The sequence below is a fragment of the Kocuria sp. genome (assembly GCF_030536815.1).
Classification (GTDB): Bacteria; Actinomycetota; Actinomycetes; order Actinomycetales; family Micrococcaceae; genus Kocuria; species Kocuria gwangalliensis.
In genome coordinates this window covers 1-57,671 of record NZ_JAUNPE010000003.1, presented here as the reverse complement: position 1 = coordinate 57,671, position 57,671 = coordinate 1, and the positions used below count along the sequence as shown (strand labels likewise).

General features: G+C 65.9%; 52 protein-coding genes (1 of these 52 running past the window's edge). 6 read left to right on the top strand and 46 right to left on the bottom strand.

Annotated features, from left to right (window positions below):
• The 26 genes from coaBC to Q4E95_RS00895 form a co-directional block, all read right to left on the bottom strand.
• Positions 1 to 900: the 5' portion of a bifunctional phosphopantothenoylcysteine decarboxylase/phosphopantothenate--cysteine ligase CoaBC gene (gene coaBC / locus Q4E95_RS01020; RefSeq protein ID WP_303381570.1), read on the bottom strand. It extends 333 nt beyond the left edge of the window; 900 of the gene's 1,233 nt are visible here — the first part of the coding sequence; the start codon lies at positions 898 to 900; its stop codon lies beyond the left edge, outside the window.
• 50 nt (positions 901 to 950) lie between these two features.
• Positions 951 to 1,394 (bottom strand): DNA-directed RNA polymerase subunit omega, encoded by a 444-nt coding sequence (gene rpoZ / locus Q4E95_RS01015; protein WP_303381560.1) that lies wholly within the window; start codon positions 1,392 to 1,394, stop codon positions 951 to 953.
• A gap of 80 nt (positions 1,395 to 1,474) precedes the next feature.
• Positions 1,475 to 2,050, bottom strand: a complete 576-nt coding sequence (gene gmk / locus Q4E95_RS01010; protein WP_303381559.1) for a guanylate kinase — start codon at positions 2,048 to 2,050, stop codon at positions 1,475 to 1,477.
• Between the two features lie 151 nt (positions 2,051 to 2,201).
• Positions 2,202 to 2,516: an integration host factor, actinobacterial type gene (mihF, locus tag Q4E95_RS01005; protein WP_303381558.1), complete on the bottom strand. Its 315-nt coding sequence runs from the start codon at positions 2,514 to 2,516 to the stop codon at positions 2,202 to 2,204.
• A gap of 171 nt (positions 2,517 to 2,687) precedes the next feature.
• On the bottom strand, positions 2,688 to 3,608 hold the full coding sequence (gene pyrF / locus Q4E95_RS01000) for an orotidine-5'-phosphate decarboxylase (protein WP_303381569.1): 921 nt from the start codon (positions 3,606 to 3,608) through the stop codon (positions 2,688 to 2,690).
• 100 nt (positions 3,609 to 3,708) lie between these two features.
• Entirely contained in the window at positions 3,709 to 7,029 is a 3,321-nt protein-coding gene (gene carB / locus Q4E95_RS00995; protein ID WP_303381557.1) for a carbamoyl-phosphate synthase large subunit, read from the bottom strand.
• Entirely contained in the window at positions 7,029 to 8,216 is a 1,188-nt protein-coding gene (gene carA, locus Q4E95_RS00990; protein WP_303381556.1) for a glutamine-hydrolyzing carbamoyl-phosphate synthase small subunit, read from the bottom strand. The genes carB and carA overlap by 1 nt, the downstream gene beginning before the upstream one ends.
• A gap of 59 nt (positions 8,217 to 8,275) precedes the next feature.
• Positions 8,276 to 8,773 (bottom strand): ABC transporter permease, encoded by a 498-nt coding sequence (locus tag Q4E95_RS00985; protein WP_303381555.1) that lies wholly within the window; start codon positions 8,771 to 8,773, stop codon positions 8,276 to 8,278.
• A gap of 32 nt (positions 8,774 to 8,805) precedes the next feature.
• Positions 8,806 to 10,116, bottom strand: coding sequence for a dihydroorotase (locus Q4E95_RS00980; protein WP_303381554.1), 1,311 nt, complete (start codon positions 10,114 to 10,116; stop codon positions 8,806 to 8,808).
• Between the two features lie 10 nt (positions 10,117 to 10,126).
• Positions 10,127 to 11,110 carry an aspartate carbamoyltransferase catalytic subunit gene (locus tag Q4E95_RS00975; protein ID WP_303381553.1) on the bottom strand — a complete coding sequence of 328 codons (984 nt, stop codon included), beginning with the start codon at positions 11,108 to 11,110 and terminating at the stop codon, positions 10,127 to 10,129.
• Positions 11,107 to 11,754 (bottom strand): bifunctional pyr operon transcriptional regulator/uracil phosphoribosyltransferase PyrR, encoded by a 648-nt coding sequence (gene pyrR / locus Q4E95_RS00970; protein ID WP_303381552.1) that lies wholly within the window; start codon positions 11,752 to 11,754, stop codon positions 11,107 to 11,109. The genes Q4E95_RS00975 and pyrR overlap by 4 nt, the downstream gene beginning before the upstream one ends.
• Before the next feature lie 116 nt (positions 11,755 to 11,870).
• Positions 11,871 to 12,284 carry a transcription antitermination factor NusB gene (gene nusB / locus Q4E95_RS00965; RefSeq protein WP_303381551.1) on the bottom strand — a complete coding sequence of 138 codons (414 nt, stop codon included), beginning with the start codon at positions 12,282 to 12,284 and terminating at the stop codon, positions 11,871 to 11,873.
• The gene (gene efp / locus Q4E95_RS00960; RefSeq protein WP_303381550.1) at positions 12,281 to 12,844 is read right to left on the bottom strand and encodes an elongation factor P; all 564 of its coding nucleotides are present in this window, start codon (positions 12,842 to 12,844) and stop codon (positions 12,281 to 12,283) included. Before efp ends, nusB begins: the two co-directional genes overlap by 4 nt.
• Before the next feature lie 98 nt (positions 12,845 to 12,942).
• Positions 12,943 to 14,034 carry a 3-dehydroquinate synthase gene (gene aroB, locus Q4E95_RS00955; RefSeq protein WP_303381549.1) on the bottom strand — a complete coding sequence of 364 codons (1,092 nt, stop codon included), beginning with the start codon at positions 14,032 to 14,034 and terminating at the stop codon, positions 12,943 to 12,945.
• Positions 14,031 to 14,573 (bottom strand): shikimate kinase, encoded by a 543-nt coding sequence (locus Q4E95_RS00950; protein ID WP_303381548.1) that lies wholly within the window; start codon positions 14,571 to 14,573, stop codon positions 14,031 to 14,033. The genes aroB and Q4E95_RS00950 overlap by 4 nt, the downstream gene beginning before the upstream one ends.
• Positions 14,570 to 15,823 carry a chorismate synthase gene (gene aroC / locus Q4E95_RS00945; protein WP_303381547.1) on the bottom strand — a complete coding sequence of 418 codons (1,254 nt, stop codon included), beginning with the start codon at positions 15,821 to 15,823 and terminating at the stop codon, positions 14,570 to 14,572. Before aroC ends, Q4E95_RS00950 begins: the two co-directional genes overlap by 4 nt.
• Positions 15,824 to 15,888: 65 nt before the next feature.
• Entirely contained in the window at positions 15,889 to 16,791 is a 903-nt protein-coding gene (locus Q4E95_RS00940) for a shikimate dehydrogenase (RefSeq protein ID WP_303381546.1), read from the bottom strand.
• A gap of 17 nt (positions 16,792 to 16,808) precedes the next feature.
• Positions 16,809 to 18,035 carry an endolytic transglycosylase MltG gene (mltG, locus tag Q4E95_RS00935; protein ID WP_303381545.1) on the bottom strand — a complete coding sequence of 409 codons (1,227 nt, stop codon included), beginning with the start codon at positions 18,033 to 18,035 and terminating at the stop codon, positions 16,809 to 16,811.
• An 80-nt stretch (positions 18,036 to 18,115) separates the two neighbouring features.
• Positions 18,116 to 18,607 carry a Holliday junction resolvase RuvX gene (ruvX, locus tag Q4E95_RS00930; protein WP_303381544.1) on the bottom strand — a complete coding sequence of 164 codons (492 nt, stop codon included), beginning with the start codon at positions 18,605 to 18,607 and terminating at the stop codon, positions 18,116 to 18,118.
• Complete coding sequence (gene alaS / locus Q4E95_RS00925; protein ID WP_303381543.1) at positions 18,604 to 21,291, bottom strand: alanine--tRNA ligase; 2,688 nt, start codon at positions 21,289 to 21,291, stop codon at positions 18,604 to 18,606. The genes ruvX and alaS overlap by 4 nt, the downstream gene beginning before the upstream one ends.
• Positions 21,291 to 21,683 (bottom strand): hypothetical protein, encoded by a 393-nt coding sequence (locus tag Q4E95_RS00920; RefSeq protein ID WP_303381542.1) that lies wholly within the window; start codon positions 21,681 to 21,683, stop codon positions 21,291 to 21,293. The genes alaS and Q4E95_RS00920 overlap by 1 nt, the downstream gene beginning before the upstream one ends.
• A gap of 66 nt (positions 21,684 to 21,749) precedes the next feature.
• A complete protein-coding gene (locus tag Q4E95_RS00915; RefSeq protein ID WP_303381541.1) occupies positions 21,750 to 22,157 on the bottom strand; it encodes a DUF948 domain-containing protein in 408 nt (135 codons plus the stop codon).
• 195 nt (positions 22,158 to 22,352) lie between these two features.
• Positions 22,353 to 22,988: a 30S ribosomal protein S4 gene (rpsD, locus tag Q4E95_RS00910; RefSeq protein WP_190780452.1), complete on the bottom strand. Its 636-nt coding sequence runs from the start codon at positions 22,986 to 22,988 to the stop codon at positions 22,353 to 22,355.
• Positions 22,989 to 23,211: 223 nt separating this feature from the next.
• A complete protein-coding gene (glpK, locus tag Q4E95_RS00905) occupies positions 23,212 to 24,783 on the bottom strand; it encodes a glycerol kinase GlpK (RefSeq protein WP_303381540.1) in 1,572 nt (523 codons plus the stop codon).
• 40 nt (positions 24,784 to 24,823) lie between these two features.
• The gene (locus tag Q4E95_RS00900) at positions 24,824 to 25,558 is read right to left on the bottom strand and encodes an MIP/aquaporin family protein (protein WP_303381568.1); all 735 of its coding nucleotides are present in this window, start codon (positions 25,556 to 25,558) and stop codon (positions 24,824 to 24,826) included.
• A 161-nt stretch (positions 25,559 to 25,719) separates the two neighbouring features.
• Complete coding sequence (locus Q4E95_RS00895; RefSeq protein WP_303381567.1) at positions 25,720 to 27,393, bottom strand: glycerol-3-phosphate dehydrogenase/oxidase; 1,674 nt, start codon at positions 27,391 to 27,393, stop codon at positions 25,720 to 25,722.
• Between the two features lie 227 nt (positions 27,394 to 27,620).
• Between Q4E95_RS00895 and Q4E95_RS00890 the strand changes: the two genes are divergently transcribed.
• On the top strand, positions 27,621 to 28,595 hold the full coding sequence (locus Q4E95_RS00890; RefSeq protein WP_303381539.1) for a sugar-binding transcriptional regulator: 975 nt from the start codon (positions 27,621 to 27,623) through the stop codon (positions 28,593 to 28,595).
• A 33-nt stretch (positions 28,596 to 28,628) separates the two neighbouring features.
• Here Q4E95_RS00890 and Q4E95_RS00885 read toward each other — a convergent pair whose 3' ends face one another.
• From Q4E95_RS00885 to hisS, 6 genes are all read right to left on the bottom strand, one after another.
• A complete protein-coding gene (locus tag Q4E95_RS00885; protein ID WP_303381566.1) occupies positions 28,629 to 30,026 on the bottom strand; it encodes a replication-associated recombination protein A in 1,398 nt (465 codons plus the stop codon).
• A 61-nt stretch (positions 30,027 to 30,087) separates the two neighbouring features.
• A complete protein-coding gene (dtd, locus tag Q4E95_RS00880; protein ID WP_303381538.1) occupies positions 30,088 to 30,555 on the bottom strand; it encodes a D-aminoacyl-tRNA deacylase in 468 nt (155 codons plus the stop codon).
• Positions 30,556 to 30,595: 40 nt separating this feature from the next.
• Positions 30,596 to 31,477, bottom strand: coding sequence for a class II glutamine amidotransferase (locus tag Q4E95_RS00875; protein ID WP_303381537.1), 882 nt, complete (start codon positions 31,475 to 31,477; stop codon positions 30,596 to 30,598).
• A gap of 46 nt (positions 31,478 to 31,523) precedes the next feature.
• Positions 31,524 to 32,717 carry an MFS transporter gene (locus Q4E95_RS00870; protein ID WP_303381536.1) on the bottom strand — a complete coding sequence of 398 codons (1,194 nt, stop codon included), beginning with the start codon at positions 32,715 to 32,717 and terminating at the stop codon, positions 31,524 to 31,526.
• A 56-nt stretch (positions 32,718 to 32,773) separates the two neighbouring features.
• Complete coding sequence (gene aspS, locus Q4E95_RS00865) at positions 32,774 to 34,600, bottom strand: aspartate--tRNA ligase (protein ID WP_303381535.1); 1,827 nt, start codon at positions 34,598 to 34,600, stop codon at positions 32,774 to 32,776.
• Positions 34,601 to 34,711: 111 nt separating this feature from the next.
• Positions 34,712 to 36,067, bottom strand: a complete 1,356-nt coding sequence (gene hisS, locus Q4E95_RS00860; protein ID WP_303381534.1) for a histidine--tRNA ligase — start codon at positions 36,065 to 36,067, stop codon at positions 34,712 to 34,714.
• Positions 36,068 to 36,286: 219 nt separating this feature from the next.
• Here hisS and Q4E95_RS00855 point away from each other — a divergent pair, with 219 nt between their 5' ends.
• The gene (locus Q4E95_RS00855) at positions 36,287 to 37,813 is read left to right on the top strand and encodes a DUF349 domain-containing protein (RefSeq protein ID WP_303381533.1); all 1,527 of its coding nucleotides are present in this window, start codon (positions 36,287 to 36,289) and stop codon (positions 37,811 to 37,813) included.
• 126 nt (positions 37,814 to 37,939) lie between these two features.
• Complete coding sequence (locus Q4E95_RS00850) at positions 37,940 to 38,584, top strand: type IV toxin-antitoxin system AbiEi family antitoxin (protein WP_303381532.1); 645 nt, start codon at positions 37,940 to 37,942, stop codon at positions 38,582 to 38,584.
• Here Q4E95_RS00850 and Q4E95_RS00845 read toward each other — a convergent pair.
• From Q4E95_RS00845 to Q4E95_RS00785, 13 genes are all read right to left on the bottom strand, one after another.
• Complete coding sequence (locus Q4E95_RS00845; RefSeq protein ID WP_303381531.1) at positions 38,563 to 40,974, bottom strand: bifunctional (p)ppGpp synthetase/guanosine-3',5'-bis(diphosphate) 3'-pyrophosphohydrolase; 2,412 nt, start codon at positions 40,972 to 40,974, stop codon at positions 38,563 to 38,565. The genes Q4E95_RS00850 and Q4E95_RS00845 overlap by 22 nt on opposite strands.
• A 133-nt stretch (positions 40,975 to 41,107) precedes the next feature.
• Entirely contained in the window at positions 41,108 to 42,154 is a 1,047-nt protein-coding gene (gene secF, locus Q4E95_RS00840; protein ID WP_303381530.1) for a protein translocase subunit SecF, read from the bottom strand.
• Positions 42,151 to 43,998, bottom strand: a complete 1,848-nt coding sequence (gene secD / locus Q4E95_RS00835) for a protein translocase subunit SecD (RefSeq protein ID WP_303381529.1) — start codon at positions 43,996 to 43,998, stop codon at positions 42,151 to 42,153. The genes secF and secD overlap by 4 nt, the downstream gene beginning before the upstream one ends.
• A gap of 107 nt (positions 43,999 to 44,105) precedes the next feature.
• The gene (gene yajC / locus Q4E95_RS00830) at positions 44,106 to 44,633 is read right to left on the bottom strand and encodes a preprotein translocase subunit YajC (RefSeq protein ID WP_303381528.1); all 528 of its coding nucleotides are present in this window, start codon (positions 44,631 to 44,633) and stop codon (positions 44,106 to 44,108) included.
• 195 nt (positions 44,634 to 44,828) lie between these two features.
• The gene (gene ruvB, locus Q4E95_RS00825; protein ID WP_303381527.1) at positions 44,829 to 45,935 is read right to left on the bottom strand and encodes a Holliday junction branch migration DNA helicase RuvB; all 1,107 of its coding nucleotides are present in this window, start codon (positions 45,933 to 45,935) and stop codon (positions 44,829 to 44,831) included.
• Complete coding sequence (gene ruvA / locus Q4E95_RS00820) at positions 45,935 to 46,579, bottom strand: Holliday junction branch migration protein RuvA (RefSeq protein ID WP_303381526.1); 645 nt, start codon at positions 46,577 to 46,579, stop codon at positions 45,935 to 45,937. Before ruvA ends, ruvB begins: the two co-directional genes overlap by 1 nt.
• 145 nt (positions 46,580 to 46,724) lie before the next feature.
• Positions 46,725 to 47,396 carry a crossover junction endodeoxyribonuclease RuvC gene (gene ruvC, locus Q4E95_RS00815; protein ID WP_303381525.1) on the bottom strand — a complete coding sequence of 224 codons (672 nt, stop codon included), beginning with the start codon at positions 47,394 to 47,396 and terminating at the stop codon, positions 46,725 to 46,727.
• A gap of 7 nt (positions 47,397 to 47,403) precedes the next feature.
• Positions 47,404 to 48,165, bottom strand: coding sequence for a YebC/PmpR family DNA-binding transcriptional regulator (locus Q4E95_RS00810; protein WP_303381524.1), 762 nt, complete (start codon positions 48,163 to 48,165; stop codon positions 47,404 to 47,406).
• A 107-nt stretch (positions 48,166 to 48,272) separates the two neighbouring features.
• Positions 48,273 to 49,004, bottom strand: a complete 732-nt coding sequence (locus tag Q4E95_RS00805) for a type 1 glutamine amidotransferase (protein ID WP_303381523.1) — start codon at positions 49,002 to 49,004, stop codon at positions 48,273 to 48,275.
• Positions 49,005 to 49,014: 10 nt separating this feature from the next.
• A complete protein-coding gene (locus Q4E95_RS00800) occupies positions 49,015 to 50,328 on the bottom strand; it encodes a Mur ligase family protein (protein ID WP_303381522.1) in 1,314 nt (437 codons plus the stop codon).
• A 61-nt stretch (positions 50,329 to 50,389) separates the two neighbouring features.
• Complete coding sequence (locus Q4E95_RS00795; protein WP_303381521.1) at positions 50,390 to 50,971, bottom strand: HIT domain-containing protein; 582 nt, start codon at positions 50,969 to 50,971, stop codon at positions 50,390 to 50,392.
• Complete coding sequence (gene thrS, locus Q4E95_RS00790; protein ID WP_303381520.1) at positions 50,968 to 53,052, bottom strand: threonine--tRNA ligase; 2,085 nt, start codon at positions 53,050 to 53,052, stop codon at positions 50,968 to 50,970. The genes Q4E95_RS00795 and thrS overlap by 4 nt, the downstream gene beginning before the upstream one ends.
• Positions 53,053 to 53,274: 222 nt before the next feature.
• Positions 53,275 to 54,132: a PRC and DUF2382 domain-containing protein gene (locus Q4E95_RS00785; RefSeq protein ID WP_303381519.1), complete on the bottom strand. Its 858-nt coding sequence runs from the start codon at positions 54,130 to 54,132 to the stop codon at positions 53,275 to 53,277.
• A 347-nt stretch (positions 54,133 to 54,479) separates the two neighbouring features.
• Here Q4E95_RS00785 and Q4E95_RS00780 point away from each other — a divergent pair, with 347 nt between their 5' ends.
• The 3 genes from Q4E95_RS00780 to Q4E95_RS00770 all read left to right on the top strand — a co-directional run bounded on the left by Q4E95_RS00780 (position 54,480) and on the right by Q4E95_RS00770 (position 56,569).
• Entirely contained in the window at positions 54,480 to 54,977 is a 498-nt protein-coding gene (locus tag Q4E95_RS00780; protein WP_303381518.1) for an NfeD family protein, read from the top strand.
• 50 nt (positions 54,978 to 55,027) lie between these two features.
• Positions 55,028 to 56,128 carry an SPFH domain-containing protein gene (locus Q4E95_RS00775; protein ID WP_303381517.1) on the top strand — a complete coding sequence of 367 codons (1,101 nt, stop codon included), beginning with the start codon at positions 55,028 to 55,030 and terminating at the stop codon, positions 56,126 to 56,128.
• 105 nt (positions 56,129 to 56,233) lie between these two features.
• Complete coding sequence (locus Q4E95_RS00770; RefSeq protein WP_303381516.1) at positions 56,234 to 56,569, top strand: RNA polymerase-binding protein RbpA; 336 nt, start codon at positions 56,234 to 56,236, stop codon at positions 56,567 to 56,569.
• 135 nt (positions 56,570 to 56,704) lie between these two features.
• On the opposite strand, the gene Q4E95_RS00765 is transcribed toward Q4E95_RS00770, so the two are convergent.
• Positions 56,705 to 57,445, bottom strand: coding sequence for a polyprenol monophosphomannose synthase (locus Q4E95_RS00765; protein ID WP_303381515.1), 741 nt, complete (start codon positions 57,443 to 57,445; stop codon positions 56,705 to 56,707).
• Positions 57,446 to 57,671 lie beyond the last annotated feature (226 nt).

Genomic DNA, 57,671 nt, shown 5'->3' with positions numbered 1-57,671 from the left:
TTCGATGACCGGGTTGGTGCCGTCCTCGGACTTCTTCATTTTGTGCTCACCGACCGACACCGGGCGGTAGTCCGCAACGGCGGCGGCCATGATCACCACGTCCGCGTTCTCCGCCGCGGCGCGGGTAGCCTCGTGCAGCTCCACGGCGGAGGAGATACTCGAGATCTCGACACCACGGGGCAGCTCGGTCTCCACGTGTCCGACAATCAGGTGGACGTTGGCACCGGCGTCCCGGGCGGCCTCGGCCAGGGCGATCCCCTGCTTACCGGAGGAACGATTGCCCAGGAAGCGTACGGGGTCCAGGGCCTCGCGGGTTCCTCCCGCGGTGATCAGGACCCGTCGCCCGGCCAGCGGGCCCGACGACGCCGCCGCACCGTGGGCGTGGACGGCCAGAGCGGCGTCGTAAATGGCCCGGGGTTCGGGAAGCCGACCGGGGCCGCTGTCCTGGCCCGTGAGCCGGCCCGAGTCCGGGTCGATCACCGTGTGGCCGTGCTCGCGTAACAGCGCGACGTTGCGCTGGGTGGCGGGGTTGAACCACATTTCCGTGTGCATCGCCGGCGCGAGCACGACCGGTGCACGAGAGGCAAGAATCGTGGTGGTCAGCAGGTCGTCCGCGTGACCGTGGGCAATCTTGGCCATCAGATCCGCCGTGGCCGGTGCCACGACCACGAGATCGGCGTGCTGGCCCTGGGAGACGTGATTGACGGTGTCCACACGATCGAACACGGACGTGGAGACGACTTCGCCGGTGAGTGCTTCCCAGGTGGGCGCACCCACGAACTCCAACGCCGCCGCGGTGGGCATGGGCACCACCCGGTGACCGGCCTCCGTGAACAACCGCGTGAGCAATGCCGCCTTGTATGCGGCAATGCCCCCGCCCACTCCCAACACCACGCGCAACGGCGCGGCGGACCGGGAACGAACGGGGGCACCCGTGGCGTCTGGCACCGTCACTGCTCGGTGGATTCCTCGGTCTGGGTGGTTTCCTCGACCTCGACGACCTCGTCCGGGGCCACCTCGGCGCTGTCCGAGAACATGGGAGCGGAGGCGTCATCGGTGCTGGGAGCGAAGAAGTCACTGCCGAAGACATCCGCGGACGCTGCTTCCTCGGTCACGAGTTGACCGTTGGCGGAGAATCCCGCGTGGTCGACCTCGGTGGTCTCGATCAGGTCCTCGTCGATCTCGCGGAACGCGATGGACAACGGCTTCTCGTTGAGCTGGGTGTCCACGAGGGGACCCACGTACTCGAACAGGCCCTCGTGCAGTTGCGAGTAGTACGCATTGATCTGACGGGCACGGCGAGCACCGAAGATGACCAGCCCGTACTTGGAATCGGTCTTGCCGAGCAACCGGTCGATGGGCGGGTTGACGATGCCTTCGTAATTCGTGCTCACGAGTGAATGACTCCTGTCATGGACTTCTTGGTTATGGGTAGGCTCCTGGCCGTATGGGCTGGGCGCGTGGTGTTCAGCGGTCAGTCCCGCGTCTGGGCGGGCAACCCCATGAGCTCTACAAGTTCAGCGGCGGCGCGTTCCACGCTGTCATTGATCACCGTGTGATCGAATTCAGGTTGCGCCGCAAGCTCCACTTTAGCCGTTTCCAGCCGCCGCTGCTGCTGCTCAGGGGTTTCGGTCCCGCGACCGACCAGCCGAGCCACCATTTCATCCCAGCTGGGCGGGGCCAAAAAGACGAACTGGGCGGACGGCAGCGTTCGTTTGATCTCACGCGCTCCCTGCAAATCAATTTCCAACAACACGCTCCGACCCAGGGCCAGCGCCTCGTCCACCTTGTGCTTGGGCGTGCCGTAGCGGTGGGAGTTGTGCACCACGGCCCATTCCAACAGGGCGTGATCGGCCACCATGGCGTCGAACTCGGCGTCCGAGACGAAGAAGTAATGGACGCCGTCCACTTCACCCGGGCGGGGCGCCCGCGTGGTTGCCGACACCGACAACCACACCTGCGGGTAGTGATCGCGAATGTAGGTGGACACCGTGCCCTTACCGACCGCCGTGGGTCCTGCCAACACGGTGACGGTGGGTTTTCTGGGCACAGTGACCTCCGGAATCCGGGACAAAAAAGTGGCGAAACAGGTGAAAACCTGTTCCGCCACTGTACCAACGGGCCGATCGGTGGGATCAACCAGCCGCGGTCACGTCCATGTGCCGCCGCTCACCGATGCCCCCGTTGGTGTGGATCACGACTCACCGGTCAAGGTAATCGATCAAGGCGCGCCGCTGGTGCTGCCCCAGGCCACGCACCCGTCGGGTTCGTGCGATGCCGATCTGGTCCATGATGGCCGCCGATCGGACCTTTCCGATTCCGGGGGTGGCTTCGAGCAGGTCCGTGGCTTTCAGCCGGCTCACGGCTTCGTCGCTGTCGCCGCGTTGCAGAACCTCGGCCACGGTCATGGTGCCCTCGCGCAGTGCCTTCTTCACCTCCGCCCGCACAGTACGCGCTGCCGTTGCCTTTTCACGTGCTCGCGCTCGCTCTTCGTCTGTCAAGGGACGTAATGCCATGTGGATCTCTCTCCTCTGGTTGCTCTGCGTGCGCTCCCACACGCTTGCAGTAGCGGATCTGGGGGGTAGCCGCTATCGGAAAAGTACCCGACATTAATTAGGGCGTAAACACCGTGAATACCCTCTGATCAGGGTTTTTAATGGCGTTATTTCCGTTTTCAGAGCAGTGATTCAGCCGTAAAGCGCGGTGTTAAGTTCATCACCGGAACGTTGGATTGCAGAACGCAAAGCGGATAGGTCCGGCCCGTGACGTAGCACCCCCCGGGACGAATTAGCCAAAACATTCCCGCTGACTTGGTCAAACACCCCCGCCACGGCGTTGGCGTCAGCCCCCTGCGCACCGTATCCCGGAGAAAGGATGGGTCCGTTGAAATTGCACAGGTCAATGCGCAGGTCGGAAAGGGCAGCAGAAACGGTGGCTCCGATAACCACCCCGCACGAGCCCAGGGGAGCATTCTTCCCGTTTATAACGATTTGGTCACAATTTGTCCCGGGCGGATTTATCGCCGTGTTCTGAGTGATGCCCGTCTCAGTGTTTTCCCGCGTCGCCGCGGTGACATGGCGGTTTTCTTCTTGGACCGCGCGGAGAATTGTTTTCGCCACTGATTCGTCACCACCCACGTGCTGCACACTGGCACCTTCGGGGTTGGAGGTCAGCGCCAGGACGAACGTGCCACGTCCGGTCTGCCTCGCCAGGTCAAGGGCCGGACGCAACGACTCGAACCCCAGGTAGGGGCTGAGGGTCACGGAATCGGCGGCCAACGGCGAATCGTCCGACAGCCACGCCGTGGCATAAGCGGCCATCGTTGACCCGATATCGCCTCGCTTGGCGTCCGCAATGGTCAGGACCCCGGCCTCCCGGCAGTCGCGCAGCACGCGTTCCAGGACCGCCAACCCGGCAGAACCGAACGCTTCGTACAGGGCCACCTGCGGTTTCAGGGTGGCCGCGTGCCCGGCCGCCGCCTCGACCACGGTGAGCGAGAATTTCTCCAGACCCGCCACGGTGTGGGGCAGTCCCCACGCGTCCAGCAGCCCCGGGTGGGGGTCGATGCCCACGCACAGGGGCCCGTGCTCGACCATGGCCCGGCGCAGTCGCGCACCAAAGGGTTCGCGCGTGACGCCGGAACGCTGCGGTGCCCCCGCCGCGGGTGACGACGCCGCGGCGTCGTCACCCGCTCGCTGCGTAGCCTGCTCAGCCACGCGTGTGCCCGGCGAGGACGGCGTCGCGCAGGGTCTTCTCGTGGACCTGCAGGCTGTTGACCGACCAGGAGAACTGCCGCTGGGCGGTGATCGCCTGGAGCGCCGCCCCGAGTTCGGACACCGTGGTCATGATCGGCACGCCGATCGAGGTGGCCGCCGCGCGGATCTGGTAGCCGTCGCTGCGGGCCTCCTGACCACCGGAGGGCGTATTGAAGATCAGGTCGATCTTGCCGTCGGTGATCCAGTCAGCCACCGAATCCTCGCCCTCGGGGGCGTCCGTGATCTTGGAGACCACGGTGGATTCAATGCCGTTGCGTCGCAGCACGTCCGCGGTGCCGCCCGTGGAGACGATCTCGAAACCGAGGTTGGAGAACATCTTCACGTAAATCACCGCCGAGCGCTTGTCCTTGTTGGCCACCGAGACGAACAGGCGACCCGAGGTCGGCAGGGGACCGCCCACGGCCGCCTGCGCCTTGGCGAACGCGGTGTCGAAGTACTTGTCGATGCCCATGACCTCGCCGGTCGAGCGCATCTCGGGACCCAGCAGCGAATCGACCACGGATCCTTCGGCGGTGCGGAAGCGGGCAAAGGGCAGCACGGCTTCCTTCACGGCGACCGGTGTGTTCGCCGGAAGGTCCGCGCCGTCGTAGGTGGACGGCAGCACGTGCTCGGCACGCAACTGGGCGATGGAACGGCCCGTGCCCATGAGCGCTGCGGCCTTGGCCAGCTGCACACCGGTGGCTTTGGACACGAACGGAACCGTGCGCGAGGCGCGCGGATTGGCCTCGATCACGTACAGGATGTTCGAGGCCAGGGCGAACTGGATGTTGATCAGGCCGTTGACGCCCACACCGCGGGCAATGTCCGCGGTGGCCTCGCGCACGCGCTGGACGACCTCCGGGCCCAGCGTGATCGGCGGGAGGACACACGCGGAGTCACCGGAGTGGATGCCTGCCTCCTCGATGTGCTCCATCACACCGCCCACGTACACCTCCTTACCGTCGAAGAGCGCGTCCACGTCGATCTCGATGGCGTCCTCGAGGAACTTGTCGATCAGCGCGGGACGGTTGGCGCTGACCTCCGTCGCGTTCTCGAGGTAGCGGCGCAGCGAATCCTGGTCGTAGACGATTTCCATCCCGCGGCCACCGAGCACGTAGGACGGGCGCACGAGCACGGGGTAGCCGATGTCGTTGGCGATGACGCTCGCCTCGTCGAAGGTGGAGGCCGTGCCGTTCTTGGGCTGACGCAGGCCCGCCTGGTGCAGCACCCGGGCGAACTCCCCACGATCCTCGGCCAGGTCGATGGCCTCCGGGGTGGTCCCCAGAATGGGCACACCGGCGGCCTTGAGGTCCGCGGCCAGCTTCAGCGGGGTCTGGCCACCCAGTTGCACGAACACGCCCATCAGGCCACCGCTGCGGCGTTCCGCCTCAACGACCTCCATGACGTCCTCGAACGTGAGCGGTTCGAAGTACAGGCGCGTGGAAACGTCGTAGTCGGTGGAGACGGTCTCCGGGTTGCAGTTGACCATGACGGTCTCGTACCCGGCCGCACGCAGCACCATGGAGGCGTGCACGCACGAGTAGTCGAATTCAATGCCCTGACCGATCCGGTTGGGGCCCGAACCGAGAATCATGATCGACGGCAACGCGTGCGGGGCGATCTCGTTCTCGTCGTCGTAGCTGGAGTAGTGGTAGGGCGTGAAGGCCTCGAACTCGGCCGCGCACGTGTCAACGGTCTTGAACACGGGGCGGATGTCCAGGGCGTGGCGGATACCACGCACCACGGACTCGTCCAGGTGCACCAATTCACCGATCTGGGCGTCCGAGAAGCCATGGCGTTTGGCCTCGCGCAGCGTTTCGGGGCGCAGGTCGCGGTCCTCGCGGATCAGCTCGGCGGTTTCATTGAGCAGCTGCAGCTGGTCCAGGAACCACGGGTCGATCGCGGTGGCGTCGAAGAGCTGCTCGAGCGTGGCACCGGCCAGCAGGGCCCGCTGGACGTTGCGCAGCCGCTCCGTGGTGGTTTCCTTGGTGCGCTCCACCAAGCGGGCCACGGTGTTGGGCCCGGCCTCCACCGCGGGCTTGGTGAAGTCGAAGGATGAGCCCTTCTGCTCCAGGGACCGCAGCGCCTTCTGCAGCGCCTCGGTGAAGTTACGGCCGATGGCCATGGCCTCACCCACCGACTTCATGGTGGTGGTCAGCGTGGGATCGGCGGCCGGGAACTTCTCGAACGCGAAGCGCGGAACCTTGACCACCACGTAGTCCAGGGTCGGTTCGAAGCTCGCCGGGGTCTTCTGCGTGATGTCGTTGGGGATCTCGTCCAGGGTGTACCCCAGCGACAGTTTGGTCGCGATCTTGGCGATCGGGAAGCCCGTGGCCTTGGAGGCCAGCGCGGAGGAACGGGACACACGCGGGTTCATTTCGATGACCACGATGCGACCGGTGTCCGGCTCCACGGCGAACTGGATGTTGCAGCCGCCGGTGTCCACGCCCACCTCGCGGATCACAGCGATCGCGATGTCGCGCATGCGCTGGTACTCCACGTCGGTGAGGGTCAGCGCGGGCGCAACGGTGATCGAGTCACCGGTGTGCACGCCCACGGGGTCCACGTTCTCGATCGAGCACACGACCACCACGTTGTCGTTGGCGTCGCGCATCATTTCCAGCTCGTATTCCTTCCACCCGAGGATGGACTCCTCGAGCAGCACCTCGGAGGTGGGCGAGTACTGGATGCCCGCACCGGCAATCCGGTGCAGGTCGGTCTCGTTGTAGGCCATTCCCGAGCCCAGCCCGCCCATGGTGAAGGACGGGCGGACCACCATGGGGTACCCCAGGGTTTCGGCGGCGGCCAGCGCTTCGGGCATCGAGTGCACGATCACGGAGCGGGCGGATTCCGCGCCGCAGCGTTGCACCACACCCTTGAACGCCTCGCGGTCCTCGCCCAGGTTGATGGCCTCGACGTCCGCGCCGATGAGTTCGACGTCGTACTTGTCCAGCACGCCGTTGGCGTCCAGGGCCAGCGCCGTGTTCAAGGCGGTCTGGCCACCCAGGGTGGGCAGGACGGCGTCGGGACGTTCCTTCTCGATGATCTTCTCGACCACCTCGGGGGTGATGGGCTCCACGTAGGTGGCATCAGCGAACTCGGGGTCCGTCATGATGGTCGCGGGGTTGGAGTTCACGAGGATCACCCGGATGCCCTCGTCCTTGAGCACGCGCAACGCCTGGGTGCCGGAGTAGTCGAACTCGGCGGCCTGGCCGATCACGATGGGGCCGGAGCCGATCACGAGAACACTGTTCAGATCTTGCCTACGGGGCATTAGTGCTGTCCTGCTTCCTGAGTTGCGGTGCCCTGTGCGGCCCGGTCCATCACGTCGATAAAGCGGTCGAAAAGGTAGGCGGCGTCATGCGGACCAGCGGCGGCCTCGGGGTGGTACTGCACCGAGAAGGCCGGCAGGTCCAGGCAGCGAATGCCCTCCACCACGTTGTCGTTGAGTCCCACGTGGGACACCGCCACGGAACCGAAGCGGGACTCGGGAGCGGTGACGGTCTCCCCCACCGGGGCGTCCACGGCGAACCCGTGGTTCTGGGAGGTGATCTCCACCTTGCCGGTGGTCAGGTCCATGACCGGTTGATTGATGCCGCGGTGACCGAAGGGCAGCTTGTACGTGCCGAAACCCAGCGCACGGCCCAGCAGCTGATTACCGAAACAAATGCCGAAGAACGGGATCTTGGCGTCCAGGACCTCTCGCAGCAGCTGCACCTGGTGGTCCGCGGTAGCGGGGTCACCGGGGCCGTTGGAGAAGAACACCCCGTCCACGTGGCGCTTCTTGAGCTCATCGAACGTGGTGGTCGCCGGCACCACGTGGACCCGCACGCCGCGCTCGGCAAAGCGCTGGGGGGTCATTCCCTTGATGCCCAGGTCCACGGCCGCCAGGTCATGCTTCACGGGCCCGTCCCAGCCGTGATCGGCCGGTTCCACCACGTAGGCCTCGTCGATGCTGACCGATTCGGCCAGGCTCCGGCCCTCCATGGTGGGTTGGTCCTTGACGAGCTGGACGAGCTCGGAGACGGGCCGAGCGGCGTCGTCCCCGGCGAAGATGCCCGCGCGCATGGCGCCCTTGTCCCGCAAATGGCGAGTCAGCGCGCGGGTGTCCACGCCCTGCAGGCCCACGATGTTCTGGGCGGTGAGTTCGTCGTCCAGGCTGCGTTCCGAGCGCCAGTTGGAGGCCCTGCGCGCTGGATCGCGCACCACGAAGCCGTTGACCCAGATCTTGCGCGATTCGGCATCCTGGTCATTGACGCCGGTGTTACCGATGTGCGGGGCGGTCTGGATGACGATCTGTCCCGCGTAGGAGGGATCCGTCAGTGTTTCCTGGTAACCGGTCATTCCCGTGGCGAACACGGCCTCACCAAAGGTGTTGCCGGGGGCTCCCCAGGAACGACCGTGGAACACGCGGCCGTCCTCGAGGACCAGGACGGACGGTTGAAGGGGGTGTGAGTTCACGAAGAACTCCTTTCCTTTTCATCAAAAACTGAGCGCACGGGGCGCGGAGGACGCAAAATTTAGGGGGCGCTCACGAGCGCCGACGCCGCATTCTCGAGTTCGCGGGATTCCGCGCCGTTACGGGCGCGGAAACCGGTGTCGACCACGGTGTCACCGAGCTGCCATGTGAACACGACCAGGCCGTCACGTTCCACGAACTTGCCGACCATCCCCGAGGCTGTGGCCACCGAGCGCAGCTGTTCACGAGGGATATAGACGTCTTGCGCGCCCTGGCGGTTGATCAGCACGCCGTCCTCGGTGACGATCGCCTCCGCGTTGGAGCGCACTCCCAGGCCGTGAATGGCAATCCGCTCGAGCGGCTGGGCGGTGTAAGTGGTCACCACGTACATGCCGTCCGCTCGGGTCACGAGTCGATCGAGGAGGTCCGCGGGTGCCTGCGGCAACTGGGGTACGTCCGACTGACGTCGAATGCGGCCACGCCACCCCCACCACACCAGGGTGAAGAGCACCACGACGATCAGGATCGCGAGGAGCGTGGGGAGGAGCTTGTCAGACATGGACGGGGTGCCTTTCGTGGTCGGATCGGATCTCAGGCGAACAGCGGTGTGTTGAGCTGCCCGTCCAGGACCACCGGGTGGCCCCGGTAGAAGGTGGCGATCACGCGTCCGGGAAGCGGCATGCCCCTGTAGGGGCTGTTGCGTCCCTTGGACACGTGGGTCTCCGGGTTGACCGGGGTCTCCCCCGCCGGATCCCACAGCGTGATGTTGGCGGCAGCACCGGCTTCCAGCGCAGCACCCTGGTCCGGCAGCCGCAAGATCTCGGACGGGCGGCGCGAGGTGATGGTGGCGACCGTGGCCCAGTCGATCATTCCGGTGTCCACCAGGGTCTTCTGCACGACCGACAGCGCGGTCTCCAGCCCGGTCATCCCCATGGCCGCGCAGCTCCACTCGGATTCCTTGTCCTCGATGGTGTGCGGGGCGTGGTCGGTGCCGATCACGTCGATGGTGCCGTCCGCCACGGCCGCGCGCAGGGCCATGACGTCCTCGTCGGTGCGCAGCGGCGGGTTGACCTTGTAGACCGGGTCGAAGGTGCGCACCAGTTCCTCGGTGAGCAGCAGGTGGTGGGGGGTGACCTCGGCGGTCACGTCGACGCCGCGTTCCTTGGCCCAGCGCACGATCTCCACGGAACCCTTGGTCGAGACGTGGCAGATGTGCAGTCGGGAGTTCACGTGCTGGGCCAGCAGAACGTCGCGGGCAATGATCGCTTCTTCCGCAACGGCCGGCCAACCGGTCAACCCGAGCTCCGCGGAGACCACGCCCTCGTTCATTTGGGCGCCCTCCGTCAGGCGGGGCTCCTGGGCGTGCTGGGCCACCAGCCCGTCGAAGGATTTCACGTATTCCAGGGCGCGGCGCATGAGCACGGGATCATGCACGCACTTGCCGTCATCCGAGAACATCCGCACCCGGGCGCGGGATTCGGCCATGGCACGGATTTCGGAGAGCCGCTTGCCTTCCAGCCCCACGGTCACGGCACCCACGGGATGCACGTCGGCCCATCCGGCGTCCCGGCCCAGTTGCCAGACCTGCTCCACCACCCCGGCGGTGTCCGCCACGGGGTTGGAGTTGGCCATGGCGAACACTGCCGTGTAACCGCCCTTCGCTGCGGCGCGCGTGCCGGTGTCCACCGTCTCGGCGTCCTCGTGGCCGGGCTGGCGCAAGTGGGTGTGCATGTCCACCAGGCCCGGGAGGGCGATCAGGCCGGTGGCGTCCACCACGGTGGTGTCCTCGGGGGCGTCCACCGAGCCGGGCTCCCCCACGGCCACGATGGTGCCGTCCGCGATCAGAAGGTCAACGGGGTCCGAGCCTTCGGGGCTCACGGAACTAATGAGGAAGGAACTCACGATGCCACCTTCAGTTGTCGGTCAGGGACGGGGTGCTCTCGTCTCCCGAGAGCAACAGGAACAACACGGCCATGCGCACGGACACACCATTGGCCACCTGGGCCAGAACGGTGGAGCGCGGTGAATCGGCCGCTTCGGAGGAAATTTCCAGGCCCCGGTTCATGGGACCCGGGTGCATGATCACGGTGGGCGCGCCCATGGCGTCCAGTGCCGCCACGCGTTCCGGGGTCAGACCCCACGCCCGCGTGTACTCCTGCTCGCTCGGGAAGAACGCCGCGTTCATGCGCTCACTCTGCAACCGGAGCATCATCACGGCGTCGGGGCGCTGGGCCAGCACCTCGTCCAGGTCGTAGGAGACCTCGCACGGCCAATGGTCCATCCCCACGGGCAACAACGTGGGGGGTGCCACGAACGTCACGCGCGCGCCCAGTGTGTGGAGCAGCCACACGTTGGAGCGGGCCACGCGGGAGTGCAGCACATCCCCCACGATCACCACGTGCATACCCTCCAGGTCCATGCCGGTGCTGGGGCGGTCCTCGCGGCGCGCGCGGACCCGGCGCAGCGTCATGGCGTCCAGCAGGGCCTGAGTGGGGTGTTCGTGCTTGCCGTCGCCCGCGTTGACCACGGCGGCGTCGATCCAGCCCGACGACGCGAGCTGCTGGGGAGCACCGGAGGCCCCGTGGCGGATCACCACGGCGTCGGCGCTCATGGCCATGAGGGTCTGGGCGGTGTCCTTGAGGGATTCGCCCTTGGACACCGACGAGCCCTTGGCGGAGAAGTTGATGACGTCCGCCGAGAGCCGTTTGGCGGCGGTTTCAAAGGAGATCCTGGTGCGGGTGGAGTCCTCGAAGAAGAGGTTGACCACGGTGCGCCCGCGCAGCGCCGGCAATTTCTTGACGGATCGCGAGGACACGGAGGCCATTTGGTCGGCGGTGTCCAGGACGCTGAGGGCGTCCGGGTAGCTCAGGTCGGCGGTGGTGAGCAGGTGCTTCACGAGGTCGCCCCCTTCCCCGGGCGGGCGACGTCCGGGTCCGAGGCCACCGGAGCGTCAATGACCACGCAGTCCTCGTGGTTCTCCTCGCGCTGCCCGGGATCCGATTCGCGCAACAACACCCGCACCTTCTCCTGGGAGGAGGTCGGGAGGTTCTTCCCCACGTGATCCGCGCGGATGGGCAGTTCGCGATGGCCGCGATCCACCAGCACGGCCAACCGCACGATCCTGGGGCGACCCACATCCACCAGGGCATCCAGGGCGGCGCGGATGGTGCGCCCGGAAAACAGGACGTCGTCCACGAGGACCACGGTGCGGCCGTCGATGCCGCTGTCCGGAATGACGGTGGGCTGCGGGGTCCGCGCCGGGTTCTTGCGCAGGTCATCGCGGTACATGGTGATGTCCAGCTGGCCGGTGGCGGAACGGGCGTCGAAGGACTCGTCGGTCTGTTCGAGCTTGGCGGCCAGGCGCTGCGCCAGCGGGTACCCGCGGCGGGCAATGCCCAGAATAACGAGATCATCGGTGCCCTTGTTGGACTCCAGAATCTCGTGGGCTATCCGGGTCAGAGCCCGGTCGATGTCGGCTGTCGAGAGAATCACGCGCGACGTGGTCGCGGGCAATGATTCGCCGTGTTCTGGCACGCTCACGTGCCGCCTCCTTCCCCGCCTCACGGGACGGACTTAAAGGTTGCGATCTGGGTGTGACGCTATCACAGGCAAAAGGCCCCGGTTCGCTCCGTACGAGCACACCGGGGCCCACACCGTCAATCCAGCAGAGACGGCTTGACTTTCTGCAACCGGCCGAGAAGGCCGTTGACGAACCGGGGCGAATCGTCGGTGGACAACTCCCTGGCGACCGCAACGGCTTCGGACACGGCCACGGCATCCGGGATCTCGTGGTTGTAGAGCAATTCCCATGCGCCCACGCGCAGGACGTTCCGGTCCACGGCGGGCATCCGGTCCAGGGTCCACCCTTGGGAGTAGGTTTCCAGGAACTCGTCGATGTCTTCGGCGTGATCGTAGAAACCCTCGAGAATGTCCACCGTGTACGGGTTGATCTTGGAGGTGCTGTTGTCCCGACGGCGGTTCAACGCGGCCTGGATGGACTCGTCGCGCTGCTCCGCCTCGAACAAAATTTCTACCGCACGAACGCGGGCTTTACTGCGTGCGCCGCTCACTCGTTGACGCGTCCCAGGTAGTCGCCGGTGCGGGTGTCGACCTTGACCTTGGTGCCCTGCTCGAGGAACAGCGGCACCTGGATCTGGTAGTCGGTCTCCACGGTGGCGGGCTTGGTGCCACCGGTGGAGCGGTCACCCTGCAGACCCGGCTCGGTGTAGGTGATCTCCAGGACGACCGACGGCGGCATCTCGATGTACAGCGGGGAACCCTCGTACATGGCAACGGTCACGTTCTGGTTCTCCAGCATGAAGTTGGCGGCGTCACCCACGACCGCGGCGGGAACCGTGATCTGGTCGTAGGTGGAGTTGTCCATGAACACGTAGTCTTCGCCGTCCTGGTACAGGTACTGGTACTCACTGCGGTCCACCGTGGCGGTTTCGATCTTGGCACCGGCGTTGAAGGTCTTGTCGACCACCTTGCCGCTGGTCACGTTGCGCAGCTTGGTGCGAACGAACGCGCCACCCTTGCCGGGCTTGACGTGCTGGAACTCGATGGTCTGCCACAGGTTCCCGTCGAGCTTGAGGATGGTGCCGTTCTTGATGTCGTTGCTGGTTGCCACGGATTCACTTTCTCGTCGGAAACATCAGTGCAAAGATTCTGGGGGCGTTAAGCCGAACCAGTGTATCGCGCCCGGCGCAGTCCACGGTTGCCGGACCGTTAGTCGGCGATCTCCTGATAGCACGCGAAGAGGATCGCGGGGTCCGGCACCTCCATGATGCGTGCGGAGCCCGCCCTGTCGAGAACCACGAAACGCAGCAGGTTCCCGCGGGTCTTCTTGTCGCGTTTCATCACCTCCAACAGCCGCGGCCACTGGTCCGCGCGGTAGGTCACGGGCAACCCCAGGGACGCGAGGATGTCGCGGTGGCGGTCCACGACGTCGTCGGCGAGGGTGCCGGCGGCCCGCGCGAGTTCGGCGGCGAACACCAGGCCCACCGAGACCGCGGCGCCGTGGCGCCACTGGTAGCGCTCATTGTGTTCGATGGCGTGACCGAGCGTGTGACCGTAGTTGAGGAATTCACGGCGCCCGGATTCCTTGAGGTCCGAGGAGACCACCTCGGCCTTCACCCTGATGGCGCGCTCGATGAGCTCACGCACCACGGGTGACTGCGAATCCCGCACCGCCTGCGAGTTCCCCTCGATGAGGTCCAGGATCACGGGATCGGCAATGAACCCGCACTTGACCACCTCGGCCATGCCGGTCAGGTACTCGTTCTCCGGAAGGGTCTTGAGCGAATCGAGATCGCACACGACCGCGGCCGGGGGGTGGAAAGCACCCACCAGGTTCTTGCCCTCCGCGGTGTTGATGCCGGTCTTACCGCCCACGGCGGCGTCGACCATGCCCAGCAGTGTGGTGGGCAGGTGGATCACGCGTACGCCGCGCAGCCATGTGGCGGCCACGAAACCACCCAGGTCGCTCACGGCCCCGCCACCCACGGTCACCACCGCGTCCGTGCGGGTGAAGTCGGAGGTGCCCATGATCTGCCAGCAGAAGGCCGCGACCTCAACGCGTTTGCCTTCCTCGGCGTCCGGGATCTCGGCCACGAAGCTCTGGATCCCCGCCTCCTTGAGATCCTGCTGGACCAGGTCACCGGTGGCGCGCAGGGCGCGGGGGTGGATGATCAGGACCTTTTTGACGCGTTCTCCCAGCAGTTCGGGAACCCTGCCCAGGAGCCCGTTGCCCACGAGCACGTCGTAGCGGTTGTCGGGGGTGTCTCCCCGAACGGGAATGGTGGTCACCGAATCAGTCACGCTGTGGCGTCCCTTCGTAGTTCTGTCAAAGCTCTGTGCAGTTGGTGGACCAGCGAGCCGACGCGCCGGCGCCCCGTGCCGTCCAGCCGGATCGTGGCGAGCCGCTCGTAGGTCTCGCGCCGTTCGTCCAAGATTTCTCGCCAGCGTCGTTCCGGGTCCGGCTGCAGCATGGGGCGGGTCTTGTTGCCCGTGATCCGCGGGCGAACCGTTGCCTCGTCGACCTCGAGGTAGATCACGGTGTGACCTGCCAGCAGGTCCTGGACCGCCGGGGTCATGGGTGCCCCCCCGCCCAGCGAGATCACCGCGTTGCGATAGCGTGCGTCCGCGAGCAGGCCGGTAACCACCCCGGCCTCGATCTCCCGGAAATGCTGCTGCCCGTGCGCCGTGAACAACGCCGGGATCGGGCCGTGCTGTGCCTCGATCACGTGATCGGCGTCCACAAAGTCCAGGCCGTACCGCTTGGCGAAATGATGTCCCAGGTGTGACTTTCCCGCCGCCATGGGTCCAATGAGGATCAACGGCGTGGGCAGAGAACTCACGAAAGGTCCCCGCGCACCTCATCGAGGGCCGCGAGATCCGACGGGTCGGCCAGAACGGAAGAGGTTCGCAGGTTGTCCGGAATGGCCGCCATGTAGGCGTCCTTGTTGCGCACGGTCTCCGTGATGGAATCGCCGCCGAACTTCTCCAGCGCGGCCTGGGCCAACACAAGAGCCACCATGGCCTCGGCGACCACACCGGCAGCCGGAACGGCGCACACGTCCGAGCGTTGGTGGTGGGCCCGGGCGGCCTCACCCGTGGAGACGTCCACGGTGTGCAGGGCACGGGGCACGGTCGCGATCGGCTTCATGGCCGCACGCACACGCAGCAGGTCACCGATGGACATGCCGCCCTCGATGCCTCCGGCGCGGTTGCTCACGCGGTGCACGGAGTGATCCGGACCGGGCAGTGTCTCGTCGTGGGCGCGGGTACCGGGGCGAGCGGCGGTACGGAAACCGTCACCCACTTCAACACCCTTGATCGCTTGGATGCCCATGAGGGCCCCGGCCAGGCGGGCATCGAGGCGGCGGTCCCAGTGGACGTAGGAACCCAGCCCCGGGGGTAGCCCCTCCGCCAGGACCTCCACCACGCCGCCCAGGGTTTCGCCCGCCTTGTGGGCGTCGTCGATGGTTGCGACCATCGCGTCCGAGGTGGTCTTGTCGAAGCAGCGCAACGGATCGGCGTCGAGGGCCGCCACGTCACCCGCGGTGGGCAGTGCGGCGTCGTCGGGTACCGTCACCTCGGCAATCGCGGTCGTGTGGGACACCAGACGCACGCCCAGTGCGGTAAGGATCTGCGTGGCGACGACGCCCAGGGCCACGCGCGTCGCGGTTTCGCGAGCGGAAGCTCGTTCCAGGACGGGGCGGGCCTCGGCGAAACCGTACTTCTGCATCCCGGTAAGATCGGCGTGACCGGGGCGGGGGCGCGTCAGCGGGGCGTTCCGAGCGCGACCCTCGAGCGTGGCCGCGGCCACGGGGTCGGAGCTCATGACATCCTGCCACTTGGGCCATTCGGTGTTGGCGATCTCAATGGCCACGGGCCCGCCCTGGGTCAGACCGTGCCGGACACCGCCCAGGATACGGACCTTGTCCTGTTCGAACTTCATGCGTGCGCCGCGGCCGTAACCGAGCCGACGGCGGGCCAGGGCCCGTTGAATCATCTCGGTGGTCAGTTCCACCCCGGCGGGAACACCTTCGATGATTCCCACGAGGGCCTCGCCATGAGATTCTCCGGCCGTGAGCCAACGCAACATGTTCTACTCCAGTACTCGGTTGAGGGAACCCGTACGGGCTCCCGGAAAAGCAAGAAAAACTCAGGTCAGCGGTCCAGGTGGGCCTCACGGACCCGTTCGGGGATCACGCGTTCGGGGCGGTCCACGGCCCGGCACATGGCCGCCGTGACCTCGGCTTCACGAGGGACGGGTCGATCCACGCGGCCCAGGGCGAACCAGCGCACTTGGTCGACCGCCTGAAAGATCAGCATATCCACTCCGGGCGCAATGGCTCCGCCCGCGTCACGCCACGACCGAGCGATGGCCGAGGGCCAGGGATCGTAGGCCGCGTCCAGGAGCACACCGCTCACCCTCGCACCCAGAGTCCCGAACTCCGCCGCGAGTCCGTCGGCGCCGTGGGGAGGCAGGGTGGAGATCACCGCGTCGTAGTCGACCAACGACGCCGCCGCCTCACCCCACGCGCGCACGGTGACGGTCGCGCCGAGCCTCCCGGCGGCGTCGGTGACCTTCCCGGCACGCTGCGGGGACCGCGCGAACACGTCGATCGACGGGGCGCCCAGCCCGTGCAACGCTGCGACGGCCGCCGTGGCCGTGCCACCGCCACCCAGGATGGCGCAGCGAGGTTGCGCGGGGATGTCGCGCGCGGCGGTGAGGGCGGCCATGATGCCGGTGACGTCCGTGTTGTCCGCCACTGTGGTGCCGTCCGCCCGGAACACCAGCGTGTTGGCCACTCCCAGGGCACGAACCAGCGCCGTGCACTCATCGGCCTGTTCCGCCGCCAGTGCCTTGAGTGGCATGGTCACGGAGAACCCCCGCCAGTGCCCCTCGGCCACGCGGTCTTCCCAGAAGCGGTCCCAGTCCTGCGCGGGAACATCACAGCGTGAGTAGTCCCATGGGGCGCCCAGCACACGGTAGGCGGCCTTGTGCAGAACCGGTGACAGGGAATGAGCCACGGGGTGGCCCAGCACCGCTGCGGCGTTTCGCTCCATGACTGCTCCCCCGTGAATCAGCTACACCGGCCCTCGTTGTCGGAACACCATTGCTGGTACTCCTCCACGTTGCGGTTGTGTTCGTCGTAGTTCTCGGCGAACTTGGTCTCGCCCGTGTCGAGGTTCACGGTCACCCAGTAGTAGTAGTCGTTGTCATCGGGATTCGCGGCGGCCTTGATCGACTCGTCACCGGGAGAACCGATCGGGCCCACGGGTAGACCTTGGTGGGCAAAGGTGTTGTACGGGTTGGACTCATCGCGCTTCTCCTCGTCGGAGACGTGGTAGGAGCGCTTGTTCAGGCCGTAGGTCACGGACGCGTCCGACTGGATCAGACCGTTGGTCTCATCGTCGGGGCGGTCGATGCGGTTGTAGATGGCACCTGCGACCTCGGGGTAGATCTCCGGGACGCCCTCGAACTCCACGAGTGAGGCCACGGTGATCACCCGGAACCATTGATCCTCGGGCACCTCGTTGTCCTTCAGCGTGGCCGTGGTGCGGTCCACCATTTCCTGAATGATTTGTTCCGCCGTGGCGTCCAACGGGAACCGGTACTCTCCCGGGTGCAGCCAGCCTTCGAGGGTGGGGAACTTGTCCGGGATGCCGAAACGAGCGGTGTCTTCCTTGAACGCCTCGAACTCGGACTTGTCAATGCCCGTGGACTCACTCAGGGTCTGGAAGGTGTCGTCAATGCGCTGGGTCTGTGGCACGGCGGCGTAATGCGAAGCCTCCCCGCGTTCCATCATCACGTCAATGGCGGCATCAGAGCTCATGTGGGTCTTGAGCTGGTAATCGCCGGGTTGGATGAAGTCCTCCGGGTAGCGTTCCTGGAAGGTTTCCACGAAGTAACCGGCGTTGGCCACGACATCCTGGGATTCCAAAGAATTCGCGATCTGACCGGTGGACTGGCCCTCGCCCACGGTGACGTTGACGTCCTGGTCGCCGGCGCCGTTGTAGTCCTTGCGTTCAAACAGTCCGAAGGCGGAGCCGAGGACGGCCACCACGATCAGCAGCGCGGCAATGAACAACGCAATGGCGGTGGCCAGGGACGCACGGGAGCGGCGCTTCTGGCGGGCTGCCGTTTCCGGGGAGACGTCATGGTGTTCGAACGCGCCGGACAGACCCGCGCGCGAGCTGGGCTCGTCCGGGTCCAGCGTGCCCAGCAGGCCGCCGGACGTGGCCGAACCAGCCTCGCCGCCCTGTTGCGGGCCGCGGTGGGCCTTGTTATCTCGTGGCTGCTCGCTCACGAATGATCTCCGTCCGCCGTAGTCCGTGGTCTTCGGATATTTTCGGCGTTCTGCCGAGAACATCGTCCATTATCCGCGATCTAAGTGTCGATGGGGAAACCGGGTTCGGTTCCCGTGGACTTGCCCTGATCTATGGCCGACTGCAGAAAGGTCACGGCAGCCATTTGATCAACTTTGTCCATGTGTTGCCTCCGGGATACCCCCGCATCCAGAAGCGACTGGTGCGCGGCGACCGTGGACAGCCTCTCGTCCACCAACCGCACGATTGTTTCGCACTGACGCGAGCGTAACCGATCCTGCAGGGCGGCTGCGTAGTGTCGGGCCATTTCGGTGGATCGATTTTCCTGACCGTTGAGGCTGCGTGGCAGTCCAACGTACACCGTGACCACGTGGAATTCCTCGCACATGCCCGTGATGATTTTCACATCAAAACGCTTTTTGCGGTTCTTGTCCCGCGTGACCGTCCGATGCGGCGTGGCCAGCACACAGTCCGGATCGGTCAGGGCGATTCCCACCCTGACCGATCCGACGTCCACACCCATGCGGGTGCCTTTCACGAACGTCTCGCTCACGCGCCCGCTACTGCAAGGATCTGTTGGCGCACGGCCTCGAGTGCGTCGTCGATCTTGGCCGGGTCCGATCCACCGCCCTGGGCGACGTCCGGCTTGCCGCCGCCACCGCCACCCAGCACCCCGGCTGCGGTGCGGACGAGCTGGCCCGCGGCCAGCCCGGCCTCGCGAGCGGCGTCGTTGGCGGCCACCACAATGAGCGGGCGGTCATTGGCAACACCCGTGACGGCGACGACGGCCGGTTCGGAGCCCAGCCGAGTGCGCAGATCCAGCGTGAGCGAACGCAGAGCGTCCGCCGAAGCGACCTCCCCGGCATGATGCAGAACCGCGGTGACCGGGCCCAGCCGCTGCGCGTCGTTGACGAGCTGACCGGCCCGGGCCTGCATTTGCTGCTGCCGCAGAACGGTGAGCTGACGCTCGGTCTCCTTGAGCTTGTCGAGGGTCGCCGCAATCCGCTCGGGCAGCTCAGCGGTCGACTGGACCTTGAGCATGCCGGTGAGTTGATTGACCAGGGTGCGCTCGGCGGCCAGGTGATTGAACGAGTTCAGGCCCACCAGGGCCTCCACGCGGCGGTTGCCGGAGCCCACGGACTGCTCCGAGACGAGCGAGAGCGAACCCAGCTGAGCCGTGGAACCCACGTGGGTACCACCGCACAGTTCACGCGACCACGGGCCGTTCATCTCGACCACGCGCACGTTCTCGCCGTACTTCTCGCCGAACAGGGACATGGCCCCCAGCTTCTTGGCCTCGGCCAGCGGCATTTCCTGGGTGATGACCTCGAAGTCGTCGCGGATGGCCGTGTTGGAGATCTGCTCGATCTCCTGCATCTGGGATGCGCTCAGGGCGGTGCCGTGCGAGAAGTCGAAACGCAGGTAACCCTCCTTGTTGAACGAACCACGCTGCACGGCGTCCGGGCCGAGCACGTCGTGCAGGGCCGCGTGCACCACGTGGGTGCCCGAGTGGGCCGCCTCGCCGTCGTGCCGGCGGCGGGAGTTCACGCGAGCGGTGACCGCAGCGCCCTGGGTGACCTCACCCGACGTGACCGTGACGCGGTGCACGGACAGTCCCTTGACGGGCTGCTGGACATCCAGGACTTCCAGGGAGAAATCCGGACCCTCGATGACACCCACGTCGGCGGCCTGGCCACCGGCCTCGGCATAGAACGGGGTTTCCTCCAGCACCACTTCCACCTGATCGCCGGCGATGGCGGCGGGGACGGTCACGCCGTCGGAGAGCACGGCGCGCACCGCTGTCTGGGTCACCAGTTCGGCGTAACCGGTGAACACGGAACCGTGGTCATCGAGCATGCGGCGCAGCTCGGACAGATCCGCCAGGGCGCCCTTCTTGGCGCGCGCATCCGCTTGTGCGCGTTCGCGCTGTTCGCTCATCAGACCGCGGAAGGCCTTCTCGTCCACGGATACCCCGGCCTCCGCGGCCATTTCCAGGGTCAGGTCGATCGGGAAGCCGAACGTGTCGTGCAGCGCGAAGGCGTCCGCGCCACTGACAACCCGCTTCTCCGTCTTTGCCTGGGTCACCGCGTGCTCGAGGCGAGCGGTGCCCGACTCGATCGTCTTGAGGAACGCCTTTTCTTCCGCGTACGCGATCCGGGAGATCCGCTCGAAGTCATCGGCGACCACCGGGTAGACGCCCTTCATGGCGTCCCGGGACGCGGGCAGCAGCACGGGCAGGCACGGTTGCATGACCCCCAGCAGGCGCATGGAACGCACGGCGCGGCGCAGCAGACGGCGCAGGATGTAGCCGCGGCCCTCGTTGGCGGGGCTCACGCCATCGGCGATCAGCATGAGGGAGGAACGGATGTGGTCGGCAACCACCCGCATCCGGACGTCGTCGTCGTAGCCTTCCTGCTCCGCTTTCTCGGTACCGCGGTAGGTCCGCCCGGACAGCTCGGCGGCGGCGTCGAGCACGGGACGGACCTGGTCGGTCTCGTAAAAATTTTCCACACCCTGCAGCAACATGGCCAGGCGCTCCACGCCCAGGCCGGTGTCGATGTTCTTCTTGGGCAGGTCGCCGAGGATCTCGTAGTTCTTTCCCTGCCCCTCACCGCGCTGGTACTGCATGAACACGAGGTTCCAGATCTCGATGTAGCGGTCGTCATCGACCGCCGGCCCGCCCTCCTTGCCGTAACGGGCGCCGCGGTCGTAGAAGATCTCGGAGTCGGGCCCGGCGGGGCCGGGTTGACCGGTGTCCCAGTAGTTCTCGTCGCGGCCCATGCGCTGGATGCGCTCTTCGGCAATGCCGACCACATCGCGCCAGAGGTCGTAGGATTCCTGGTCGCCCTCGTACACCGTGACCCACAGGCGTTCGGGGTCCAGGCCAAAGCCACCCTTGTCCAGCGGTGCGGTCAGTAGCTCCCAGGCCATGGGAATGGCCTTCTCCTTGAAGTAGTCGCCGAAGGAGAAGTTGCCGGCCATCTGGAAGAACGTGCCGTGGCGGGCGGTCTTGCCGACCTCGTCGATATCCAGGGTGCGGATGCACTTCTGGATGGACGTGGCCCGCGGGAACGGTGCGGTCTCCTGTCCCAGGAAGTACGGGATGAACGGCACCATGCCGGCAATGGTGAACATCGCGCCGGGCTGGTGGGACACCAGCGAGGCGGACGGCACCACGGTGTGACCCCGGCTTTCGAAATAGCTCAGCCAGCGTTGGGTGATCTCGTGCGAAAGCATTACCGGTTATTTCCTTCTGATGATTGACCGCGATGGATGATCTCGGTGGATTCTACGTTGTCCTGCTCGCCCACCACAGTGTGCGGGCCGTGCGAGCCGGGGTGGCCGGCGGTGTGATCGACCGGGGTGCGCACATCGAATTGTTCGCGTAACTGCGCTTCGCGTTCGTTCATCCCGGCCTTGACCCGCGCCGCGAATTCCTGCAGGTTGCCGGTCACCGCCCGCATGCGCTGCACGGCCGATCCGGAGCGCAGTTCCACGTCGGTACCACGACGCCGCTGCAGTTGCCCTGCGATCGCCTCTCGCGTCTGCGGGTTGTTGGCCACCCGGGTCGCTACGCTTCCCGCAATGGCACCGGCGGCAATGAGCGCCAGTTTGGACCACATTCCCATGGCTTGTCCCTTCGGATCCGACTCAACTAGTACGTGGCTCGGGTCAGTTCATGACCCGGGTCGAACTCAGACCTGATCGTCCACCGGCCCGGTGCGCTCCGGGGCGGGGCCGGCGGTGGGTCCGGGGCCCTGCTGGGGGGTGAAGGCGCGGCGTAGGCCGTGGGAGAACGACGCGACCTTGATGAGCGGCTGCCCGACCGTGGACGCAACCAACGAGGACAGCGCGGACACATTGGCGGAGGCGTCCGAGACGTTGGAGGTGATGCCGTCCACCTTCTCCAACTGGGTGTTGGTGGTGGAGACCGTGCGGGTGACCTCGTCGATCAGCGGCGTGGTGCCGTCGTTCAGGGAACGGATGGTCAAGCGCAACTCGTCGAACACGCGACCCAGCTTGACGATCGGGACCGCCAACAAACCCACGAGCACGGCAAAAACGCCGGCGGCAATCAGTCCCGCAATATCTCCACCGTCCATGGGGCGACCCGTACCTCTCGTGTGTTGTCCTCGGTGTATGACGCGGTGCCATCGGGTGGCACGGCCGAAGGGAAACTCTACCCAACGTTGCTGGGGGTGCGGTTCAGCCACTCCCCGAAAATGCGGACAGCCCGCGGCCGAAGCCACGGGCTGTACGCTCCGCTCACCAGAAACCGGGCGCGCGGGAGAAAAGCATTACGCCATGCGGGCGTAGTACTCGACCACGAGCTGCTCCTCGCAGGTCACGGGGACCTCGGAACGCTCGGGCTTGCGGGTCAGCGTTGCCTGCAGACGGTCGATCGAAACGTCCAGGTAACCCGGGGTGTCGGGCAGGACGTCCTGGTGAGCGCCGGTGGCGGCCACCTGGAACGGAACCATCTTCTCGGAACGCGGGTGCACGTGGATCATCTGACCCGGGCGCACGCGGAACGACGGGCGATCCACCCGCTGGCCGTCCACCATGATGTGGCGGTGGACAACGGCCTGACGGGCCTGAGCCATGGTGCGAGCGAAACCGGAGCGCAGCACCAGAGCGTCCAAACGGGTCTCGAGCAGACCGATGAGGTTTTCACCGGTCTGACCCTCAACGCGCTTGGCCTCAACGTAGGCGCGGTGCATCTGCTTCTCGCGGATGTCGTACTGGGCGCGCAGGCGCTGCTTCTCGGTCAGACGCACCTTGTAGTCCGAGTCGGACTTACGGCGGGCACGGCCGTGCTCACCGGGAGCGTACGGGCGGCGCTCGAAGTACTTCTCGGCCTTCGGGGTCAGTGCGATACCGAGGGCGCGGGACTTGCGCACCTGACGGCGCGCACGCAATGCGTTGTTAGCCATGTTGCCTTTCATGCGGTCGACGGTGCACGCACGGTGGTGCGTGAACCGATCTGTGTGGTACTGGCCTCCATCGCGCGGGAATGGGTCCCGGCAGGAGAGGTGCGGATCAGCCGCAATCCGTCATTGCCTACAGTTGGCTCACATGCTCCGCGCCGTGAGGGTGCCACGGGTACGAGGTCATGACTGAGCACAGCTTGCCAGCCAGCGTTCTACTATAGCCGATTCAGTCCACGTCCTGATCCACCCAATCCAACGACTTGGTCACAGCCTTGCCCCAATTACGGAACAACTTGTCGTTGGCCTCGGTCTCACCGTTGGGCTTCCAGCGCTTGTCCTCGGCCCAGTTCTCGGTGATTTCATCCAGATCGGCCCAGAAACCCACCGCCAGACCCGCCGCGTAGGCCGCGCCCAGGGCGGTGGTCTCGGTGATCTTGGGGCGAATCACGGGCACGTCCAGCTGGTCCGCCTGGAACTGCATGAGCAACTCGTTGGCCGTCATGCCACCGTCCACCCGCAGTTCCACGAGGTCCTGGCCGGAGTCCTTGTTCATGGCCTCGACCACTTCCCGGGACTGGTAGGCGGTGGCCTCCAGCACGGCGCGGGCAATGTGTTCCTTGCGCACGTACCGGGTCAGACCGACCAGGGCACCGCGGGCGTCCGGGCGCCAATGCGGTGCGAAGAGTCCGGAGAACGCCGGCACGAAGTACGCCCCGCCGTTGTCCTCCACATCCCTGGCGAGACCTTCGATTTCCTTGGCGTCCTGGATGAGGCCCAGGTTGTCGCGCACCCATTGCACCAGGGAACCGGTCACGGCAATGGAACCCTCCAGCGCGTAGACGGGCTTCTGGCCCTCGATTTGATAGCACACCGTGGTGATCAGCCCGTTCTCGGACTGCACCGGCTGCTCACCGACGTTCATCAGCAAGAAGTTGCCGGTGCCGTACGTGTTCTTGCCCATGCCGGGCTCGAAGCAGGTCTGACCGAACATGGCGGCCTGCTGGTCACCCAGGATGCCGGCAATGGGCACGCCGCCCACAAAGCCTCGTGAGCGGCCCTTGCCGTAAACCTCGCTGCTGGAACGGATCTCGGGAAGCATGGACATAGGGACGTCCATGGCATCAGCCAGGTCCTTGTTCCAGCTCAACGTCTCGATGTTCATCAGCAGCGTGCGGGACGCATTGGTGACGTCCGTGACGTGCACCCCGCCGTTGGGACCACCGGTCATGTTCCACACGAGCCAGCTGTCGGTGGTGCCGAACATGAGCTCACCGGCCTCGGCCTTCGTGCGAGCGCCGTCCACGTTGTCCAGGATCCACTTGATCTTGGGACCGGCGAAGTAGCTGGCCAGCGGCAGGCCCGTGCGCTTGCGGAAGCGATCCACTCCCCCGTTCTTCGCGAACTCGTCCACGATCGCCTGGGTGCGAGTGTCTTGCCACACAATGGCGTTGTAGACCGGCTTACCGGTGGTGCGGTCCCACACGACCGTGGTTTCACGCTGGTTGGTGATGCCCACCGCGGCGATATCGTCCTTGGTGAGTTCGGTTTCGGCCAGGGCATCGGCCACGACGCGGCGCACGTTGCGCCAGATCTCGGTGGCATCGTGTTCGACCCATCCGGCGCGCGGGAAGATCTGTTGGTGCTCCTGCTGACCGACGCCGATGATGCTGCCGGAGTGATCGAAGATGATGGCCCGGGTGCTCGTGGTTCCCTGGTCGATGGCCATCACGTACCGGGCCTCGGTGGCGCCGTTGGCGTTCTTGCCGTTCGTGGCGGTGGTGCTGGATCGCTTGGTCATGGTGGTAACTCCTCACATCGTTGTGGTGGTAGTTGGAAAATCAGAAGTTGGACGACGGGTAAATCTGGAAAATGCCACCGGCGATCAACGCGCCGAGAATGGGGCCCACGATCGGGACCCAGGCGTAACCCCAGTCGCTGCCGCCCTTGCCCCGGATCGGGAGGATCGCGTGCGCAATGCGGGGCCCGAGGTCACGAGCCGGGTTGATGGCGTAACCGGTGGGCCCGCCCAGGCTGGCACCAATGCCGACCACCAGCAGCGCCACGGCCAAGGGACCCAACTCCGAGGGCGTTCCGCCGAACATGAGAATCACGAAGATCAGCACGAAGGTCGCGATGGCCTCGGTCACCACGTTCCACGGGTAGGAGCGGATTTCCGGCCCGGTGGCGAACGTGCCGAGCTTCGCCGCCGGGTCCAGGGGCTCGTCGTAGTGCTGTTTGTGGGCGATCCACGCGATCACGGCACCCAGGAAAGCACCCAGGAGTTCGGCCGCGAAGTACACCAGGGTGGAGGCCGCGGTCACGGCCACCCCCGGGGCGTACTCCGGGGCGCCGGAGGCCCAGAGGCCCACCGTCACGGCCGGATTCAGGTGCGCCCCGGACTGCCATGCCACGTAGACACCGGCGAACACGCCGAGGCCCCAACCGAAGTTGATCAGCAGCCAGCCGCCGGCATTGCCCTTGGTCTTTCCCAATAAGTGGTTGGCCACCACACCCACGCCCAGCAGCGTCAGCATGGCCGTGCCCAGCACTTCGGACCAGAACACCGTGCCCAGGGGCACCACTTCTGCTGCTTCCATGGGCAGCAGCGCCGTCATTGCGGTCATTAAGTGACTCCTTCGATCTCGTTCTTCAATCGGTGGTCAGGGGGACCGGTGGCTTACGTGGTTGCCCGGGTCGGCACGTGTCCGGTTCGTTGTGGGGTGCCGTTGCCGATTCACAGGGTGTTCAACGACGGCGCCGCGGCCCGTGCCGCCGCGGCGGCCGTGTCGTCGGCGGTTTGCGCGGCGGCGTCCTCGGCGGCGCAGAGGTCTCGGTAGGCCCGAACCTCTTCCGCCCTGCGCTCGGCATCCCAATCGAGCTCTTCGGCCAGCAGGTCGGCAACCTCTTCGACCACGGCGAGACCGTGATCGGGCTGGTCGTAACTCATGCGCGTGCGGGTGTGGAAGGCGTCCCCCAGGTGCAGCACACCCTCGTTGCGTGCGGCCTGCACGATCTCGGCGCGCACGTAATCCGGGGCACCCTGGAGCGGCTCGGCGAGGTCCGCGCGTTCGTCCACGAGGGCCCCGATCTCGGAAATGGCGGAGCCGTAGCGGTTGAGCAGATGCTCGACCGTCTCCGGTGTCCACCCGTAGCGGTTGCTGATCTGTTCCACCTGGCGGGTCAGGGGAAGATAGCCGTCGGCACCGTGCAGCAGGGTCCGTTCGGTCACGGAGGGCAGTTGTTTGGCGCGGTCCTTACCGAGCGCGAAATCCACGGCGTCCTGGGCCATGATCCGGTAGGTCGTCAGTTTGCCGCCGGCAATGGAGATCAGCCCCGGAACCACTTCCGCCACCGTGTGCTCGCGAGAGACCTTGGTGGAAACCGTCTCCGTGCCCTCCTTGACTCCCGGTTGCAGCAGGGGGCGCAAACCGGCAAAACTGCCGATCACGTCATCACGGGTCAGTGGTTCGGCCAGGACCACGTTGGCGTGGTCAATCACGTAGTCGATATCGGCCGCGGTGACGACGGGCGCGGAAATATCCTGTTCGTACGGGGTGTCCGTGGTTCCGATGATCCAGTAGTGCTCCCACGGAATCACGAACAGCACGGATTTCTCGGTCTGCAGGATCAAACCCACCTCGCCCTTGATCCGCTCACGAGGCACCACAATGTGGATGCCCTTGGAGGCCATGACCTTCAACCCGCCGTCCGTGTCGGCCAGGTCCTGGGTTTCCTCGGTCCACACGCCCGTTGCCGCAACGACCTTGCGAGCTCGAATCTCGAAACTCTCCCCGGTCTCCAGGTCCGTGACGCGGGCGCCGACTACGGCGTCGTCGTCCTTGAGGAGGCCCGTGACCTTGGTGCGTGAGGCGGCCAGCGCGCCGTATCCGGCGGCGGTTCGGATCAGGGTCAGAACCAAGCGTGCGTCGTCCACTCGCCCGTCCCAGTACTTGACGGCACCGACCATCGCACCCGGCTTGATGCTGGGGAACGCCTCCTGGACCCCGCGCCGAGACAGGTGGCGGTGGAACGGCATGGACGCCACCTTGGATCCGACGTGGGCCAGGGTGTCGTAGAGCCCGATTCCGGCGGTCACGTACGGTCGTTCCCAGAAACGGTGCAGGATCGGGTAGAGGAACGGGACAGGCTTCACCAAGTGGGGCGCCAGGGTGTAGAGCAACCGTTCCCGTTCGTGGAGGGCTTCCGTGACGAGTTTGAAGTCCAATTGCTGCAGGTAGCGCAGCCCGCCGTGGACCAGTTTGGAGGACCACCGTGATGTGCCACCGGCCCAGTCCTGCGCTTCCACGATCCCGGTGCGCAGACCGCGGGTGACGGCGTCCAGAGCCACGCCCGCACCCGTGATGCCACCGCCAATCACCAGAATGTCCAATGCGGGACCATCGGCCATCTCGCGCAGGGCGGCGCGGCGGGATTCGGGGTTCAAAACTGTGGTTCTCACGGGAGCTACCTCACTCAACCTATGTACGTATTCATGTGGTGTGCGGAATCTAAAAGACCACGCTACGGCCGCAAGTGTGATCTGCATCCCATTACCGGGCCGTGCGACCCACTATGCCGCGCTAATGCACGTATGCTCAACTCAATTGCACACACGTGCACCAGGGAGAAGAGTCCATGCACGACGATTCATTGCTGTACCAAGCCGCGGAACTCTACTTCGTTCAGGACATGACCATGGGAGCCGTGGCGGACCGGTTTGGTGTCTCGCGCTCCACGGTGTCGCGCATGCTCACCGAAGCCAAGAACCGGGGCATTGTCAGAATCTCCCTGCGCCCACCCGAGCACCCGCCCGATCGGCTGTCGCGGCGGTTCCACGAGATGTTCGGGGTCACCGCACACATTGCCGGCACACACCGGGCATCCCACAACGGCCCGCGCCTGGAGGCTGTCTCGCGCTACGCGGCGAACCTGCTCACGGAATGGGTCGAGGACGGTTTAATTCTCGGCGTCGCGTGGGGCACCACGACCTCCACCATTGCCGCGCACCTGGGTCAGACCAGCGCGCAGGACGTCACGGTGGTGCAGCTCAACGGTGCTGCGGGCCCGCGGACCACGGGGGCGGGAACCTCAACCCCGCTGCTTTCGAGCATGGCGCGGGCCTTCAACGCCGAGCTCTACCCGTTCCCCACTCCCGCGTTCTTCGATCTCGAGGAGACCCGCACCCTGTTGTGGAAAGAATCATCCGTGCGCCGCATTCTGGCCGTCCGTTCCGCCGTGGACCTGGCTGTGTTCAGCGTGGGCGCCTTTCACGGCCCCGTGTTGTCCCAGGTGTACACGGAGGGTCATCTCAGTCAGGCGGCCCTGCGCAGTCTCAACGAGAACCGCGTGGTTGGCGACATGTGCACGGTGTTCATTCGGGAGGACGGCAGCTACTCGGACATCGACGTCAATCGCAGGGCATCCGGGCCCACCCCGTCGGATCTGGCCCGGATTCCCCGCCGCCTGTGCGTGGTGTCCGGGCGACACAAGGTGCGCGGCATCCTGGGCGCCCTGCGCTCCGGCGCCGTCACCGACCTGGTGATCGATGACCTCACCGCCAAGGACGTTCTCGACCACGTCGATTCCCATGGGCCGACCGCCCCTGTCTGATGGATCGCCGCACTTATCTCGGGCGGCCACGGGTCATGGTTGGTCACCGCGAATGATGTCGCGCAGGCGTTGGACCCTCGGTGAAAGATCACGTTCGTGGCCGTAGGGCGTGGGTCGGTAATAATCCCGCCCCACGAGCTCGTCCGGCGGGTACTGCTGGGAGGCCACGGCATTGGGTTGATCGTGGGCGTACAAATAACCGTCCCCGTGTCCCAGGGCGGCCGCCCCCTTGTAGTGACCGTCTCTCAGGTGTGTGGGCACCGGCCCGGCCTTACCCGCGCGAACATCCGCAATGGCCTCGTTGATGGCCGTGTAGGAGGCATTGGACTTGGGGGAGGTGGCCAAGTGAGTGACCGCCTGGGCCAGCGGAATGCGACCCTCGGGCATCCCGATCAATTGCACCGCCTGCGCGGCCGCGACCGCGGTCTGCAATGCGGTGGGGTCAGCCATGCCGATGTCCTCGGACGCGGAAATGATCAGGCGGCGCGCAATGAACCGCGGGTCCTCCCCCGCTTCGAGCATGCGCGCCAGGTAGTGCATGGCCGCGTCCACATCGGAACCACGAATGGACTTGATGAACGCGCTGATCACGTCGTAGTGCTGGTCGCCCTGCTTGTCGTAGCGCACGGCGGCGCGATTGAGGGCTTCCTCCGCGTGCTCCACGGTGATGGTCACGGGGCCGACGGCGCGCGGCCCCGCTTCTCGATCGGACTCCGTGCCGTCATGGGAGAAGGCCACGCCCGCGGCGGCGTCCAGAGAAGTCAATGCCTTGCGGGCATCACCTCCGGCCATGTCGAGCAGGTGGCTCTTGGCGTCCTCGTCGAGGGTGACCTCGCCGTTGAGGCCGCGCCGGTCGGTCACGGCGCGATCCAGCAGGTCCGCGATGTCGGAACGGTCCAGGGGTTGCAGCGTGAGCATGAGCGAGCGGGACAGCAGCGGTGAGATCACCGAGAAGGACGGGTTCTCCGTGGTCGCCGCAACCAGAATGACCCACCCGTTCTCCACACCGGGCAGCAGCGCGTCCTGCTGGGCCTTGGTGAAGCGGTGGATTTCGTCCAAGAACAACACCGTGCTGCGTCCGTGCAGGTCCCGATCGGTCAGGGCTTCGTCCATGACCCGGCGCACGTCTTTGACGCCCGCGGTGATGGCAGACAGTTCCACGAAAGTCGTGCCGTGACCGCGCGCGATCACGTGCGCGATCGTCGTTTTCCCGGTTCCCGGGGGTCCCCACAGGATGATGGAATTCGGACCGGCGGGACCGGCATCAGTTCCCGCCAGCACTCGCAGCGGCGAACCCGCGCGGAGCAGGTGCTTTTGACCGACCACCTCGTCCAACGTGCGCGGTCGCATCCGAACGGCCAACGGTGCACGCCCCCGGCCGCGGCTCGGCGCGGGAGTCTCCTCCCGGTCGGGCTCGTCCGGGTCGGGCAGGTCAAACAGTGAAGCGCTCACGCTGATGACCCTAGCGTGACGCTCGGACACGCAGCGCCGGTCACTGCCGTCCGTGGGTGCCCGATCTGGGGCGGTCCAGGTCGTCGCTGTCCACGATGATGGTCACGGGTCCGTCGTTGATCAGCTCCACCTGCATCCGGGCACCAAAGACACCGGTACCAACATCCACCCCGGCTTCGCGCAGGGATTCCACGAACTGATCGAAGATCGGCTCGCTCACATCCCCGGGCGCCGCCGCCGACCACGAAGGCCGCCGTCCCTTCCGGACATCCGCGTAGAGGGTGAACTGGCTGACGGCCAGCACGGGTGCCGACAGATCCACGCACGACTTCTCCCCGGGAAGAATCCGCAGGGCGGCAACTTTCTCCGCCAGCTTCTTCGCTGTCCCCGGTGTGTCGTGATGGGTGACTCCCACGAGGGCCAGCAGCCCGGGTCCGCTGATCTCTCCCGTCACCGACCCCTCCACCGTGACGGAGGCCCGGGACACCGTTTGCAGCACTATTTTCATGAGCCAAGTTCATCACACCGTTCGTGAGTGCTCGGCGGCCTCACGCGCCACCCTGTGTCGCGGCGGCGGCACCGAGCTCAGCATGGGTGATTTGACGGGTGGGCCGCGGGAGCCCCAGGTCGAGTAGCTCGAAGGCATTGCCGGGCCCCGCGTGCAAGGCCGTGCCCGGGTCGATCATGGTCCACTGCTGGTGCTCCGTCATGGGCTCGCTGGCCACCACGGTGACCGTGTTGTTCGACGGGTCGGGTCCGTGCACCCGCATGAACGAGGACGTGAGGCGCACCAAGCCCGGGTCGGCGCCGGCCGGATGCGAGCCCGTGCCGCGGCGGCCGGTGATGTACCACAGCGGATTGGTGTCCGGATAACGCACGGCCCAGACTTCGCGCGGCGTGGCGAACACGCAATTGAGGCAGTACAGGGACACGTTGCGGGCCAGCCACGTCAAACACTCCCGCAGTGCGCGGAGGACATCCCCGGCGGCTTCTCGCACGTAGGAGGTCAGTAGCGCGAAATACCGCTCGCTGTCGGTGGTGCCGAGCACCAGGTCGGACACGCCCCGCCGAGCGAGTTCCCGGTCCAGGACATCCAGGGATCGAATCACACCGTTATGGGCGAACATCCGTCCCTCCTGCTCGAACGGATGCGTGTTGGCCACGCTCAGCTCACCCTCGGTCGCAAATCTCACGTGCGCCACGAAACTCGTGCCGGTCATGTCCTGGGCGGCGCGAGTGAACGCGGGATCCAGGTAGGCCGCGAGCGCGGACCTGACGAGATGCGGGGCCCCGTTGGGTTCGAACGTGCCGATTCCGGCGCCGTGGGGCTGGCGTCTGCTTTGCCGCGAGAGTGAATCCGGGGCGTTCAGCAGCCAGAACGAGCAGGTCTGCGGTTGTGCTCCGGTGTGGAGCCCGAACAGTCTGCACACGGCAACCTCCCGGGAGGTGTTTCGCGCGGTGAGCGTGTGCTCGAGCTTACTCCTGGAGGGCGCGATCGGGGTCGCGGCGGTCCTCGAGAAAACGACGACGCCCCGTCAACACCACCCCGGCCGTCAGCGCGAGCAACATGAGCCACAGGTAGCCGAACGAGGCCCACCACGACCCGCCCCACGTGAACAGCACACCGAAGATCAGCGGGCCGATACAGCCCGCCAGATACCCCGCGCCCTGCCCGAACCCGGAGAGCGCACCCGCACCGGCCGTGGTGCGCGTGCGGGCGTTGATGAGCGTGAGCGCCAGCGGGAAGGAGGCCTGCGCGAACCCGAAGACCGTGATCCAGACCCACACGGTGTCCAGCGGCCCCCAGTGCGCGGTGGGCCACAGCAACAGTCCCAGGTATCCCAGGGCGTACAGGGCAACGGCGGTGAGCCCCAGCCCGGTGGTCCGCGTCACGCGCCGCACCAGCAGCGGCACCACCAGGCTCACCGGAATCCCCAGGATCGCGTAATAGGAGAGCATGAGCCCGGCCTGGTGTTCGGTGAACCCGTAGCTGACGAGCACGCGCGGCAACCATGTGAACATGGAAAACGTGTTGGACGAGGTGCCCACGAACAGCAGCACGAGCCCCCACCCGATCGGGGATTGCCACGGCTTGACCGCCGCTCGCGCCGCGCCCGGGTCGACCGACGACGCCGCTCGCGCACCGTCCCGGCGCACGCTCACCCACATGAGCAACCACGGCACGAGAGCGGCCAGCGAAAAGACCGCCCACGAGCCGATCGAGAAACGCCACCCGGCGGCGTCGGCGAGCGGGACCGCGAAGAACGGGGCGGCCGCGGTGGACAATCCCAGGAGCATGGAGTAGATCGCGGTGAGCGGGGCGATGTGTTCGCGGAAGTACTTCTTGATGATGGGCGGCAGGGTGACGTTACCGATCCCCAGCCCGATCATGATCAGCAGGGAAAAACCCAGGAACGGTACGGGGGCGGAGCTGACGGCGCGGGCGATCAGACCCAGGGCCGCAAGGGCACTGGCAAGGCTCAGCAACGCTTCCAGGCTGACCCGGCGCATTGCGGCGGCCGTCAAGAATCCCGTGAGAGCGAACCCGAGGGTGGGCACCATGGCCAGCACACCGATGGAGGCCGCGTCCAGCGCCACGTCCTCCCGCACGCGGTCCAGCACGGGTGACACACCTGACACCGCCAGGCGCAGGGAGAACGCGGACAGCACAATGCCGGTCAGGGCAATCAGGCCCCGACCGGCAAAGCTCTTGTGATGCGCGCGTGCTACTGGGAATCGCCCTTCGCGCCGGCGTCGTCCTCGTTCTGAGCTGTCTTCTCGGCCTTGGGGCCCTTGGGCTCCGGCTTGGCGTCCACGCCGGCTTCCTTGCGCTGCTGGGCCGTGATGGGCGCGGGAGCGGCGGTCAACGGGTCGTAGCCGTTACCGGTCTTGGGGAAGGCGATCACGTCGCGGATGGAGTCGGTGCCGGCCAGCAGGGCCACCACGCGGTCCCAGCCGAAGGCGATGCCGCCGTGCGGGGGTGCGCCGAACTGGAAGGCGTCCAGCAGGAAGCCGAACTTCTCCTGGGCCTCCTCCCGTGACAGGCCCATCACGCGGAACACGCGGTCCTGCACGTCGCGGCGGTGGATACGGATGGAACCGCCCCCGATCTCGTTGCCGTTGCACACGATGTCGTAGGCGTAGGCCAGGGCGTCACCGGGGGTGGTGTCGAAGGTGTCGAGGAACTCGGGCTTGGGCGAGGTGAACGCGTGGTGCACCGCCGTCCAGGCGCCGGAGCCCACGGCCACGTCACCCGACTCCACGGCGTCCGCTGCGGGTTCGAACAGCGGGGCGTCCACGACCCAGACGAAGGCCCAGGCGTCGTCGTCGATCAGCCCGGTGCGGTGACCGATCTCGACGCGCGCGGCACCGAGCAGTGCGCGGGAGGATTTGGGTTCGCCGGCGGCGAAGAAGACGCAGTCGCCCGCTTTGGCGCCCACGGCCTCGGCCAGCCCGGCCTTCTCCTCGTCGGAGATGTTCTTGGCCACGGGACCGGTGATCTCGCCGTCCTCCTTGAACAGCATGTACGCCAGTCCGCGAGCACCGCGCTGCTTGGCCCATTCCTGCCAGGCATCGAGCTGACGGCGCGGCTGGGAGGCACCGCCGGGCATGACCACGGCGCCCACGTAGGGAGCCTGGAACACGCGGAAGGGGGTGTCCTTGAAGTAGTCGGTGAGGTCGGTGAGTGTGAGGTCGAACCGCAGATCCGGTTTGTCCGTGCCGTAATCGGCCATGGCCTGCGCGTAGGTCATGCGCTGGATGGGCGTGGGGATCTCCACGTCGATCAGCGACCACAGGGCCTTCACGATGGACTCGCCCAGGGCAATGATGTCGTCCTCCTCGACAAAGGAGGCCTCGATGTCCAGCTGGGTGAATTCGGGCTGGCGGTCCGCACGGAAGTCCTCGTCGCGGTAGCAGCGGGCGATCTGGAAGTACTTCTCGATGCCGCCCACCTGCAGCAACTGCTTGAACAACTGCGGGGACTGCGGCAGCGCGTACCACGAACCCGGCGAAAGACGGGCCGGGACCACGAAGTCACGGGCACCCTCGGGGGTGGAGCGGGTCAGCGTGGGGGTTTCCACCTCCAGGAAACCCTGGTCGTGGAGCAGATTGCGGGCCACGCGGTTGACCTCGGAGCGCAGGCGCATGATGCGAGCGGGCTCGGGGCGGCGCAGGTCCAGGTAGCGGTACTTGAGGCGCGCTTCCTCACCGACCTCCACGTGCTCGTCGATCTGGAACGGCAGCGCCGCGGAGGTGTTGAGCACGGTGAGCTCATCGACCATGACCTCGACCTCGCCGGAGGGCAGGTTCGGGTTCTCGTTGCCTTCGGGGCGGCGCTCGACCGTGCCGGTGACCTGCAGGACGAACTCGTTGCGCAGCTGATGGAACTCGGCCTCGTCCCGCACCACGATCTGTGCGACGCCGCTGGCATCGCGCAGATCCACGAACGCCACTCCACCGTGGTCACGGCGGCGGTCCACCCAACCGGCCAACGTGACCGTGTCGCCGGTGTTCTGGGCGCTCAATGATCCGAGTTCATGCGTTCGCAGCAAGAAATATCCACCTTTTCCTGTTCGGGGTGTTGGCTCGACCGTTGCGTTCGCCGTCCGGTGGGCCGGACGCGGCTCGGTGGCCGGGTCAGTCTGGTTGAAAGTCTACAAGTCTCAGGCGGTCTCGCTCGCCTGGACCGTGGGGTGCACGTCCTCCCGCGGGGGCTGCCAGGCGGTGGGATCCGCGGTGACCTGCTCGCCCGACCGGATGTCCTTGACCTCGTGGGTGACACTGCCGTCCTCCTGGACGGTCGAGAACCACACGAACGGAATGCCTCGGCGCTCGGCGTAGCGGATCTGCTTGCCGAATTTCTGGGGCGACGCCGCCACTTCGGTCGCGATGCCCCGGGCGCGCAGTTGCCCGGCCACGTCCTGGGCCGCAGACCAGGACGCGTCATCGTTGAGCGCCACGAGCACAGCCGACGGCACCGCACGCGATGGCCTGGCCATGTTCTGCGACAGGATGCGGGTGACCAGGCGGGTCACCCCGATGGACAGGCCCACGCCGGGGAAGTTCTTCTTACCCGTCGAGGCCAGGGATTCGTAGCGACCGCCGGAGCACACCGAGCCCAACTGTTCGTGGCCCACGAGCACCGTTTCGTACACGGTGCCGGTGTAGTAGTCCAGACCGCGCGCGATCGACAGGTCGGCGTTGACCTTGCCGGGAGCACGGCGGGCGGCCTCACCCACCACGTCCGCGAGTTCGCTCAGGCCCTCCTCCAGCAGCTCGTTGCTCACGCCCAGTGCGCGCACCTGTTCCACGAAGGACGTGTCCTCGGTGCGGATACTCGCCAGGTCCAGCGCCGACGCCGCTTGCTCGGCACTCGCGCCCACGTTCGCCTGCAGGTTCGCGATCACGGCCTCGCGACCGATTTTCTCGAGCTTGTCGATCTCGCGCAGCACGGCGGGTGCGTCGTCCAGGCCGATGCCGCGGTAGAAGCCCTCGGCGAGCTTGCGGTTGTTCACGCGCAGCACGAACGGGGGGATGGGCAACCGGGACAGCGCCTCGATCATGACCAGGGCCAGTTCCACGTCGTAGCGGAAGGCCAGGGTGCCGTCGCCCACCACGTCGATGTCCGCCTGGGTGAACTCGCGGGCGCGACCCTCCTGCGGGCGCTCGCCGCGCCACACCTTTTGAATCTGGTAGCGGCGGAACGGGAACGTCAGATACCCGTTGTTCTCCACCACGTAGCGGGCGAAGGGGACGGTCAGGTCGAAGTGCAGTGCGAGCGCACCCTCCCGGGGGGTTTTCTCGTCCTCGTCCTGGTGCAGCCGGGACACGCCGTAGACCTCTTTGTCGATCTCGCCCTTGCGCAGCAACTGCTCGACGGTTTCCACGGCGCGGGTCTCGATGGAGGAGAAGCCGTGCAGTTCGAACGTGCGGCGCAGTTCGTCCAGGACGTGTTGCTCCACGATCCGCTCTTCCGGAAGCCATTCGGGGAAACCGGACAGGGAGGTGGTGCGGGCCATGGGTGGGTTCTCCTTGGTGCGAAAGCGGGGTCCCGGCGTGCGCTCCGGGACGTGGTCATGGAAAGGCCCCGAGCGGCGTCGTGGTGTGTGGTGCCATTCTAGGCCGCCGTGGTCGATAGGATGGCCGTATCGATGACCGATTCCACGCGCCGTGTGACCAACGCCCGCTTTGCCGGGGCCTCGCCACACGGTCGTGGACGTGGAGAGAGAGTTATAGCGGTGACAGAACGTCCTGAATCCGACGACCGGCCCCAGACCCCCGAGGCGGCCCCCGTGCCCGCTCCCCCGGCGCGCCCTGCCAAGCCCGCAGCACCCGCCGCACCGGGCCCGGCGCAGCCCGCAACGCCGGCACATGTCGCGCCTCAGCCCACGGCCGGTGCCGTTCCCGTACCCGCGGCACCCGCGCCCTCGGTTCCCGTGGTGGCGCCCGCTGAGCCGGCCCAATCCGCTGCGTCCCACGAAACGGCCAAGCCTGCCCTGGCCACCCCGGAATCCGTGGCGCGCGCCAAGCAGCACGGCCGCGCGGACGAGAACGGCACCGTGTACGTGAGCGTGGCCGGCCAGGAGTACGAGTGCGGCCAGTTCCCGGACGCGACCGAGGACGAGGCCATTGCCTACTTCGCGCGCAAGTTCGACGACGCCGAGGCGCAGGTCGACCTGCTCGAACAACGACTTGCCGCCAAGGCCCCCACCACGGACATGCGCAAGACCGTGGAACACGTGCGCGAGCAGGTGGCCGCCCGCGGCATGGTGGGTGATCTGGCCGGGCTTGCCGCACGTCTGGACACCCTGGACGTGTCGATCGGGCAGGCGGAGGTGCGCGAGAAGGAAGACCAACAACGGGCCAAGGCCGAGCAGCTGGCTCACCGCACGGCCATCGTGGAGGCCGCGGAAAAGGTCGCCGGTCAGGACCCCGAAAAAACCCAGTGGAAGCACTCCTCGGAGCGCATGGGTGAACTCTTCGACCAGTGGAAGGCGCATCAACGTTCGGGCGTGCGGCTGTCCAAGTCCGACGAGGAGTCCTTGTGGAAACGGTTCCGTAAGGCCCGCACCACCTTCGATCGCCATCGCAAGGCGTTCTTCTCCAAACTGGACGAGACCAATGCCAAGGCCAAGCGCGCCAAGGAAGCGCTGATCGTCGAGGCCGAGGCGCTGTCCGGCTCCACCGATTGGGGGCCCACCGCCTCCAAGTACCGCGATCTCATGGATCGTTGGAAGGCCTCGCCCCGCGCGTCCCGCAAGGACGACGACGCCCTGTGGTCCCGTTTCCGTGCCGCCCAGGACGTGTTCTTCAACGCGCGTAAGGCCGCCAACGAGCAGATCGACCACGAGTTCGAGGCGAACCTGGTGGTCAAGGAGCAGCTGCTCGACGAGGCCAAGAAGATCCTTCCCGTCAAGAACCTCGATCAGGCGAAAAAGGAACTCGCGGCGGTACAGGCTCGCTGGGAGGAGGCCGGTAAGGTTCCGCGCGCGCACATGCGTCGGGTGGAGAACGAACTGCGCGCCATCGAGGACGCCGTCAAGAAGTCCGAGGACGACCAGTGGCGCCGCTCGGACCCCGAGACCAAGGCCCGCTCCAACTCCATGTTGACGCAGCTCGAGAGCAAGATCGCCGACCAGAAGTCCGCGATCGAGGCCGCTCGCAACTCCGGCAACGAGAAGAAGGCCGCCACCCTCGAGAAGGACCTCGCCACAAGCGAGCAGTGGTTGGCCACGTTGCGGGCCTCGGCGTCCGAGCTGAACTGAACGACACCACGCGCATGAGCTGAGCCGAGCCGAGCGAACTGCACACTGAACGGGGATCGCCCTGGTTGTCCACAACCGGGGTGATCCCCGTTTCCTTGTCCCCCGCCCATCGGTTCTGATGGGGTCATGACGTCACCGCGGCCGCTGGCCCCCGATTCCGCCCATCCGCTTCCGCCCGGTGCGGGATACCTTCGGGTGCTGCGTCCGGGTGACCCCTTCAGCAGCGGCGAGCTCACCGCAATGGTTTCGGACGGGATTCTGCGCAGGGTCGTCCTGGACGCATACGTGCCCGTGGGTGTTGCTCTCACCCGGGCCACCAAGGTCCGGGTGCTGCGAGCGGTCATCCCTCAGCACCTCCAGCGGCGAGGGGTGCTGGGCAGATTGGGGGCCGCGTGGTTCTACGATTGCGCCGATGTCCCGGACCCGCTTCCGATCCTCGTGGCCAAGGACGCCCGGACCACCACCACGCTCCCGCATGGGTTCAGCCTGCATCAGACCGTCTTCAACGCCTTCGATCGCGTGTCCCACGAGGCAATGTCGGTCACCAGTCCACTGCGCACCGCGGTGGACGTGGCGCTTCACGTCGAAACCCCGGAGGGCACCCGGGCGCTGCACTGGCTCATGGCCTCACCGCACTTGCATTGCCCACCCGAACTCGTCCTGGCCGCCCTGGACGCCGTGGGGAAAAAACCGGGACGTCGGCAGGCCCTGGCCCGCGTGCGGAAAGTGGGGCGGGCCGTGGAACGCGGCTACGAGGCGACCGGGCGGTGACCCGAGGTGCGATACACGTCGTACACGCCGTCGATCCGTCGCACCTGGTTGAGCACGTGATCCAAATAGCGGGTATCGCCCATTTCGAACGAGAACCGGGAGATGGCCAACCGGGATCGCGAGGTGTGCACCTGCGCGGAGAGGATATTCACGTGGTTCTCGGACAGCACCCTGGTGACGTCGAGCAGCAGCGAGTGCCGGTCGAGTGCTTCCACCTGGATCTCCACCAGGAACAGTGAGGATTGGGTGGGAGCCCAGCTGACGTCCTTGACGCGCGGATCGTCGTTGGTCACCAGTGACTTCATGTTGTTGCAGTCCTTGCGGTGCACGGAGATTCCCGCGCCGCGGGTCACGAAGCCGAGGATCTCGTCCGGGGGCACCGGGGTGCAGCAGCGAGCCAACTTCACGTACACGTCGGACATGCCCTGGACCACCACGCCGGAATCGGACACGGTGGCCCGGGCGGGCGCGGTGACCTTGGTGGTTTCGGCGAAATCCTCTTCCGTACCCTCCGCGCCGCCGTGATGCTCGATGAGCTTCTCCACGACCTGTTGGGCGTTGACCGTGTCGCTTCCGATCGCCTCGTAGAGCGCCGCCACGTCCGAACGGTTGAAGTCCTGGGCCACCGAGACGAGCGACTCGTGGGTCACCGTGCGTTGCAGCGGCAGGTGATGCTTGCGCAGCGCCCTGGTCAGCAGGTCCTTGCCCCGCTCAATGGCTTCCTCGCGGCGTTCCTTGGAATGCCACTGCCGGATCTTGGTGCGCGCCCGCGGGGAACCCACGAACTTGAGCCAGTCCTGTGACGGGGAGGCGGATTCCGACTTGGAGGTCAGGATCTCGACCCGGTCGCCGTGCTGGAGTTGGGAGGACAGCGGCACCAGTTTGCCGTTCACCCGGGCGCCGATCGTGTGGTTACCCACCTCGGTGTGCACCGCATAGGCGAAGTCCACCGGGGTGGAACCCGTGGGTAGCGCCATGACCTCACCCTTGGGTGTGAAGACGTACACCTCCGCGGTGTTGATCTGGTACCGCAGTGAATCCAGGAAGTCCGAGGAGTCCTTGGCCTCCTCCTGCCACGAGACCAGGGAACTCAACCAGTTGAGCTCTCCCGCCTTGGCCTTGGGAGTGGCCGAATTGGCCTGGTTGACCTGGTTCTTGTACTTCCAGTGAGCGGCCACACCGTATTCGGCGCGGTGGTGCATCTCGTGGGTGCGGATCTGGATCTCCACCGGGCGTCCGTGCGGGCCGATCACGGTGGTGTGCAGCGACTGGTACATGTTGAACTTGGGCATCGCGATGTAGTCCTTGAACCGCCCCGGGAGGGGGCTCCACTTCGCATGCAGCACGCCGAGGGCGGCATAACACTCACGCACCGAGTTCACGAGCACACGGGCGGCCTGGAGATCGTGGATCTCATCGAAATCCTTACCCCGCACGATCATCTTCTGGTAAATCGAGTAGTAGTGCTTGGGGCGGCCGGTGATCGTGGCGTCAATGCCGGACTTGTCGAGTTCCGCGGCGATCAACCCGCGGATCGTGGCCAGATTCCGTTCGCGTTCGGGCGTGCGCTCCCCCACCATGCGGACGATTTCTTCATAGACCTTGGGGTACAGGGCGGAGAAGGAAAGATCCTCGAGCTCCCATTTGATCGTGTTCATACCCAGGCGGTGCGCGAGTGGCGCGAAGATCTCCAGCGTTTCGCGCGCCTTTTTGGACGAGGACGAGGAGGACACGAACCGCCACGTTCGTGCGTTGTGCAACCGGTCCGCGAGCTTGATCACGAGCACGCGGATGTCCTTGGCCATGGCCACGATCATTTTGCGTACGGTTTCTGCCTGGGCGTTCTCGCCGTACTGGATCTTGTCCAGCTTGGTCACACCGTCCACGAGCACGGCGACCTCTTCACCGAAGTCCTGGGTGAGCTGCTCCAGCGAGTAGTCGGTGTCCTCCACGGTGTCGTGCAGAAGACCCGCCACCAGGGTGGCCCCCGTCATGCCCAGTTCGGCGAGGATCGTGGTGACCGCCACCGGGTGAGTGATGTAGGGATCCCCGGACTTGCGCTTTTGTCCCTCATGGTAGAAATCCGCCACGGCGAACGCGCGTTCCAGGACATCCAGGTCCTCATCCGGATGCGTGGCGCTCACGCTGCGCAGCAACGGGACCAGGATGGGCGAGCGCGGAACGGACTCACCCGTCAAGGCCGAGAGCGTGGACCGGGTGCGTTCGCTGCGTCCCGGGAACACGGCCCGGCCGAAAACGGGGCGGGAGGCCGGCAGGACGAAGTGGGTTCCCGCCGTTTCGATCCTGGAACCGGTGGGCACCGCCGATGTCGCCGGTGGGCTGGGCGGCCTGGAATTCTTTGCGCTCTGAGCGTCCGACTCTGTCGTCATGGTTCCACAGCCTCCTCACGGATCACCGCTGGCCGGGACGGGATCTTGGCGCCCGGTGCGCTAAGTAACCGAGTCTAGTAGCATGCCCCCGCACCGAACGGTACGGGGGCGAGTGTAACGCACGCGCGGCGCTCTATTCGCGGGGACCGGCCTGAACCGGGTCGGAGGTGACGGGCGCGCCGTCGCTCTGGCGTGCGTCCAGCACCTTTCGTTGCTGATCGCGCACCGCGGGTTCGACTCCGCGCAGCCAGGAGTACATGGGCGCCGCCACGAACATGGTGGCCACCGTGCCCACAATGATGCCCACGAACAATGACAGGGACAGATCCTTGAGCGTGCCGGCGCCCAGCAAGTACGCGCCGATGAACAGGATCGCGCCCACGGGCAGGATGCCCACCACGGACGTGTTGATCGAGCGCACCAGGGTTTGATTGACGGCCAGGTTGACCTGCTCGGAGAACGTGCGTTTGGCTCTCTCCTGCGGCGCTGAACCGCTCAGCAGTCCCTTGGTGTTCTCGCGCACCTTGTCGAAGACCACGACCGAGTCGTACAGCGAATACGACAGCACGGTCAGGAAGCCGATCACCGCGGACGGCGTGACTTCGAAGCCGACCAGGGAGTACACCCCGGCGGTGATCACAATGGTGGCCAGCATGGCAGCGACCGCGGACACGGACATTTTCCACGTGCGGAAGTACAGCGCCATGAGCACCGTGGCCAGAAAGACGAAAACCAGCAAACCCCACAGAGCCTGTTGCGTCACACCCTGACCCCACGTGGGTCCTACGAAGTTGGAGGTCACCTGGTCGTCGGAGGCGCCGTAGGCGTCCTGCAAGGCGTCCTTCACGGCCAGGGTCTGATCGTCGTCGAGCTGCTCGGTCTGCACCCGCACGGTGCCCGGCGCAATATTGGTCACGGACACGCCCCCGGCATCCGAGGAGTCCGCCACCGCTTGCTCGCCGGTCTGGACGTCCGGGTTCTCAACACCCGAGACCGTGAATTCTGAGCCGCCGGTGAAGTCGATGCCCAGATTGAATCCACCCTTGAGCACGGGGATCAGCATGGACAGCAGCACGAGCCCCAGGGCCAGGGACAACCACAGCTTGCGCTTGCCCACGAACGGGTACGAGGTGCGGCCACTGTGCAGGTCGTTACCGAAGCGTGCGAGTCGGTTGCTCATCGGGTGCTCCCCTCCGTCAAGGCGGTCTGGTCCACGGCGCTGGAACCGCCGGATGCGGCGGATCCGTCCCCGGCGCCGTCGCCCTGGGTCTCGGCGGCCTTCTGTCGACGACGCCGCTCGGCAATCGTCAGCCCGTCGCTGTCCTCGGGGCTACGCAGGCGACCCGCGCCGCGGTACAGCGGGACGGCGTCCAAGGCTTCCGGGTCCAGGCCCGAGTTCTTCGCGCCACCTCCGAAGTAGCGGGTGCGCGTGAGCAGCACCATGATCGGGTGGGTGAAGAGGAAGACCACGAGCAAGTCCGCGATCGCGGTCAAACCAAGGGTGAACGCGAAACCCCGCACGTTGCCCACGGCCACGAAATACAGCACGACCGCAGCCAGAAGGTTGACGGCCTTGGCCGCGAGCACCGTCTGCCGGGCCCGCTTCCAGCCGTGGTCCACCGCGGCGGGAATGCTTCTGCCCGCGCGGATCTCGTCCCTGATGCGTTCGAAGTACACGATGAACGAGTCGGCGGTCTGCCCGATGGCCACGATCAGGCCGGCCACACCGGCCAGCGACAGGCGGTAGTTGGCGCTCCACCCCAGCAGCGTGATGGCGAAGTAGGTGATCAGGCCCGCCACGAGCAGGGAGGAGATGGTCACCAGTCCGAGCCAGCGGTACTGGAACATCGAATACACGCACACCAAAGCCAGACCCACGAGACCGGCGATGATACCCATCCGCAACTGGTTGCTGCCGAGGGTCGCGGAGATCTGCTGCTCCGACTGGATGCTGAAACTTACCGGCAGCGCACCGTACTTGAGCTGCTCGGAGAGGAATTGCGCCTCGTCCTCCGTGAAGGATCCGGTGATCTGGGCGCTGCCGTCGGTGATCACGGCGTTCATGGACGGCGCGGAGATCACCGTGCCGTCCAGCAGGATCGCGAACTGGGACCGGGGATCACCCTCCTGGGACTGCCCGATCTGGTACAGGCGCTCGGAGAGTTCCTTGAAGGTCTGGGTCCCCTCCGCGTTGAACTGCAGGTTCACGGCGAACTGGCCCGTGGACATGCCCTGCTGGTTGGTCGCGGTGCCGTAAGAGGCGTCGTCGATGTCTGTGCCGGGGATCTCCAACGGGCCAAGAATGTACTTGGTGTTGTTCGCCGGATCGCAGGAAACAATGGCCTTGTCGGGATCCTGCGCCTTGCGTTCCTCCTGGGGTCGCTGCGCGGAACAGTCAAGGGCCTCGAACTCGGTGACGAGCTCGGGTGTCACCCAGTTGGGATCCGAGGAGTCCGTGGGCTCGGCATCCGGTTTGGGAATGTCCTTGAGTGCCGTGCGCTGGTCCTCGGGAGTGGGCGCGCCCTCCGCCGTGGTGATCACGGGCCGGAACGCCATTTGGGCGGAGGTCTGAATCAGGTCACGAGTTTCGGCGGAGGGAACCCCGGGCATGGACACCACAATGTTCGATCCGGACTGCGTGCTGATTTCCGCCTCGGAGACACCCGTGCCGTCCACGCGCTGCCGAATGATCTCCACTGCCTGATCGAGTTGCTCCTGGGTGATCTCCTGGCCGTCCTGCGCTTCCTGGAGCTCCGGGGACAGCACCATTTGGGTGCCGCCCTCGAGGTCCAGGGCCAGCTTGGGAGCCCAACCGGTGCGGTCGGTGGTGACCCCGTAGATCAGGATCCCTGCCAGGGCAATGGTGATCACAGCCAGCGCTGCCAGGCCGCGCTTGGCCGCCGTCAGGGCCGTATTCGATCCCGATTTCACCGATCTGGGCGCGCGGGTCGGTGCCGCTTGGGGGGTGAGTTTTTGTGACTCTTCGGGTTCCGACGGGCCCGAAGTGCCCTTACGTGATGCCATGTCTGCCCTTCAACAACGCACGGTTGGTGTGGCCGCCGAGCACGCCGCACCTGGGTCCGGTCATGAGAAACGGGCCGATGCTCTCGGCCCGTGACTCACGCATGTGTTCAGTTGGTGTCGTTATCGCGGCGGTTGTCGCGCCACGTGCCGCTTTGGGTGTCATGTCCCGGGACGTTGTCACCCGCGGCGGGCTCGCCGGGGGCGGTGTCACCGGGCACATCGTGCTCACGCTCGGCCACGTTGTCGCGTGTGTCTCCCGCGGCCGTGGAACCGTCCCCGTCAACGGTGGCGCCCTGGGCAAGTGCGGCGTTCTGGGTGGCGGGATCGTCCAGAACGGTGGTCACGGTCTGGGTGTGCACGGTCACCGAGGTTCCCGGGGAAACCTCCAGGACTGCCTTGTTCTCGTCCCGGTCGATGGACAGAACGGTGCCGTAGAGACCAAAGCTGGTCATCACGCGGGTACCGGGTTCCATGGTCGCCTGCTTGGCCTTGATCTGAGCCTGAGCCTTCTTCTGACGACGCATGGGCAGCCACAACAGCAACACCATCACCACCAGCATGACGGGCAAGAACCATGCGGTTCCGCCGCCTCCTGACTGCTGGGCCTGGGCAAGAAGTTGCGCGGAGAGAATCACGAAGTTCCGTTCTGTAGACGATGTTCACGGCTGAGTGACCGCAGTTACCGGGTGGGTGCACCGCCGCCATCATGGGAATCCGGTCAAGTCTAGGTGATCCAGCTGGTCGCCCGCTGAACCGTGACACGTCCTGAGCTTGCCACTCCCATCCGGCGGCCCAGAGCCCGATTCGCGGAGGCGGGATGTGCCAGCCCGTCAGAACGCGGTGGGCTGCTCCTCGTCCGGGGACTCCGTGGCCAGGGCGGTGCGCAGGGCGGGGTCCTTGAAGGCAGCGTGGTCGGGCACGTTGAGACCCAGGTGCTCCCACGCCGCCGCCATGGCAATGCGCCCCCGGGGGGTGCGTCCCAACAACCCTTCGCGCACGAGGAACGGTTCGGCCACGGTTTCAACCGTTTCGGTCTCCTCGCCCACCGCGATGGCCAGCGTGGACAAGCCCACCGGTCCCCCGTTGAACTTGGTGACCAGAGCGGAAAGCACATTGCGGTCCAGGCGGTCCAGTCCCCTGGCATCCACCTCGTACATGTCCAGGGCGGCTCCGGCGGTGCGCGCGTCGATCAGATCCACCTCGTGCACCAGCGCCCAGTCGCGGACGCGGCGCAGCAAACGGTTGGCGATGCGCGGGGTGCCGCGGGACCGCGAGGCCACTTCGTAAAATCCCTCCGAGGTCATGTTCAGATCCAGCAGACCCGCCGAACGCCGCAGCACGAGCTCCAGTTCCGCAACCGAGTAGAACTCCAGGTGACCGGTGAAGCCGAAGCGGTCACGCAGCGGCCCCGGAAGCAGACCGGCGCGCGTGGTCGCGCCCACCAGGGTGAACGGCGGCAGGTCCAGCGGGATGGACGTGGCGCCGGCGCCCTTACCGACCACGATGTCCACGCGGAAGTCCTCCATGGCCATGTAGAGCATCTCCTCGGCCGGTCGGGACATGCGGTGGATCTCGTCCAGGAACAGCACCTCGCCGTGGGTCAGTGAGGACAGGATGGCCGCGAGATCCCCGGCGTGTTGAATTGCCGGACCGGACGAGATCCGTAGCGGAACGTCCAGTTCCTGGGCAATGATCATGGCCAGCGTGGTCTTACCGAGCCCCGGGGGCCCCGACATCAGGACGTGGTCCGCGGTGCGCCCGCGCAACTTGGAGGCTTCCAGGACGAGGGACAGCTGGGCGCGCACGCGCTTTTGCCCCACGAAGTCGTCCAGGGTACCCGGGCGGAGACTCGCTTCGAGCTGCTGGTCGTCCAGGTCCCCCTCCGCACCGACGAGTCTTTGCTGTCCCTGTGCGGCACCGCGTTCCTCGTAAGCCATCAGGACCGTCCTCGACCATGTGTGTGACTCGTGCCCTTGGCGGTTCCCAGCCAGGACAGGACCGCACGGAGGATCTCGGCCACGTTGCCGGTGTCGGCCAATTCGGGTTGCGTCTCCAGCGCGTCGTCGATGCCGCGGATCGCGTCCTTCTCGCTCCAGCCCAGCCCCACGAGGGCGCCCATGACCTGTTCGCGCCACACCTGCACCTGAGGTTGAGTTGCCGCGGTTTCCCGCGGTTCCGGAAGAACGAGCTTGTCCGCCAGTTCCAACACGATACGACGGGCGGATTTGGGGCCGATTCCCGGGACCGCGGTGAAGGCTTTGTCGTCACCGCTCGCAATGGCCCGCCGGGTCTCATCCGGGCCGAGAACCGAGACCGCGGCCAACGCGGTGCGCGGCCCCACACCGGAGACGCCGAGCATCACGGTGAAGACCTCCTTCTCGTCCGCTCCCGCGAAACCGAACAGCAGGGGTGCTTCGTCCTTGCGGGCAATGTAGGCGGTGTGTAAATGCACCGCCGATCCCGTGCGCAGACCCGCCAGGGTGTGCGGACTGGCTTGAATTTCGATCCCGAAACCGGAGACCTCAATGACCGCCTGTGCGGCGCCCACAAAACGCACCTCACCGGACACCGAAGCAATCACAGGGCGGCTCCCGTCACGCGGGATGTCCCCGCCATTGATTCGAACATGTATACGAACTGCAGCACGGGATCACTCTAACAACTCCCACCGACTCGCACAGCGCGCCCCGCTCTGCCGGGCCGCGTCATCGGCGGAACCCTCCGGGTCAGCGGCGCGGTGACCGGGCGGCCCGGGGGGCCTTGGGTTGCCGAGCTGACGCCTCGGCCTGTTTCCACGCCTGCTGCGCCGGGGTGAGCCCGGAGGCTCGGACGGAGGAGGGCTGAGAACCCGAATGCGTGGACGTCTTGGCCGCCGCATTCATCCCGGCCATGCCGCCGCGCCAGCCGTGGCACACCGCCAGAGCCAGAGCGTCCGCGGCGTCGGCGGGTCGCGGGGGCGCGGCCAACCGGAGAATCCGGACGACCATGCGGTTCACCGACTCCTTGTCCGCGCCGCCGTCCCCGGTGACCGCCGCTTTGACCTCGGACGGGGTGTGCCACGCCACCGGAATCCCACGCCGTGCCGCGGCGGCAATGACCACGCCCGTGGCCTGGGCCGTCCCCACCACGGTGGGCGCGTTGTTCTGGGCGAACACCCGCTCGACCGCCACGACGTCCGGTGCGAACCGATCCATGAGCGCCTCGGCCGCCGTCATGATGGCCAGCACTCGATCCTCGAGGGCTTCGTGCGCTTTGGTGCCGTTGACTTCCACGTGGACGAACGTTCCCGTGCGATTGGCCGCCATGTCCACCACCGCGAAGCCACAACGGGTCAGCCCCGGGTCCACCGCAAGAATGCGCTGTCCCGGGGCCGATCCGCCGTCCGACGTGCGCGCCATGGGGCTCTCAGTCCTCGTCGTCGAGCTCCGCCAGGACGGACTCGGGGATGTCGGCGTTCGAGTAGACGTTCTGCACGTCGTCGAGCTCTTCGACGGCGTCCACGAGCTTGAGGAACTTCTTGGCGCCCTCGGAATCCAGATCCACGGTCATGGTGGGACGGAACTGGGGATCGTCGTTGTTGTAGTCCAGTCCGGACGCGTCCAGGGCCTGACGGATCCCGGGCAGGTCGGTGGCGTCACTGACGACCTCGAAGACCTCCGACTCCTCGATGACCTCGTCCGCGCCGGCGTCGAGCACGGCCATCAGAACGTCGTCCTCGGTGAGACCGTCGGTCTTGGCCACCTCGACCACGCCCTTGCGTTCGAAGAGGTAGGCCACGGAACCGGAATCCGCCATGGTCCCACCGTGGCGGGTCACCGCAACACGCACCTCGGAGGCCGCCCGGTTCTTGTTGTCCGTCAAGCACTCGATGTACAGCGCGGTGCCCTGGGGGCCGCGAGCTTCGTACAGGATCTCCGAGTAGTCGATGGTCTCGCCGGTCAGGCCGGCGCCGCGCTTGACCGCGCGATCAATGTTGTCGTTGGGCACCGAGTTCTTCTTGGCCTTGGAAACGGCCAGCTCCAGCGCCGGGTTACCGGCGGTGTCCGCACCGCCCATGCGCGCGGCCACCTCAATGCCCTTGATGTATTTGGCGAAGGCCTTGGCGCGCTTGGCGTCGATTGCGGCCTTCTTGTGCTTGGTCGTGGCCCATTTGGAGTGACCTGACATCGAGTTCCTCCTAAGAAGTCTGTGTACCCGGCTCAGCCGGTCCGGGTTTGCGATTTATGCCTTATTTTAGCGATGTACCACGGGGCCTCGAACTCGGCCCTACCTCGCTAACGAGGTCTGGTTCTGGCTACACCGCGCGCGTGCTCCGCGTAGGTGTCGTCCAGTGCGGTGTCCGGGAAGCTGTCCCCGCGGATTTCCACTGCGGTCCGCAACAGGAAGTCGGCCACGGCCGGGTTCTTGGGGAGCAGTGATCCATGCAGGTAACTGCCCAGCACGTTGTGCGTGCGCGCGCCCTCGGTGCCGTCCTGACCGTTGTTACCGGCCCCGCTGGCCACAGCGGCCAAAGGGGCCTGGTCCGGTCCCAGCGTGGTCAGCCCCGAATGGTTTTCGTAGCCGATGATCGTGCCGAAGTCCGGGGATTCGGTCACGACATTGCCGATCAGTCGCTCCGGTCCACCCACCGTTTCGAGGTCGAACATGTCGATCCCTCGCAGGGTCTCGCCACCACCGGTGCGGAACTCCCGCCCGAAGAGCTGGTACAGACCGCAGATGACCAGCATGGGCGTACCCGCCGACGCCGCGTCGTGCAGTGCGGGTGCCACGCGGGCGAGGTCCTCGGCCACCCGGAACTGACCCGAGTCCTGCCCACCGCCACCCACGAAGAGGTCAGCGTGGTCCGGCCAGGGGTCACCGGGGTTGTAGTCGTGGACCCGCACCTCGAAGCCGTAGCGTTCGGCGCGGCGCTTGAGGGTCAGGGTGTTGCCCCAGTCCCCGTAAATGTTCATGTCCCGCGGGTAGAGCTGGACGATGTCCAAGGAACCCACTTTGTCCTGATTCATGATCGGCTCCTCAGATCGCGTCCACGTGGGTCATGCCGCCCAGGATCTTCCGCAGGGACAGCATGGCGGTGTAGGTGCAGAACACCCGCATGGGCCGGTCCCCCGCCCCGGCGATGAACTGCTGGAGCGCGGTGTCCAGGTCGGTTTCCACCGATCGGACCGCCACCAGGTCGTAATCCAGGCGCAGGGCCATGTCCCACGCGCGCACACCGGAGACGATGTCCACGCCGCTGTCGCGCAGGCTGTCGAAATCCACGTCCCACAGCCACGACACGTCACGGCCGTCGGCGTAGGCATCGTTGATCGCGATCATGGTCGCGTAGTCGTCCGCCGATGCGGACGCGAGTGACAACCGGAATCCGGCGGGGTTCTTCACGAGCAGCAATTGCAGGGGTTTACCGTCCACCGTCACGGTTTCACCGCGACCGAAGGCCGGGGTCACCCGCGACAGTTCATCCACGAGGGAGGCAACGTCCGCGCCGTCGCCCAGAACCTGCAGGCTCAGGGCGAGAGCCGCCGCCGCGTTGTACTGGTTGTACACCCCGTAGAGGTCGATGGTTGCCGTGTGGTGTTCGCCGTGCACGTCCAGGTCCACGCTATTGGCCCGCACGGCATTGAGCACCACGCCAGCGCGCGGTCGTGCCACGGAGGGCTGCTCCGAATCCAGCTCGACCGCCTCGGTCCGACGCAGCACGTCGCGCATGTCGTCGTCGGAGGGAAACATGGGCCGCAACGCGTCCGAGAGGCCGAACCATTCAACGGTGGCGTCAGCGGCGACGTCGTCCGCGAGACCGGCGATCCGGGGGTCTTCGCGGTTGAGCACCACGGTTCCGGTGGTCGCCTTGGCGACCTGGCTGAGCATGCGGCGGGTCGTGTCGATCTCGCCGAACCGGTCGAGCTGATCGCGCATCACGTTGAGCAGCAGGGCGTAGCGGGGCTTGACCTGCTTGACGAAGTGCACGGCGTGCGCCTCGTCGAGTTCCAGCACGGCCACGTCCGCGTCGAGGCGACCGAACGCGTTCATCTCGGCCAACAACGACGCCGCCACGCCCCGCACGAAATTCGATCCCGTCCGGTTCGTGAACACGCGCAGGCCCTGTGAACGCAGCAATTGGACGGCCATCTTGGTGGTCGTGGTCTTGCCGTTGGTGCCGCTGATGACCACCACACCGTGCGAGAGTTTGCCGAGTTCTTCGGCCACGAACCCGGGATGCAGCTTTTCCATGACCAGGCCGGGGAAGGCGGAGCCACCGCCGCGCAGGCTTGAGGCCCACCGAACTCCCTGGCCGAGTAGACGTACGAGTGGTCGAGACATGGATTCCATTCTAGTGACTGGGGTACAACCGTCCCGGGCGCCGACGTGCGATGCCCGGGAGCAATGAGAATCAGGAACGGGGCCAGGCCGCGGCGATGTCGTCGCGATTGGCTCCCAGGGTCTGGATGAGCGGTTTGGTATGAGCAATGACGGGCATGAAGTTGGCGTCACCCTCCCAGCGGGGCACCACGTGCTGGTGCAGGTGCGCGGACAACGAACCGCCCGCCGCGGACCCGAGATTCAGGCCCACGTTGAACGCCGCCGGCTGGGCGACCTCGCGGATCGTGGCGACCGCCGTGCGGGTCAGCACGTTCAACTCCCACAGTTCCTCGTCCGTGAGCTCGGTGACGTCCGCGACATGACGGTACGGGCAGACCAGCAAGTGACCCGGGTTGTACGGAAACAGGTTGAGCACCACAAAGCAGTGCTCCCCGCGATGCACGATCAGTGCGTCCTCGTCCGAGCGCTCCGGCCCGGTGCAGAACGGGCACCCCGGAGTTTCCGTGATCGAAGGGTCCTCACCGCGCACGTAGGCGAGCCGGTGGGGTGTCCACAAGCGTTGGAAACTGTCCGGCACGCCGGGCAGCTCGAAATCGTCCTGAGCCACCCAGCGCTGGTTGCCGTTCTGGTTCTGCGAGGTGTTCTCCGTCACGGTTGCTCCGCAACGGGTTCCGAGACCTCACCGTCCGAGGGCGCCGAAGGATCCTCGTTGACGCGCTCGCGCACGTGCCGCACGATCAGCTCCACGGCGTCGTCGAGTGGCACCGCGTTGAACTGTGAGCCGTCGCGGTAGCGGAACGAGACCGCACCGGCCTCGGCGTCGTCGCCGCCCGCGATGACCACGAACGGGATCTTGTCCTTGGACGCCGTGCGGATCTTCTTGGGGAAACGATCCGAGGACGCATCCACCTCCACACGAATGCCCCGGGCCCGCAGCGTGGCCGCGAACTCGTCCAGGTAGTCGTTGAAGGCCTCGGCCACCGGAATGGCGCGCACCTGGACGGGAGCCAGCCACGCGGGGAACGCCCCGGCATAGTGCTCGGTCAGCACGCCCATGAAACGCTCCACCGATCCGAACAACGCACGGTGGATCATCACGGGACGCTGCCGGGTGCCGTCGGCGGCCTGGTACTCCAAGTCGAAACGCTCGGGCAGGTTGAAGTCCAGCTGGATGGTGGACATCTGCCACGTGCGCCCGATCGCGTCCTTGGCCTGCACCGAAATCTTGGGGCCGTAGAAAGCGGCTCCCCCGGGATCCGGGACCAGCTGCAGGCCGGAAGCCTCGGCAACTTCCTGCAACGTACGGGTGGCCTCGTCCCAGACCTCATCGGAACCCACGAATTTCTCCGGGTCCTTGGTGGACAGCTCCAAGTAGAAGTCATCCAGACCGTAGTCCTTGAGCAACGACAGGACAAAGTTCAAGGTGCCGGTCAGTTCGTCCTTCATCTGCTCACGGGTGCAGTAGATGTGCGCGTCGTCCTGGGTCATGCCGCGCACGCGCGTGAGTCCGTGGATGACACCGGATTTCTCATAGCGGTACACCGCGCCGAACTCGAACAACCGCAGGGGCAGCTCACGGTACGAGCGCCCGCGTGAGCGGTAAATCAAGTTGTGCATCGGGCAGTTCATGGGCTTGAGGTAGTAGTCCTGGCCCGGCTTGTTCACCTCGCCCGTTTCCGGGTTGCGCTCCTCGTCCACGTGCATGGGAGGGAACATGCCGTCCCGGTACCAGTCCAGGTGACCGGACACCTCATACAGGTGGCCTTTGGTGATGTGCGGGGAGTACACGAATTCATAACCGGCCTCGGTGTGCCGCTGACGCGAGTAGTCCTCCATCTCCTTGCGGATGATGCCGCCCTTGGGGTGGAACACGGGCAGGCCGGAACCCAGCTCGTCCGGGAAGGAGAAGAGGTCCAGTTCGGAACCGAGCTTGCGGTGATCGCGACGCTCGGCTTCCGCGAGGCGCTGCCTGTAGGCCTTCAGTTCGTCCTTGGAGGGCCATGCGGTGCCGTAGATGCGCTGCAGCTGCTTGTTCTTCTCGTTGCCGCGCCAGTAGGCCGCCGCCGAACGCATCAGCGCGAAACCGTTGCCGATCAACTTGGTGTTGGGCACGTGCGGGCCGCGGCACAGATCGCGCCACACGATTTCGTGGCTCTGCCGGTCCACGTTGTCGTAAATGGTGATTTCCCCGGCGCCCACCTCCACGGAGGCGCCCTCCGCGGACTCCTCCATGGAACCCGAACCCGGCCCGTTGGCCAGGTCGATCAGCTCAAGCTTGTAGGGCTCGTCCGCCATTTCCTCGCGGGCTTCGCTTTCATCCACCGCGCGGCGCCGGAACAATTGCGACTTGTTCACGATCTTGAGCATGGACTTCTCGATCTTCTTCAGATCCTCGGGCGTGAACGGTTCTTCGACGTCGAAATCGAAGTAGAAGCCGTCCGTGATGTACGGCCCGATGCCCAGCTTGGCATCGGGACGCAACTGCTGCACGGCCTGCGCCATGACGTGGGCCGTGGAGTGCCGCAAGACCTCGAGGCCCTCCGGATCGCTCACGAGCACACGCTCCACCACGTCACCGTCCGCGAGTTCGGTTCTCAGATCCTTGAGCTCACCGTTGATGTGAGCTACCACCACCTCACGTTGATCCGCGTACAGATCAGCCGCCGTGGTTCCCTGGGTTTCGGTGCGAGGGTCGCCATCCACGGTCAGCTGTAATTGAGCGGCATCAGACATGAGTTACTCCTTCGAATGTTCTTGTGACGCGCGCCCGTACCGGGGACGCGCGGGTCCCGTGGAACTCATGGTTCGGCGGGGACGCAGATGATGCTACCGCCCCGGCACGGAGCGGACACAGTCGGCGGGCCGCGCTGAGGGCCGAAAAAGAGCTGTACCCCGAGCCGTGGGCCCGGGGTACAGCAACTTACCGATTCAACGCCTCAGCGTTGCACATCAGTTTCAGCGACGGGGAGCGTTGCCGCCCAGGCCGTCACGGCCACCGAGATCGCGATCGGTATCGGTCTCGACGTCGACCTGTTCCTTGCGGACATCTGCCTCGACGCGCTGGGTGTCGCGAACAGTTTCCTTGTTCAGGCCGACCTCTTCAACGGCCACGGTTTCCTTCTCGACCACGGGACGCTCTTCGTGGAGGGAAACCTCGACCTCTTCCTCACCAATGGTGCCGGTGCCGACCTGGCCGTCGCGGATCGGGGTGCGCTCCACGGTGACCTCTTCGCGCTCGACGGGGACGTCAACGGTCTCGTGGTCGGTGACCACGTACTTGCGCAGACGTGCACGACCGGTCTCGCGCTCCTGGGTGCCGACCTTGAGTCGCTCTTCGTGGCGGACCACGGAAGCGTCGTCGTGGTCAGCAACGGTGCGGTCACGATCGGTCAGGTCGCTGTCACGGCCCGCAGCTGCAACACCGGCGGTGCCAGCGGTGCCGGCTGCGGCGGTGCGGTCGCGGTCGGTCAGGTCGCGGTCGCGATCTGCACCATGACCGTTGTCGTAGTTCAGCTCGTAGTAACGGTAGAGCTCTTCCTCTTCCGCCGGGGAAAGGTGCTGATCTGCATCGACCTTGGGCGCGTCCTTGATGACGTCCTTCTGGTAGGGCAGCACAACGCGGTCGCCGTCCTGGCGAGCATCCTTAGCCGGAACGAAGCTCTCCTTGGCACCGAAGAGACCCGTGTTCACGGTCAGGAACGTGGGCTCACCCGAGTTGTCATCGAGGAAGACCTGCTCAACCTTGCCGACCTTGTCGCCGTCAGCATCGTAGGCAGTGCTGGAGAGAATCGCATTCACATCGAAAGTGGTCATCGCAAGAACTCCTTCAAGTTTATTGCGTTCGTCAAAGCACGGTTTGTGCCCTGCGAGCCATCACTCTGCACGATGGCATTGTGATCTAGCTTGCCGCCCAGCTTACTGATGTTCAGTGGGCTGACAATACTTTTTCTCTCTCGGGTGAAATGCCGTGCTGTTGCTTCCGTAGCCCGGTTTTTTGGATTATTGACCCACCGGTACCGGGCCTATGCCGCCGGGGTGAATTCATTCCCGGCCTCGACGCGTGGGGTAGGGCACAATGGGGAGGGAGCCGACAGGTGGCGGGCTGCGCATCCTGCGGAGGCGGCCACTTCCGACACCTCACGACAAGTCTGGAGCCGCACGTGTGGGACGCACTGGTCAATAATCCCTGGATCCTCTGGCTGATCATCATGCTGGTACTGGCGGGCATTGAAATGCTCACCCTGGACTTCCTGTTCCTCATGATGTCCATGGCCGCCCTGTGCGCTGGGGTGGTGAGTTTTTTCACCCACAGCTTCCCGCTTCAGGTGATCACGTTCGCGGTGGTCGCGGTGCTTCTCATTTTCCTGTTGCGCCCGGTGGCCCTGAGACGGCTCAACCGGTCCACGCCCAGTACCCGTTCCAACGCCGAACGGTTAGTGGGGTTGTCCTGCACCGTGCTGGAACCGGTCAGCGAGGACACCGGCCTGGTTCGACTCGAGGGCGATATCTGGACGGCGCGCTCGGCGGAACGCGGCACGCTCGAGACGGGAACCAGGGCTTACGTGTACCGCATTGACGGAGCCACCGCGGTTGTTTCCCACACCGCCCCCGCTACCACTGATTTTTCTGATTCACCCGCTTCCCAACCCGGGTACTGATAGCTGTCCGGGTCGTCCGGCCCGCAGATCCCCCCATGTGAGAGGACCCCATGGAAATCGTCATCACAGTACTGCTCATAGTGGTGGTACTGGCCGCGGCAATTGCCCTGATCAAGGCGGTGCGGATCATTCCGCAGTCCCGCGCCGGCATCGTGGAACGCCTCGGCAAGTACCAGGCCACGCTCAATCCCGGCCTGCACTTCCTCATTCCCTTCGTTGACCGGTTACTGCCCATGATCGACCTGCGAGAGCAAGTGGTGCCGTTCCCCGCGCAGTCCGTGATCACCGAGGACAACCTGGTGGTCGGTATCGACACCGTGGTCTACTTCCAGGTGACCGACCCTCGCGCCGCGACCTATGAGATCACCAACTACATCCAGGCCGTGGACGAACTCACGAGCGCCACACTGCGTAACGTGGTGGGTGGCTTGAACCTCGAAGAGACCCTGACCTCGCGTGACAAGATCAACGCCGAGCTGCGCGGGGTGTTGGACTCCACCACGGGCCGCTGGGGTATCCGCATTTCTCGCGTGGACATCAAGGAGATCACTCCCCCGCCGTCCATCCAGGACTCGATGGAGAAGCAGATGCGCGCCGAGCGTGACCGCCGCGCAACCATCCTCACGGCCGAGGGTGAGAAACAATCCCAGATTCTGACCGCCGAGGGTGAGCGGCAAGCCGCGGTGCTCTCCGCGGAAGGTGACGCCAAGGCCGCGATCCTGCGCGCCGACGGTGAGGCCCAGGCCATCGCCAAGGTCTTTGATTCCATCCACCGCGCCAAGCCCACCCAGAAGTTGCTGGCCTACCAGTACATTCAGACGCTGCCCAAGGTGGCAGAGGGTTCCGCCAACAAGGTCTGGATGATTCCCGCCGAACTCAGTACCGCGCTGCGCGGAGTGGGTAACTTCCTGGCCACCCCCGGCGGCGAGGGTCCCCACGACGCCTCCTGGGATGACCAGGACGACGAACCGACCCCCACGGCTCACTCGGAGCCCATTGTGGAGTCCGAAACCGTCAAGGTCACGGAGAAGGATCTCGAGCCGGATCTGACGCTCACCGACCCCAATGATTTCGAGATGCCGGAACCCCCGTTCGCGAACCCGGCGGCCGGAGAATACGGTTCGGGCACTACCGGGAATGAATCCCGCTAATCGGTGGTTATGTTCGGTTGATGACAATCCGTAGGTTTTCAATCGACTGATTGGAAGCCGGGATCACACCCTTTGTACCAGTAGGACTTCAGGAAGGACCGTCCAGTGAGCGATCGCAGCCTGCGTGGAATGCGTTTGGGTTCCCAGTCGATGGAAACCGAGACCGGTGTTGAACCGGCACCGCGTCAACGCGTGGAGTACCGCACCAAGGATGGTGAGTCGGTGAGCGTGATGTTCGCGGCGGAGGCGGAGATTCCCCCGGTGTGGACCACCAAGACCGGCCACGAGGCCATCCTGGTCAATGGTGAAAAGCCCGAGAATCCCAATGAGAAGCACGTGCGCACCCACTGGGACATGCTCATGGAGCGTCGCAGCTCCGAGGAGCTCGAGGAGATCCTCCAGCAGCGTTTGGACTTCTACAAGGAACGCCACACGATCTGAGTCATGAGTGGCCCGCGCCGCTCACCGGGGTGTCTCCGCAATGAGGACCCGTTCGAAACGCCGACGCCGCGTACCAGGTCTGGTACGCGGCGTCGGCGTTTGCTGTTCGGCGCGGTGGCCGGAGGCTTTCGTGGGTTACGCGCGCGGGCTGAGCTTTGCGGCCAGGGTCTGCGCGCGAGCGGCCAGGCCCCATTTGGCCACGCTGGTGGCCGCTTCCACGGTGACGTTCTTGCTCATCTTGGAAACGCCTTCTTCGCGCTCGACAAAGGTGATGGGCACTTCCGTGATGTTCAGGCCCAACCGTTCGGTGCGCCACGCGAGATCGATCTGGAAGCAATAACCGCGTGAACGCACGGAATCCAGATCAATGGCCTCGAGGGTCGCGCGTTTGTACGCGCGGTAACCGCCGGTGATGTCGTGGATGCGGGTACCCAGGAGTACGCGCGAGTAGAGGTTGCCGCCGCGGGAGATGAGCTGCCGGTCCAGCGGCCAGTTCTCCGTGCGGCCACCCGGTACGTAGCGGGAACCGATGGCCAGATCCGCTCCGTTGTGGACGGCGTCCAGGAGCAGTGGCAGCTGTTCGGGCTGGTGGGAGCAGTCCGCGTCCATCTCGACCAGCACGTCGTAGCCGTTCTCGAGGCCCCAGTGGAAACCGGCGATGTAGGCCGGGCCCAGACCCTCCTTCTTGGCCCGGTGGAGCACGTGGATGTGATCATCCGTCGCGGACATCTCATCGGCCATGCGGCCGGTGCCGTCCGGGCTGTTGTCATCGGTGATCAGCACGTGCGCATCGGGCACTGCTGCCCGCAACCGGGTCACCACCGTGGGCAGTGATTCACGTTCGTTGTAGGTGGGGATGATCGTGAGAACTCGCACCGGGCGTCCTTTCAAGCCTCTGGGGACGGGGGGAAACGCCCCGAACACACCACAGGGCGGGCCCATCCGCCTTCGGACCAGGCGCGGATCGCTCCGCAGCTCTGTTTTCTAAGGACGGATGAACCCACCCGGCAGTAAGAATTCAGTGTAACCGCCAATTCTGGTGAGCACCAAGATGGCAGATTGTCAATCATTCGAAGGTGATGTCTCCCGCCACCACGACGCG

Excerpts from the sequence above, each read along its gene's own strand:
- mihF (WP_303381558.1), bottom strand. The coding sequence starts at position 2,516 with ATGGCATTACGTCCCTTGACAGACGAAGAGCGAGCGCGAGCACGTGAA.
- carB (WP_303381557.1), bottom strand. The coding sequence starts at position 7,029 with ATGCCCCGTAGGCAAGATCTGAACAGTGTTCTCGTGATCGGCTCCGGC.
- Q4E95_RS00985 (WP_303381555.1), bottom strand. The coding sequence starts at position 8,773 with ATGTCTGACAAGCTCCTCCCCACGCTCCTCGCGATCCTGATCGTCGTG.
- aroC (WP_303381547.1), bottom strand. The coding sequence starts at position 15,823 with ATGTTGCGTTGGCTCACGGCCGGAGAATCTCATGGCGAGGCCCTCGTG.
- Q4E95_RS00940 (WP_303381546.1), bottom strand. The coding sequence starts at position 16,791 with ATGGAGCGAAACGCCGCAGCGGTGCTGGGCCACCCCGTGGCTCATTCC.
- alaS (WP_303381543.1), bottom strand. The coding sequence starts at position 21,291 with ATGCTTTCGCACGAGATCACCCAACGCTGGCTGAGCTATTTCGAAAGC.
- Q4E95_RS00920 (WP_303381542.1), bottom strand. The coding sequence starts at position 21,683 with ATGGGAATGTGGTCCAAACTGGCGCTCATTGCCGCCGGTGCCATTGCG.
- Q4E95_RS00915 (WP_303381541.1), bottom strand. The coding sequence starts at position 22,157 with ATGGACGGTGGAGATATTGCGGGACTGATTGCCGCCGGCGTTTTTGCC.
- rpsD (WP_190780452.1), bottom strand. The coding sequence starts at position 22,988 with ATGGCTAACAACGCATTGCGTGCGCGCCGTCAGGTGCGCAAGTCCCGC.
- glpK (WP_303381540.1), bottom strand. The coding sequence starts at position 24,783 with ATGACCAAGCGATCCAGCACCACCGCCACGAACGGCAAGAACGCCAAC.
- Q4E95_RS00895 (WP_303381567.1), bottom strand. The coding sequence starts at position 27,393 with ATGGCCGATGGTCCCGCATTGGACATTCTGGTGATTGGCGGTGGCATC.
- Q4E95_RS00890 (WP_303381539.1), top strand. The coding sequence starts at position 27,621 with ATGCACGACGATTCATTGCTGTACCAAGCCGCGGAACTCTACTTCGTT.
- dtd (WP_303381538.1), bottom strand. The coding sequence starts at position 30,555 with ATGAAAATAGTGCTGCAAACGGTGTCCCGGGCCTCCGTCACGGTGGAG.
- hisS (WP_303381534.1), bottom strand. The coding sequence starts at position 36,067 with ATGGCCCGCACCACCTCCCTGTCCGGTTTCCCCGAATGGCTTCCGGAA.
- Q4E95_RS00850 (WP_303381532.1), top strand. The coding sequence starts at position 37,940 with ATGACGTCACCGCGGCCGCTGGCCCCCGATTCCGCCCATCCGCTTCCG.
- Q4E95_RS00845 (WP_303381531.1), bottom strand. The coding sequence starts at position 40,974 with ATGACGACAGAGTCGGACGCTCAGAGCGCAAAGAATTCCAGGCCGCCC.
- secF (WP_303381530.1), bottom strand. The coding sequence starts at position 42,154 with ATGAGCAACCGACTCGCACGCTTCGGTAACGACCTGCACAGTGGCCGC.
- secD (WP_303381529.1), bottom strand. The coding sequence starts at position 43,998 with ATGGCATCACGTAAGGGCACTTCGGGCCCGTCGGAACCCGAAGAGTCA.
- ruvB (WP_303381527.1), bottom strand. The coding sequence starts at position 45,935 with ATGGCTTACGAGGAACGCGGTGCCGCACAGGGACAGCAAAGACTCGTC.
- ruvC (WP_303381525.1), bottom strand. The coding sequence starts at position 47,396 with ATGGCGCGCACGTCGGACGGCGGATCGGCCCCGGGACAGCGCATTCTT.
- Q4E95_RS00810 (WP_303381524.1), bottom strand. The coding sequence starts at position 48,165 with ATGTCAGGTCACTCCAAATGGGCCACGACCAAGCACAAGAAGGCCGCA.
- Q4E95_RS00805 (WP_303381523.1), bottom strand. The coding sequence starts at position 49,004 with ATGAATCAGGACAAAGTGGGTTCCTTGGACATCGTCCAGCTCTACCCG.
- Q4E95_RS00800 (WP_303381522.1), bottom strand. The coding sequence starts at position 50,328 with ATGGAATCCATGTCTCGACCACTCGTACGTCTACTCGGCCAGGGAGTT.
- thrS (WP_303381520.1), bottom strand. The coding sequence starts at position 53,052 with ATGTCTGATGCCGCTCAATTACAGCTGACCGTGGATGGCGACCCTCGC.
- Q4E95_RS00785 (WP_303381519.1), bottom strand. The coding sequence starts at position 54,132 with ATGACCACTTTCGATGTGAATGCGATTCTCTCCAGCACTGCCTACGAT.
- Q4E95_RS00775 (WP_303381517.1), top strand. The coding sequence starts at position 55,028 with ATGGAAATCGTCATCACAGTACTGCTCATAGTGGTGGTACTGGCCGCG.